The organism is Phenylobacterium sp. (assembly GCF_041913825.1).
In the GTDB taxonomy this organism is placed as follows: domain Bacteria; phylum Pseudomonadota; class Alphaproteobacteria; order Caulobacterales; family Caulobacteraceae; genus Phenylobacterium.
Genome location: NZ_JAYSEO010000026.1, coordinates 1 through 57034 on the forward strand (window position 1 = coordinate 1; position 57034 = coordinate 57034).

Annotated in this window: 49 protein-coding genes and 1 pseudogene (1 of these 50 cut by a window edge); 37 read left to right on the forward strand and 13 right to left on the reverse strand. The window is 71.6% G+C overall.

Going from position 1 to position 57034, the window contains the following annotated elements:
• The 8 genes and pseudogenes from ACE3Q8_RS18700 to ACE3Q8_RS18735 all read left to right on the forward strand — a co-directional run.
• Positions 1 to 249 (forward strand): annotated as a pseudogene (locus tag ACE3Q8_RS18700) (P-type conjugative transfer protein TrbL); the annotation flags it as partial.
• A complete protein-coding gene (gene trbF, locus ACE3Q8_RS18705; protein WP_374471816.1) occupies positions 246 to 929 on the forward strand; it encodes a conjugal transfer protein TrbF in 684 nt (227 codons plus the stop codon). The pseudogene ACE3Q8_RS18700 and the gene trbF, both read left to right, overlap by 4 nt.
• Positions 929 to 1681 carry a P-type conjugative transfer protein TrbG gene (gene trbG, locus ACE3Q8_RS18710; RefSeq protein ID WP_374471817.1) on the forward strand — a complete coding sequence of 251 codons (753 nt, stop codon included), beginning with the start codon at positions 929 to 931 and terminating at the stop codon, positions 1679 to 1681. Before trbF ends, trbG begins: the two co-directional genes overlap by 1 nt.
• Entirely contained in the window at positions 1678 to 2718 is a 1041-nt protein-coding gene (locus ACE3Q8_RS18715) for a TrbI/VirB10 family protein (RefSeq protein WP_374471818.1), read from the forward strand. Before trbG ends, ACE3Q8_RS18715 begins: the two co-directional genes overlap by 4 nt.
• Positions 2719 to 3085: 367 nt before the next feature.
• Positions 3086 to 4774, forward strand: a complete 1689-nt coding sequence (locus ACE3Q8_RS18720) for an amidohydrolase (protein ID WP_374471819.1) — start codon at positions 3086 to 3088, stop codon at positions 4772 to 4774.
• Positions 4775 to 4865: 91 nt separating this feature from the next.
• A complete protein-coding gene (locus tag ACE3Q8_RS18725; RefSeq protein WP_374471820.1) occupies positions 4866 to 6365 on the forward strand; it encodes a CoA-acylating methylmalonate-semialdehyde dehydrogenase in 1500 nt (499 codons plus the stop codon).
• Between the two features lie 170 nt (positions 6366 to 6535).
• On the forward strand, positions 6536 to 7447 hold the full coding sequence (locus ACE3Q8_RS18730; RefSeq protein ID WP_374471821.1) for a LysR substrate-binding domain-containing protein: 912 nt from the start codon (positions 6536 to 6538) through the stop codon (positions 7445 to 7447).
• Complete coding sequence (locus ACE3Q8_RS18735; protein WP_374471822.1) at positions 7444 to 8388, forward strand: 2-hydroxyacid dehydrogenase; 945 nt, start codon at positions 7444 to 7446, stop codon at positions 8386 to 8388. Before ACE3Q8_RS18730 ends, ACE3Q8_RS18735 begins: the two co-directional genes overlap by 4 nt.
• Here ACE3Q8_RS18735 and ACE3Q8_RS18740 read toward each other — a convergent pair.
• Positions 8382 to 8906 carry a hypothetical protein gene (locus tag ACE3Q8_RS18740; protein ID WP_374471823.1) on the reverse strand — a complete coding sequence of 175 codons (525 nt, stop codon included), beginning with the start codon at positions 8904 to 8906 and terminating at the stop codon, positions 8382 to 8384. The two genes, ACE3Q8_RS18735 and ACE3Q8_RS18740, sit on opposite strands and share 7 nt — an antisense overlap.
• A 228-nt stretch (positions 8907 to 9134) precedes the next feature.
• Between ACE3Q8_RS18740 and ACE3Q8_RS18745 the strand changes: the two genes are divergently transcribed.
• From ACE3Q8_RS18745 to ACE3Q8_RS18785, 9 genes are all read left to right on the forward strand, one after another.
• Positions 9135 to 11504 (forward strand): TonB-dependent receptor, encoded by a 2370-nt coding sequence (locus ACE3Q8_RS18745; RefSeq protein ID WP_374471824.1) that lies wholly within the window; start codon positions 9135 to 9137, stop codon positions 11502 to 11504.
• A 197-nt stretch (positions 11505 to 11701) separates the two neighbouring features.
• Complete coding sequence (gene gabT, locus ACE3Q8_RS18750; protein WP_374471825.1) at positions 11702 to 12991, forward strand: 4-aminobutyrate--2-oxoglutarate transaminase; 1290 nt, start codon at positions 11702 to 11704, stop codon at positions 12989 to 12991.
• A 1-nt stretch (position 12992) separates the two neighbouring features.
• The gene (locus ACE3Q8_RS18755) at positions 12993 to 14474 is read left to right on the forward strand and encodes an NAD-dependent succinate-semialdehyde dehydrogenase (RefSeq protein ID WP_374471826.1); all 1482 of its coding nucleotides are present in this window, start codon (positions 12993 to 12995) and stop codon (positions 14472 to 14474) included.
• Positions 14471 to 15244, forward strand: coding sequence for a transporter substrate-binding domain-containing protein (locus ACE3Q8_RS18760; RefSeq protein WP_374471827.1), 774 nt, complete (start codon positions 14471 to 14473; stop codon positions 15242 to 15244). Before ACE3Q8_RS18755 ends, ACE3Q8_RS18760 begins: the two co-directional genes overlap by 4 nt.
• A complete protein-coding gene (locus ACE3Q8_RS18765) occupies positions 15244 to 15900 on the forward strand; it encodes an amino acid ABC transporter permease (RefSeq protein WP_374471828.1) in 657 nt (218 codons plus the stop codon). The genes ACE3Q8_RS18760 and ACE3Q8_RS18765 overlap by 1 nt, the downstream gene beginning before the upstream one ends.
• A complete protein-coding gene (locus ACE3Q8_RS18770; RefSeq protein WP_374471829.1) occupies positions 15897 to 16622 on the forward strand; it encodes an amino acid ABC transporter ATP-binding protein in 726 nt (241 codons plus the stop codon). The genes ACE3Q8_RS18765 and ACE3Q8_RS18770 overlap by 4 nt, the downstream gene beginning before the upstream one ends.
• A gap of 20 nt (positions 16623 to 16642) precedes the next feature.
• Entirely contained in the window at positions 16643 to 16996 is a 354-nt protein-coding gene (locus ACE3Q8_RS18775) for a cupin domain-containing protein (protein ID WP_374471830.1), read from the forward strand.
• A 1-nt stretch (position 16997) separates the two neighbouring features.
• Positions 16998 to 18389: an NAD(P)/FAD-dependent oxidoreductase gene (locus tag ACE3Q8_RS18780; RefSeq protein WP_374471831.1), complete on the forward strand. Its 1392-nt coding sequence runs from the start codon at positions 16998 to 17000 to the stop codon at positions 18387 to 18389.
• A gap of 41 nt (positions 18390 to 18430) precedes the next feature.
• Positions 18431 to 19324 carry a DMT family transporter gene (locus ACE3Q8_RS18785; protein ID WP_374471832.1) on the forward strand — a complete coding sequence of 298 codons (894 nt, stop codon included), beginning with the start codon at positions 18431 to 18433 and terminating at the stop codon, positions 19322 to 19324.
• Between the two features lie 327 nt (positions 19325 to 19651).
• Here ACE3Q8_RS18785 and ACE3Q8_RS18790 read toward each other — a convergent pair whose 3' ends face one another.
• Complete coding sequence (locus tag ACE3Q8_RS18790; protein WP_374471833.1) at positions 19652 to 21886, reverse strand: hypothetical protein; 2235 nt, start codon at positions 21884 to 21886, stop codon at positions 19652 to 19654.
• A 340-nt stretch (positions 21887 to 22226) separates the two neighbouring features.
• Between ACE3Q8_RS18790 and ACE3Q8_RS18795 the strand changes: the two genes are divergently transcribed.
• From ACE3Q8_RS18795 to ACE3Q8_RS18830, 8 genes are all read left to right on the forward strand, one after another.
• On the forward strand, positions 22227 to 22916 hold the full coding sequence (locus ACE3Q8_RS18795) for a TetR family transcriptional regulator (RefSeq protein WP_374471834.1): 690 nt from the start codon (positions 22227 to 22229) through the stop codon (positions 22914 to 22916).
• A gap of 189 nt (positions 22917 to 23105) precedes the next feature.
• The gene (locus ACE3Q8_RS18800) at positions 23106 to 25319 is read left to right on the forward strand and encodes a TonB-dependent receptor (protein WP_374471835.1); all 2214 of its coding nucleotides are present in this window, start codon (positions 23106 to 23108) and stop codon (positions 25317 to 25319) included.
• 55 nt (positions 25320 to 25374) lie between these two features.
• Positions 25375 to 26646 carry a spinster family MFS transporter gene (locus ACE3Q8_RS18805; RefSeq protein ID WP_374471836.1) on the forward strand — a complete coding sequence of 424 codons (1272 nt, stop codon included), beginning with the start codon at positions 25375 to 25377 and terminating at the stop codon, positions 26644 to 26646.
• Between the two features lie 209 nt (positions 26647 to 26855).
• A complete protein-coding gene (locus ACE3Q8_RS18810; RefSeq protein WP_374471837.1) occupies positions 26856 to 27938 on the forward strand; it encodes a hypothetical protein in 1083 nt (360 codons plus the stop codon).
• A gap of 86 nt (positions 27939 to 28024) precedes the next feature.
• Positions 28025 to 28408, forward strand: a complete 384-nt coding sequence (locus ACE3Q8_RS18815; RefSeq protein WP_374471838.1) for a PleD family two-component system response regulator — start codon at positions 28025 to 28027, stop codon at positions 28406 to 28408.
• Positions 28405 to 29493, forward strand: a complete 1089-nt coding sequence (locus ACE3Q8_RS18820; protein WP_374471839.1) for a YaiO family outer membrane beta-barrel protein — start codon at positions 28405 to 28407, stop codon at positions 29491 to 29493. The genes ACE3Q8_RS18815 and ACE3Q8_RS18820 overlap by 4 nt, the downstream gene beginning before the upstream one ends.
• A gap of 2 nt (positions 29494 to 29495) precedes the next feature.
• Entirely contained in the window at positions 29496 to 30536 is a 1041-nt protein-coding gene (locus tag ACE3Q8_RS18825) for a HEAT repeat domain-containing protein (RefSeq protein ID WP_374471840.1), read from the forward strand.
• Positions 30536 to 31966, forward strand: coding sequence for a glycosyltransferase (locus ACE3Q8_RS18830; protein ID WP_374471841.1), 1431 nt, complete (start codon positions 30536 to 30538; stop codon positions 31964 to 31966). The genes ACE3Q8_RS18825 and ACE3Q8_RS18830 overlap by 1 nt, the downstream gene beginning before the upstream one ends.
• Here ACE3Q8_RS18830 and ACE3Q8_RS18835 read toward each other — a convergent pair.
• Positions 31947 to 32204, reverse strand: a complete 258-nt coding sequence (locus ACE3Q8_RS18835; protein ID WP_374471842.1) for an Hpt domain-containing protein — start codon at positions 32202 to 32204, stop codon at positions 31947 to 31949. The two genes, ACE3Q8_RS18830 and ACE3Q8_RS18835, sit on opposite strands and share 20 nt — an antisense overlap.
• 187 nt (positions 32205 to 32391) lie before the next feature.
• Between ACE3Q8_RS18835 and gltB the strand changes: the two genes are divergently transcribed.
• Positions 32392 to 37044 carry a glutamate synthase large subunit gene (gene gltB, locus ACE3Q8_RS18840; protein WP_374471843.1) on the forward strand — a complete coding sequence of 1551 codons (4653 nt, stop codon included), beginning with the start codon at positions 32392 to 32394 and terminating at the stop codon, positions 37042 to 37044.
• Positions 37045 to 37070: 26 nt separating this feature from the next.
• The gene (locus ACE3Q8_RS18845; RefSeq protein WP_374471844.1) at positions 37071 to 38522 is read left to right on the forward strand and encodes a glutamate synthase subunit beta; all 1452 of its coding nucleotides are present in this window, start codon (positions 37071 to 37073) and stop codon (positions 38520 to 38522) included.
• A gap of 4 nt (positions 38523 to 38526) precedes the next feature.
• Here ACE3Q8_RS18845 and ACE3Q8_RS18850 read toward each other — a convergent pair whose 3' ends face one another.
• The 8 genes from ACE3Q8_RS18850 to ACE3Q8_RS18885 all read right to left on the reverse strand — a co-directional run bounded on the left by ACE3Q8_RS18850 (position 38527) and on the right by ACE3Q8_RS18885 (position 44903).
• A complete protein-coding gene (locus tag ACE3Q8_RS18850) occupies positions 38527 to 39084 on the reverse strand; it encodes a DUF4142 domain-containing protein (protein ID WP_374471845.1) in 558 nt (185 codons plus the stop codon).
• Between the two features lie 159 nt (positions 39085 to 39243).
• Positions 39244 to 39411 carry a hypothetical protein gene (locus ACE3Q8_RS18855; protein WP_374471846.1) on the reverse strand — a complete coding sequence of 56 codons (168 nt, stop codon included), beginning with the start codon at positions 39409 to 39411 and terminating at the stop codon, positions 39244 to 39246.
• 46 nt (positions 39412 to 39457) lie between these two features.
• Complete coding sequence (locus ACE3Q8_RS18860; RefSeq protein ID WP_374471847.1) at positions 39458 to 40948, reverse strand: hypothetical protein; 1491 nt, start codon at positions 40946 to 40948, stop codon at positions 39458 to 39460.
• A 3-nt stretch (positions 40949 to 40951) separates the two neighbouring features.
• Positions 40952 to 41476, reverse strand: coding sequence for a dual specificity protein phosphatase family protein (locus ACE3Q8_RS18865; RefSeq protein WP_374471849.1), 525 nt, complete (start codon positions 41474 to 41476; stop codon positions 40952 to 40954).
• Positions 41477 to 41480: 4 nt separating this feature from the next.
• Entirely contained in the window at positions 41481 to 42401 is a 921-nt protein-coding gene (locus tag ACE3Q8_RS18870) for a glycosyl hydrolase (RefSeq protein ID WP_374471851.1), read from the reverse strand.
• A complete protein-coding gene (locus ACE3Q8_RS18875) occupies positions 42398 to 43186 on the reverse strand; it encodes a TIGR04290 family methyltransferase (RefSeq protein WP_374471852.1) in 789 nt (262 codons plus the stop codon). Before ACE3Q8_RS18875 ends, ACE3Q8_RS18870 begins: the two co-directional genes overlap by 4 nt.
• Positions 43183 to 43779, reverse strand: coding sequence for a histidine phosphatase family protein (locus ACE3Q8_RS18880; RefSeq protein ID WP_374471854.1), 597 nt, complete (start codon positions 43777 to 43779; stop codon positions 43183 to 43185). Before ACE3Q8_RS18880 ends, ACE3Q8_RS18875 begins: the two co-directional genes overlap by 4 nt.
• Complete coding sequence (locus tag ACE3Q8_RS18885; RefSeq protein ID WP_374471856.1) at positions 43776 to 44903, reverse strand: inositol-3-phosphate synthase; 1128 nt, start codon at positions 44901 to 44903, stop codon at positions 43776 to 43778. The genes ACE3Q8_RS18880 and ACE3Q8_RS18885 overlap by 4 nt, the downstream gene beginning before the upstream one ends.
• Before the next feature lie 292 nt (positions 44904 to 45195).
• Between ACE3Q8_RS18885 and ACE3Q8_RS18890 the strand changes: the two genes are divergently transcribed.
• Genes ACE3Q8_RS18890 through ACE3Q8_RS18935 form a run of 10 tightly spaced genes read left to right on the forward strand, consistent with a single transcriptional unit; the run spans position 45196 to position 55802 of the window.
• Positions 45196 to 45435, forward strand: coding sequence for a hypothetical protein (locus tag ACE3Q8_RS18890; protein WP_374471857.1), 240 nt, complete (start codon positions 45196 to 45198; stop codon positions 45433 to 45435).
• Between the two features lie 8 nt (positions 45436 to 45443).
• Positions 45444 to 46556: an NAD-dependent epimerase/dehydratase family protein gene (locus tag ACE3Q8_RS18895; RefSeq protein WP_374471858.1), complete on the forward strand. Its 1113-nt coding sequence runs from the start codon at positions 45444 to 45446 to the stop codon at positions 46554 to 46556.
• The gene (locus ACE3Q8_RS18900) at positions 46553 to 47623 is read left to right on the forward strand and encodes an SDR family NAD(P)-dependent oxidoreductase (RefSeq protein WP_374471859.1); all 1071 of its coding nucleotides are present in this window, start codon (positions 46553 to 46555) and stop codon (positions 47621 to 47623) included. The genes ACE3Q8_RS18895 and ACE3Q8_RS18900 overlap by 4 nt, the downstream gene beginning before the upstream one ends.
• Positions 47620 to 48750, forward strand: coding sequence for a glycosyltransferase family 4 protein (locus tag ACE3Q8_RS18905; protein WP_374471861.1), 1131 nt, complete (start codon positions 47620 to 47622; stop codon positions 48748 to 48750). The genes ACE3Q8_RS18900 and ACE3Q8_RS18905 overlap by 4 nt, the downstream gene beginning before the upstream one ends.
• On the forward strand, positions 48747 to 49856 hold the full coding sequence (locus ACE3Q8_RS18910) for a glycosyltransferase (RefSeq protein ID WP_374471863.1): 1110 nt from the start codon (positions 48747 to 48749) through the stop codon (positions 49854 to 49856). Before ACE3Q8_RS18905 ends, ACE3Q8_RS18910 begins: the two co-directional genes overlap by 4 nt.
• The gene (locus tag ACE3Q8_RS18915) at positions 49856 to 50950 is read left to right on the forward strand and encodes a glycosyltransferase (RefSeq protein WP_374471865.1); all 1095 of its coding nucleotides are present in this window, start codon (positions 49856 to 49858) and stop codon (positions 50948 to 50950) included. The genes ACE3Q8_RS18910 and ACE3Q8_RS18915 overlap by 1 nt, the downstream gene beginning before the upstream one ends.
• Entirely contained in the window at positions 50947 to 52032 is a 1086-nt protein-coding gene (locus tag ACE3Q8_RS18920) for a glycosyltransferase (protein ID WP_374471866.1), read from the forward strand. Before ACE3Q8_RS18915 ends, ACE3Q8_RS18920 begins: the two co-directional genes overlap by 4 nt.
• 53 nt (positions 52033 to 52085) lie before the next feature.
• The gene (locus ACE3Q8_RS18925) at positions 52086 to 53102 is read left to right on the forward strand and encodes a UDP-glucuronic acid decarboxylase family protein (RefSeq protein WP_374471868.1); all 1017 of its coding nucleotides are present in this window, start codon (positions 52086 to 52088) and stop codon (positions 53100 to 53102) included.
• Positions 53103 to 53116: 14 nt separating this feature from the next.
• Positions 53117 to 54553: a phosphomannomutase/phosphoglucomutase gene (locus ACE3Q8_RS18930; RefSeq protein WP_374471870.1), complete on the forward strand. Its 1437-nt coding sequence runs from the start codon at positions 53117 to 53119 to the stop codon at positions 54551 to 54553.
• A 31-nt stretch (positions 54554 to 54584) separates the two neighbouring features.
• Complete coding sequence (locus ACE3Q8_RS18935) at positions 54585 to 55802, forward strand: MFS transporter (protein WP_374471871.1); 1218 nt, start codon at positions 54585 to 54587, stop codon at positions 55800 to 55802.
• Here ACE3Q8_RS18935 and ACE3Q8_RS18940 read toward each other — a convergent pair.
• Together ACE3Q8_RS18940 and ACE3Q8_RS18945 are read right to left on the reverse strand one after the other, a co-directional pair.
• Positions 55786 to 56529 carry a sugar phosphate nucleotidyltransferase gene (locus ACE3Q8_RS18940; protein WP_374471872.1) on the reverse strand — a complete coding sequence of 248 codons (744 nt, stop codon included), beginning with the start codon at positions 56527 to 56529 and terminating at the stop codon, positions 55786 to 55788. The two genes, ACE3Q8_RS18935 and ACE3Q8_RS18940, sit on opposite strands and share 17 nt — an antisense overlap.
• 3 nt (positions 56530 to 56532) lie before the next feature.
• Positions 56533 to 57034, reverse strand: partial view of a glycosyltransferase gene (locus tag ACE3Q8_RS18945; RefSeq protein WP_374471874.1) — the 3' portion only. It continues 587 nt past the right edge of the window; 502 of the gene's 1089 nt are visible here — the last part of the coding sequence; the start codon falls outside the window, past its right edge; its stop codon occupies positions 56533 to 56535.

Consider the following 57034-nt stretch of genomic DNA (forward strand, 5'->3'; position numbering starts at 1 on the left):
GCCCTGGCCGCCGCCCGGGCGCGGCTGGCCGGCCGGTCCGCCGCGCCGCCGCCGTCGCCGGGGTCGTCCCCGACCCCCGCCGATCCGCCCCCGCCCGCCGACGACGGCGGCGTCGCGCCGGCCTGGGCCCGTCGCCTCCGCGACCGCCAGGCCCTGGCGTCCGGCGTCTCGGCCGCCGCCCACGCCCTGCGGGGCGGCGACAGCGGCCAGGCCGGCCTTTCCATGCCCCTCAGGGAGGAGGACAGATGACCCCGTTCCGCGGACCGTCCCGCTACGCCCGCACCCCCGAGCCGGAGACGCCCTACCAGCGGGCCGGCCAGGCCTGGGACCTGCGCCTGGGCGCCGCCCGCGTCCAGGCGCGCAACTGGCGGCTCGCCGCCCTGCTGGCGCTGGGCGTGGCCGCCACGGCCACCGCCGGCCTCGCCTGGCGGGCCGGCGCCGGGACCGTGACGCCCTGGGTGGTGGAGGTCGACCGCCTCGGCCGCGTCCAGGCGGTGGGGCCGGCCGCAGACGGCTGGCGCCCCACCGACGCCCAGGTGGCCTGGCGGCTCGCCGACTTCGTGCGCGAGGCGCGCAGCGTGCCCGCCGACCCGGTGGTGCTGCGCGACAACTGGCTGCGGGCCTGGGGCTCGGCCACCGGCGCCGGCGCCCGGGCGCTCGCCGAGCACGCCCGGGCCCACGACCCCTTCGGCCGCGTCGGCCGCGAGCAGGTGACCGTGGAGGTGGCCTCGGTGGTGCGCGCCTCGCCCTCCAGCTTCCGGGTGGAGTGGGTCGAGCGCCGCTACGTGGACGGGGCGCTCGTGGACGCCGAGCGCTGGAGCGGCATCCTCGGCGTGACGCTCCGCCGCCCTGTCGACCCCGCCACCCTGCGGGCCAACCCGCTCGGGGTCTTCGTCTCCGCCCTCGACTGGTCCCGGGAGCTCTCCTGATGCGCCTTCCATGCCTCGCCGCCCTGGCGGCGGCCGCCGCCACCCCCGGTCTCGCCGGGCCCCTGCCGCCGGCGGTCCACGCCTGGTCGCCGGGGACCCTCTACGCCGTCACCGCAGCCCCGGGCCGCGTCACCGACATCGCGCTGGAGCCGGGCGAGAGCCTGGCCGGGCAGGGGCCGGTGGCGGCGGGCGACACCGCCCGCTGGATCATCGGCCAGGCCGAGAGCGGGGCGGGCGCCCAGCGCCAGGCCCACGTCCTGGTGAAGCCCGTCCAGGCCGGCCTCGCCACCAACCTGATCATCCATACCGACCGCCGCTCCTACCTCCTCGAGCTGCGCTCCACGGAGGCCGCCTGGACGCCCCAGGTGGCGTGGCGCTACCCGGCCGGCGAGCTCACGGCGCTGGCGCGCCCGGCCACGGCGGGCCCGTCGTCGGCCGCGCCCGCCGCGCCGCCGGCGGTGGATCCCGCCGCGCTAAACTTCAACTGGCGCATCGAGGGGCGGGCGCCGTTCCGGCCGGTCCGGGTCTTCGACGACGGCCGGCGCACCTATGTGGACTTCCCCGACACCGTCCGCCGAGGCGAGCTGCCGCCCCTGTTCGCAGCAGGCCCCGACGGCGCCCTGGAGGGCGTCTCGGGCCGCCTGGCCGGGAGCCGCCTGATCGTCGACCGCGTGTTCGCCCGGGGCGAGCTGCGGCTGGGGGCGGGGCGCCGCGCGGCGCGGGTGGCTCTGGTGCGGGAGGTCGCGCCGTGACCCCCCCGAGGGACGAGGAGCGGGCGCTCGCCCGCCGGCTGAGGCTGCGCGCGGCCGGTCCCGTCCCGGTCCGGCTGAGGCCGGCGGCCGTGGCCGCCGCCGCGGGCGTGGGCGCGGCGGGGCTGGCGGCGGTCGTCGGGCTGGCGCTCTCGGACCGAAGTTCCCTGCCGCGCGCGCCGGCCCGCCAACCCCCGCCGGCGCCAGCGCTTCCGGAGGCGCTCCGCCGGCTGCCCCGCGACTACGTCACGTCGAAGGACGTGCCGGTCCTCGGCCCGCCCAGGCCGCCCTGGTCGGGGCCGCCGGCCCCGCCGGGCGACGGCGGACGGACGCTCCCGCCGGCCCCGCAACCGGATCCGCGCGCCGAGGCGCTCCAGCAGGCCCGTGAGAGCCGGCTGTTCAGCGCGACGGCGGCGGCTGCGCCGGCTCCAGCTGCGCCGGTTGCGGCCGCAGCGCCGGAGGCCGTCGCGGCGCGGACGCTCCCGGCGGGCGCGGTGCTCCGCGCAGCGCTCGTCACCGCCATAAGATCGGACGTGCCGGGGCCGGTGATCGCCCAGGTGATCGCCCAGGTCCCGGATCTGGCGGGCGGTCCGCCCCTCGTGCCCCAGGGCGCCCGCCTCATCGGCGCCTATGCGCCGGCGTCGGCTGGGGAGGGGCGGCTGCGGGTGACGTGGGCGCGGTTGGTCCTGCCGGACGGGCGCGCGATCGCCCTCGGAGCGGTGGCGGCGGTGGATCCCCAAGGCCGCGCCGGCCTTGGCGGACGGGTGGAGCGGCCCTGGGGGCGGATGCTGGCGGCCTCGCTGGCCAGCCTGGGCCTGGCGGCGGCGGGCGAGCTGGGCGCGTCCTCGGAGGACGATCTCGTGCGGGCCCTGCGGCGGGGCGTCTCCGACACCGCCGTCCTGACCGGCGGACAGGCCGTGGCTCGGGCCATGGACCTGCGGCCGGTGATTTCCGTGCCGGCCGGGACCCTGGTGCGGGCCGTGCTGCTGGAGGATGTGGTGTTCACCCCCGCGGCCCCGGAAGCCGCTGCGGCTGGATGACCAGCTGATCGGGTGCGGCTGCGGCGGTCATCCTGGCGGTGGCGGTTCTGCCAGCGGCGCCCAGCCGACGCGGCGCGCAGCCCACGGGAAGCCGTTCGCCAGCCCTGGTCCCCAGTCGCTGTTCCGGGCCGGCTGGCGGCGAGATCACCGGGCGACCAGTAGGCCCGTCGACAGCGCGGCCCTGCGAGGGTCCGAGGCCCGCGGCCTGAGCCCGCTTGCGGACGCGGCGGCGGCCAGCGGACAGCCCGGATGCGGCCGGGGGGCGCGGATCGGGACCGGTGGTGACTAGAGGTCACCTGCCTGGTCATGGTTCACACCTTTCCGCCTGCGCGCCCATGGGGTGGTATCGCGGCAAAGGAGAGTCGGCATGCGTACGGCCCAACTGTTGCTCGCGGCGGCGAGCAGCGCGCTCGCCCTGGCCCTGTCCTCGCCCGCGACGGCCGCGGATGTGGCTGCGGACCTTGTCTTCGTCAACGGCAAGGTCATCACCGTGGACGGCAAGGACACCATCGCGAGCGGCGTGGCCGTGAAAGGCGACCGCATCGTCGCGGTCGGCGATGTCGCGGCCTGGCGAGGGGCTCAGACGAAGGTGGTCGACCTGAAGGGGCGCGCCCTGCTGCCCGGCTTCATCGACGCCCATTCCCATGTGGAAGGCATGGCCGGCGTCGAGGCCCGCTACGTCAAGATTCAGGCCCCGCCGCTGAAGGATGGCAAGGCGATCATCGCCGAACTCAAGAAGGCGCAGGCCAAGCTGGCGCCGGGCGCCTGGCTGGTGGGGCAGGGCACCTACAATCAGGTGATGCCCACGCGAGCGGAGCTCGACGCCGCGTTCCCGGACAACCCGGTGCGACTGATCTGGAGCGCCCATGACTCCCTGATCAACCACAAGGCCGCTCAGGTCATGGGGATGACCAAGGACTGGCCCGACCCGGGCCCCGGCCATTCGGGCCGCTACGAGCGGACGGCGAACGGCGAGGTGGCCATCGTCCGTGACGCCCCCGCGCCCTGGCCGGCGCAGGACGCCTTCACCTACCCCGAGCTGAAGGAGGCGGTCCGGGACATCCTTGACGACTTCTATCTGAAGAAGGGCGTCACGACCGTCTCGGACCTGTCCACGCCAACCGCCTACCGGGCCATGCAGGACCTCCGCAAGGAAGGGCGGCTGCCGACCCGCGTGCGGATGAACTACTTCGTTCGCGACCCCAAGATGATGGACGTCGTCGAAGCCTCCGGCGTGACGACCGGCCTGGGCGACGACTGGCTGCGGTTCGGCGCGGTGAAGCTCATCGCCGATGGCGTCTGGGGGACAACGGCGGCGGTCTACAAGCCCTTCTGGAATGGCTCCGGCACCACCTGGATGCCGAACAACACCGGCGGCGTGAACTACGACCAGGACACCCTGAACAAGCTTGTGCTGCGGGCCTACGAGAAGGGGTGGCAGGTCGAGGTCCACGCCAATGGCGACCGGGCCCAGGACATGGTGCTGACGGCCTACGAGGCGGCCAAGGCGGCCCGGCCGCGGGAGGATGACCGTCTGCGCATCGAGCACTTCGGCCACTTCCTCGTCCAGGACCCGCAGCGGACCGAGGAACGGCTGCAGCGCATGAAGCGCAGCAATGTGATCATCTCGCCTCAGGTGGCCTTCCTCTGGCGTCTGACGGACGTCAACGTCCGCGAGCCGGACGTGAAGTTCTTCCCGATGAAGAGCCTCATCGACCGCGGCTTCCGGCCGGCAGGCGGGGTGGACACGATCGGGACCCAGAACTTCGCCACCTATCCGATGTTCTCGATCGCGCGTGCGGTGAACCGCGACACCAAGTTCGGCACGGTTGTCCAGCCCGAGGAGGCGATCAGCGTGATGGACGGCATCCGGATGTTCACCATCTGGAGCGCCGAGGCGAACTTCCTGGAGAAGGACTTCGGCAGCATCGAGGTGGGCAAGGTCGCCGACCTCGTGGTGCTCGCCCAGGACCCGCTGACTGCGCCCAAGGCCAAGCTCGCCGACATCCCGGTCGACATGACGATCCTCGACGGCAAGATCGCCTACGCCCGCTGAGCGCGCCGCTGTCGCGGCCTTTCCAAGTCCCAGAATCCTGTCGCCGGCCTGCCCTGAAGGCGCTGGACCGGCGCTGCGCGGAGATTTCGCAGTGCGCACCATCCTGCATCACATCGACGGCGGGGCCGTCGATGGCGGCGCCCGTCGCCAGCCCGTCTTCGATCCCAACGTCGGACGCCCCCAGGCGGAAGTGGTACTCGGCGACGCGAGCGTCGTCGAGGCCGCCGTGGCGTCGGCCCGTACGGCGCAGCCTGCCTGGGCCGCCCTGAACCCCCAGCGCCGGGCCCGCGTCATGTTCGAGTTCAAGCGGCTCATCGAAGCCGAGATGGACGCGCTCGCGGAGCTGCTGGCGTCCGAACACGGCAAGGTCGTCTCCGACGCCAGAGGCGACATCCAGCGCGGCCTAGACGTGGTCGAGTTCGTCTGCGGCGCGCCGCACCTTCTCAAGGGCGAATATTCCGTGGGCGCCGGGCCCGGGATCGACGTCTACTCCATGCGCCAGCCGCTCGGGGTCTGCGCGGGGATCACGCCCTTCAACTTCCCGGCCATGATCCCGCTCTGGATGCTGGCCCCGGCCATCGCCGTGGGGAACGCCTTCATCCTGAAGCCGTCCGAGCGCGATCCCTCCGTGCCGGTCCGGCTGGCCGAGCTGCTGCTGCAGGCCGGCGCGCCGAAGGGCGTGCTCAACGTGGTCCAGGGGGACAAGGCCGTCGTCGACGCCATCGTGGACCATCCGGACATCAAGGCGGTGAGCTTCGTCGGCTCCTCGGACATCGCCCAATACGTCTATGCCCGCGGCGCGGCGGCCGGAAAGCGCATGCAGTGCATGGGCGGGGCGAAGAACCACGGCGTTGTCATGCCCGACGCGGACCTGGACCAGACGGTCAACGACATCCTCGGCGCGGCCTACGGGTCGGCCGGCGAGCGCTGCATGGCGCTGCCTGTCGTGGTGCCCGTGGGCGAGAGCACGGCCACGGCGCTGCGCGCGCGCCTGATCGATGCGATCTCGGGCCTGAGGGTGGGAGTCTCCACCGACCCGGACGCCCACTACGGCCCGGTGGTGAGCGCCGCGCACAAGGCCCGCATCGAGGGCTACATCCAGCTGGGCGTCGACGAGGGCGCCGAGCTCGTCGTCGACGGCCGGGGCTTCAGCCTGCAGGGCCACGAGGAAGGCTATTTCCTCGGCCCCACCCTCTTTGATCGCGTCACGCCGGAGATGCGCAGCTACCAGGACGAGATCTTCGGGCCCGTGCTGCAGATCGTCCGCGCCCACAGCCTTGATGAGGCGGTGGCCCTCGCGTCGCGGCATCCCTACGGAAACGGGGTCGCCATCTTCACGAGGGACGGCGAGGCGGCGCGCGAATTCGCGTCCGAGGTGGAAGTGGGGATGGTCGGGATCAATGTGCCGATCCCGGTGCCGGTCTCCTATCACACCTTCGGCGGCTGGAAGCGTTCGGGCTTCGGCGACCTCAACCAGTACGGCATGGACGGCGTCCGCTTCTACACCCGGACCAAGACCGTCACCCAGCGGTGGCCGAAGGGCGGCAAGGCGACGGCGGACCAGAGTTTCGTCATCCCCACCATGGCCTGATGAACGCCCACCGGACGGGCGACCCGCGGCGGGATCCAGCGACAATGGGCGCTTTGACAACCCCGGTGGTTCTCCCGAGGTTGGACCCGGTCGATTCGGGTGAGAGCGTCATGGCGCAGCAGGGCCAAGGGTCGGGAGCGGGGGCGCGGCCGTCGCCGGCGCGGCGCCTGATGCCGCCCTTCGCGGCGCTCCGCGCGTTTGAGGCCGTCGGGCGCCTGGGCGGCATCCGGCGGGCGGCCCAGGAGCTCAGCGTCGACCACGCGGCCATCAGCCGGCACCTGCGGGGGCTCGAGGAATGGGCCGGCGTCAAGCTGATCGACCGGGACCAGGGCGGGCGCCTGACGCCGGAAGGCGCGAAGTACCTCGCCCGGATCTCCGCCGCGCTCGAGGAGATCAGCCGCGCCACCATCGACCTCACCCATCGCGGAGACGACAGCCGGCTGGTGATCTGGAGTGTCCCGGGATTCGCCTATCGCTGGCTGATCCGCCGGCTGCCGGACTTCAACGCCGCCCATCCGGGCTTCGACCTGGAGGTCCGCCCGACGGACCACGCTCCGGATTTCAGCCGCCACGAGGCGGATGCCGACATCCGCTACATCCGCGACCTGGCCCCGGCGGCGGAGGCCGACGTCCAGACCTTCCAGATCGCCCGGCCCCCGGTGTTCCCGGCGGCCACGCCCCAGGTCGCCGCGAGGATCGGTGTCGGCGCCCCGGTCGTCAGCCTTCTGGGCGAGACCCTGCTGCACGAGGACGACGACAGCGAGTGGCGGACCTGGCTCGCGGCCCGCGACGTGGAGACGCCCGACCGCCTTGGCGGCCCCCGGCTCTGGCACGCCCACCTCACCCTCGATGCGGCGCGCCGGGGGCAGGGGATCGTGCTGACCAACGCCCTCCTGGCCGGGGATGAGCTGGCGTCCGGGGAACTCGTCGAGCTCAGCCTCCGGCCGACCGCGCCCGAGATCCGCCTGGGATCCTATGTCTTCCGGACCCGCAAGGACCGCTGGCGGGACCCGTCGGTGACCAAGTTCCGCCGCTGGCTGGAGAAGGCGGCGGCGCGGGATGCGACGGCCGAAGCGCGATGACCGCCCCGCGCCGGCCGGTTCTGCTGGTCGCCTGCGAAGGCGTCGACACGGAGGCCTGGCTCCAGGCGCTGCGGGCCGCCGCGCCGGAGGTGGAGCTTCGGCTGTGGCCCGACGGCGGTGACCCTGCGGAGATCGATTTCGGCCTGGCGTGGGGCAACCCGCCAGGCTTCTGGCGCGCCTTCCCGAGCCTTCGGGCGATCTTCTCCCTGGGCGCCGGCGTCGACGGCCTGCTGGCGGACGCGAGCTTGCCGGACGTTCCGATCGTGCGCATGGCGGACCCCAGCCTCACGGGGGCGATGGTGGAGTTCGTGGTCATGCGGACCCTGCATCACCATCGGCTGATCCACCTCTACGAGCAGCAGCAGGCCGCGGCGGTCTGGCGGCCCGCAAGGCCGCCCCTGGCGCGTGACCGCCGCGTCGGCGTCATGGGCCTGGGGGCGCTCGGCGGCGCATGCGCCCGGAGCCTCGCGTCCTTCGGCTTCCAGGTCCGCGGCTGGTCGCGGGGGCCCCGCGAGATCGCCGGTGTCGAGACCTTCCACGGCCTGGCCGCCCTCGCCGACTTCGCGGCCGGCTGCGAGATCCTGGTCTGCCTCCTGCCGCTGACGGCCGAGACGCACGACGTGCTCGACGCCCGGCTGTTCGCCGCCCTGGCGCCGCAGGCCTGCCTCATCCAGGTCGGCCGCGGCGCGCAACTGGTGGAAGCCGACCTGCTGGCGGCGCTCGAGAGCGGCCAGATCGCCGCCGCGACCCTGGACGTGTTCCGGAGCGAGCCGCTGCCGGGGGACCATCCCTTCTGGGCCCATCCCCGGGTCCGGGTCATCCCGCATGCGGCGGCCTTCACCTACCCCGAGACCGCCGCCCCCGTGCTGGCGGCCAACCTCCGGCGTCTGCTGACCGGGGCGCCCGCGGAGGACGTCGTGGATCCTGGCGCCGGCTACTGAGCCGTCGGTCCATGGGCGTGATCGTGGCCCTCGTAGCGGTCGGCTTCCTCGTGCGCCCGCTCGACCGCCGCGCGCAGGCGGCTCCGAAGGTCCGGATGCGCCGGGCTGTGGGCGTAGACGAAGCTCGGCGACTGCCAGGCCTCGACGGCGCCGCTGAGGCGGCCCACGAGGTCGCCCTCCTGGTCGAGCGCATAGCTGACGGTGAGCCCCTTGTAGCTCCGTGACCAGCTCGCCGGCCCGAAGGCTGCTGATGAGACCACGTCGGGAGCGTTCGGGTTCATGTGCTCGCCGACGCCGCCGGGCCGAAGGCTATAGCGGTCGGTGACCTGGCCGGCGATGCGGATCTCCAGAACGTCGGGGGCGGGCGCGACCACCTCCAGGACCACGGGCTCGCCACGGGCGTCGGGGACGACGAACGCCTGTCCCACGAGGCGTCCAAGCAGGCCGGCGTCGGCGGCTTGCGCGGAGGAACCCAGGGCCAGGGCGGCGGCGGCCGCCGCAATCATGCGAGACAACATCGGCGCAGCGTGTCCAGCCGCGTGCGGCGAGGTCAACAGGCGCGCGCGGCGGATGCGCGCCGACGGCCGGCGCGCGCCGAGACGCGTGGTGACCGCAGGTCAACGCTTCGGCTGTGTTTTGCACCTCCCGGTCCCCGGTAAACACGGGGAAGGTCCGCGTCAGGAAGGTGCAGCCAGGCTGCGGGGCCGAGACGCCACAGGCGCGGGCCGTGTGAGAGGGGATAGTCCATGGCGTTGAAGGTTTCGCGACGCAGTCGCTTGCTCGTGGGCGCGGCCACGACGGCCGCCACCCTGGGTCTGGCGCAGACCGCCCTGGCCCAGGACGGGGTGACCCAGGTGGACGAGATCGTCATCACGGCCACCAAGCAGGCCGTGCAGCTGAGCAAGGCGCCGATCAGCGTCAGCGCCTACAGCCAGGAGGCGCTGGACGAACGCGGCATCCGTGACGTTCGCGACGTGGCGCTCCAGACGCCCGGCGTGGACATCCCGCAGGATCGGACGGCCCGCATCGCCATCCGCGGCATCGAATCCACCGCCGGCGCGGCCACCGCCGCGGTGTACATCGACGATACGCCGATCCAGGCCCGCAACGCATCGATCAACTATGCCGGCAGCACGGTGCCGTTCATCTTCGACCTGGAGCGGATCGAGGTGCTGCGCGGGCCGCAGGGCACCCTGTTCGGCTCCAGCTCGCAGGGCGGCGCCATCCGCTTCATCACGCCGACGCCGAGCCTCGCCAGCTACAGCGCCTATGCTCGCGCCCGGGCCAGCATCGTCGACGACGGCGATCCGAGCTACGAGGCCGGCGTGGCGGTCGGCGGGCCGATCGTCCAGGACCGCCTCGGCTTCCGCGTCAGCTTCATGCAGCGGGAAGAGGGCGGCTGGATCGACCGGCAGAGCTGGCAGGACCCCAACGACCGGGAGGCCAACAGCAACGCGACCCACGCCTCCATCTTCCGGGGCGCCCTGAACTTCGCCCCCACGGACTGGCTCTCCATCCAGCCCAGCCTCTACTACCAGAACGTCAAGCAGGACGACCGCTCGGCGCTGTACACCCGCTGCCCGGCGGCCATCCCGCTCGCCCCGACCGTCAATCCGTGCCGCGACGGCGTCGCCGATCCGGACTCCGGCGACTTCACCAGCTACGCGCCCTTCGCCCAGCCGCAGAGCGACCGCTTCATCCTGCCCGCCATGAAGGTGATCGCCGAGTTCGATCCGGTGACGGTCACGGCGGTGAGTTCCTACCTCTATCGCAAGGTGAACTCGTTCAACGACGCGACCCACGTGAACGACCGCACCTCGCTGGGGGCGGCCTGGCTGTTCCCGATCATCCCCGGCCAGCGCCCGCAGACCTTCCAGAACCCGGTGACCGAGCAGCGGCTCGCCACACATGAACTGCGGTTCAACAGCGCCGATCCGGGCGCCCGCCTGCGGTGGACGGCCGGGGTGTACGCCTCCCGCGCCTCGCTGAAGTCGGACGTGCCGATCACCTCGGCGCACTACCCCACCGCCTACCAGCTCCGCTTCGGGACGCCGCTGGCCGCCGCGCGCTTCATGGTGGACGGCGTCCATCGCTACTACGGCAACGAGAACACCATCGAGAAGACGGTGGCGGTGTTCGGCAACGTCGACTTCGAGATCGTCCCCGACCTGACCCTGAGCGTCGGCGGCCGCTATTCGAAGGACACGCTGAAGTTCGACATCATCGAGCGCGGCGTCTCCTACGCCGGGGGAATCTCGACGGCGGCCGGCAAGCTCAGCGAGAAGCCGTTCACGCCGCGGGTGGCGCTGTCCTGGCAGCAGAGCGACGACACCCTGGTCTACGCCTCCTTCGCCAAGGGCTACCGGACCGGCGGCGTCAACAAGGCCGTGCCCGACATCTGCGAGGCCGACCTGGCGGCCCTGGGCATCGAGGGCGGCAACACCTACGACTCGGACAAGACGAAGACCTACGAATTCGGCGTGAAGAGCGCCTTCCTCGACCGGCGCGTCGCATTCCAGGCCTCGCTGTTCCACACCAAGTGGACGGACATCCAGCAGCAGATCCGTCTGCCCTGCGCCTTCAGTCTGGTGGCCAACACGGCCTCCGCCGTGAGCAAGGGCGGGGACCTCAACGTCACCGTTCGGGCCACGGACGCCCTGACCCTGAACGCGGCGGTGGGCTACACCGACGCCTACTACACCGACACCATCATCGTCGGCACGTCGCCGCTGGTGTTCAAGGGCCAGACACTGGGCGCCACCCCCTGGACCCTGAATCTGTCGGCGGAATACGCCTTCGAGGTCGCCGGGCGCGACGCCTTCGTCCGGGGGCAATGGAGCTCCAAGAGCGCGAATGACGGGCCGTTCCCGTTCCAGAACCGGACGTCTTCCGTCTTCGACCCCACCCGCAGCGAAGGCCTCTACGCCACGAGCCAGCTGGACCTGCGCGCCGGCATGGACGTGACGCGCGAGGTGAGCCTGGAGCTCTACGTCGAGAACGCCCTCAACAACGTGTCCTGGACCACCAACGCCCCGGTCTACCAGGCCGGGCCGCTCTGGACGGGCCAGACCATCAAGCCGCGCGTGATCGGCATCCAGGCGACCGCCCGGTACTGATCGCGCCGGGAGCGGGGCTCCTCCCCACCGCTCTCAGCGAAAGGCGCTCGTCCGCGAGCGCCTTTCCACTTTCTGGGCGGGCGATCCTCAGGGCGCGAGGTGACTTCCGGTCACCATCGGTGGCCGCGTTATCGCCTGTCTCGGCCGGGGACTTTCCGCGAACCTGATCTCAGTCACCGCAACCAAGAGCGTCCACCTTGTCCTCCAACGCCCAACTCCACGCCCGCCGGGACGCCGCCGTTCCCCGGGGCGTCGCGAACGCCACCGCCGTCTATGCCGCCCGTGCCGAGAACGCGGAACTCTGGGACGAAGAGGGTCGGCGCTACGTGGACTTCGCGGGCGGCATCGCCGTGCTGAACGTCGGCCACCGCCACCCCAGGGTGATCGAGGCGGTCCGCAGCCAGCTCGACCTCTACACCCACACAGCCTTCCAGATCGTGCCGTACGCCCCGTACATCGAGCTGGCCGAGCGCCTGAACGCGCTGGCCCCCATCGAGGGGCCCGCCAAGACCATCTTCTTCACCACCGGCGCCGAGGCGGTCGAGAACACCGTGAAGATCGCCCGCGCGGCGACCGGACGCAGCGCCGTGATCGCCTTCGTCAACGGCTTCCATGGCCGCACGCAGCTGACCATGGGCCTGACCGGCAAGGTCGCGCCCTACAAGCGTGGCTTCGGCCCGGCGCCTGCCGAGCTCTACCACCTGCCGTTCCCGAACGCGCGCTACGGCGTCAGCGTCGAGGACAGCCTGCGGGCGCTGCAGTTCCTGTTCGCCGCCGACGTGGGCCCGGACCGGGTGGCCGCCATCATCGTCGAGCCTGTGCAGGGGGAGGGGGGCTTCAATTCCGTTCCGGCGGAGCTGATGACGGCGCTGCGCGAGACCTGCGACGCCCACGGCATCCTGCTCGTCGCCGACGAGGTGCAGACGGGCTTCGCCCGGACCGGCAAGCTCTTCGCCATGGAGCACTATGCGGTGAAGCCCGACCTGATCTCCGTCGCCAAGTCGATGGCCGGCGGCTTCCCCCTGTCCGGGGTGATCGGCCGCGCCGACATCATGGACAAGGTCGAGCCGGGCGGGCTCGGCGGCACCTACGGCGGCTCGCCGGTCGCCTGCGCGGCGGCGCTGGCGGTGCTCGACATCATCGCCGAGGAGAAGCTGGTGGAGCGCGCCAATGCGCTGGGCGAACGGCTGAGGGCGCGGCTTCACACCTTCACGTCCCGCAATGATCTCATCCCCGTCTCGGCGCCGCGCGGGCCGGGCGCGATGATCGCCTTCGACGTGCTGGCCTCCCGCGGCGGTCACGATCCGGACGGCGCCGGCGCCAAGGCGCTGACGGCCCGGGCGCTGGAGAAGGGGCTGGTGATCCTGTCCTGCGGCCAGTTCGGCGAAACCATCCGCATCCTCGTTCCGCTGACCGCCTCGGACGCGGTCATCGACGAAGGCATGGACATCCTCGAGGCGGCGCTCGCGGCGCCGCTGGGCGCCTGACATGGGCACGATGACTGGAGAACGGGTCCGCCTGGCGCTCGCCCGCCCGGACCTTCTGCGTGAGCAGGGCTTCGTGGGCGGCCGGTGGGTCGGGCAGGCTGGTGGGTTCGAGGTGACCAACCCGGCCACGGCCGGCGTCCTGGCGGCCCCCGCCCGGCTCGGCGGGCCGGAGGCTGAGGCGGCTGTCGCCGCGGCGCACGCGGCCTTCCCCGCGTGGAGCGGTCGCTCGGCCAAGGATCGGGCGGCCGTGCTCAAGGCCTGGCATCGGCTGATCCTCGACAACGCCGAGGATCTCGCGCGGCTGATGACGGCCGAGCAGGGCAAGCCGCTGGCGGAGGCCCGCGGCGAGGTCGCCTATGCGGCCGCATTCATCGAGTGGTTCGCCGAGGAGGCGCGCCGCGTCTACGGCGTCACCATCCCGGGGCACATGCCCGACAAGCGGCTGGTGGTGACCCATGAGCCGCTGGGCGTCGTGGGCGCCATAACGCCCTGGAACTTCCCGGCCGCCATGATCACCCGCAAGGTGGGGCCGGCGCTGGCGGTCGGCTGCACCGTGGTGCTCAAGCCGTCCGAGCTCACCCCGCTCTCGGCCCTGGCTCTCGCGGTGCTGGCGGAAGAGGCGGGCGTTCCGGCCGGGGTCTTCAACGTGGTCATGGGCGACGCCCTAGGCATCGGCGAGGTTCTGACCACGGATCCCCGCGTCCGGAAGTTCACCTTCACCGGCTCCACGCCGGTGGGAAAGATGCTGGCGGCGCGATGCGCCGGCACCGTCAAGCGTGTGAGCCTGGAACTGGGCGGCAATGCGCCGTTCCTGGTCTTCAATGACGCCGACGTCGACAAGGCGGTGGCGGGCGCCATCGCCTCCAAGTTCCGCAACACGGGCCAGACCTGTGTCTGCGCAAACCGCTTCTATGTGCAGTCGGGCGTCTATGACGCCTTCGCCGCCCGGCTGGCCGAGGCCGTCGCGACCCTGCGCGTCGGCGACGGCCTCGCCGGGCCGACCGACCAGGGCCCGCTGATCGACGAACGCGCCCGCAGCAAGGTGTCGGCGCACGTGGTCGACGCCCTCGAAGGCGGCGCTCGCACGCTCACCGGCGGCGCGGCGCTGGAGGGGGCCGGGGCCTTCTTCCAGCCGACCGTCCTCGCGGACGTTCCTCCCGGGGCGTTGCTGTGCCGGGAAGAAACCTTCGGCCCGGTGGCCGGGCTGGTCCGCTTCGAAAGCGAGGCCGAGGCTGTCGCCCTGGCCAACGACACCTCGGCGGGACTCGCCGCCTATGTCTTCACCCGCGACAACGCGCGCGTCTGGCGCGTCGGGGGAGCCCTGCAGTACGGGATGGTGGGGATCAACACAGGCTTGATCTCCACCGAGGTGGCGCCCTTCGGCGGCGTGAAGGAATCCGGCCTGGGACGGGAAGGCTCGCTGTTCGGCGTGCGCGACTACGTGGACACCAAGACGCTGTGCCTCGAGGTGGAGCCTGCATGACGCTGGCGCGGGGGCAGTCACGTCGGGCCCTGCTGGCGGGCCTGGGCGCCGCCGCGCTCGCGCCCGGCTGCGCCCGGACCCCTGACGCCCGGGTCGCCGGCGGGTTCGTGGTGGGCTCCACCGCGACCGGGGTGCCGTTCAGCTTCTATGACGTGCGGACCAACGAGCTCACCGGCGCCATGGTCGACATCGCCCGGGCGGTGGCGGCGCAGGCGGGCTTCCCCGTCGAGGTGCAGGCCACCGCCTTCTCTGCGCTCATCCCGTCGCTGCGCGTCGGCAAGATCGACCTGATCGCCGCGGCCATGTTGCGCACGCCGGCGCGTGAAGCCGTGGTCGCCTTCAGCGATCCTGTGTACGCCTATGGCGGCGCGATCGTGGCGCGTGCCGGGGACGCCAGGCGCTACCCCGACCTCCCGTCCCTGAGAGGCCGCCGGGTCGGCGCCCAGGTGGGCGCGCGGTTCGTGGACCAGCTGTCGGACGCCGGCGTGTCCGGCGTGCGGACCTACGACAACCTCGCCGACATCCTCCGGGATCTGCGACTCGGCCGTCTGGACGCCGCCTACGGCGATGAGCCCATCATCCGCTACTACCTGCGTGTGACCCGCACCCGCGCCCTGCGACTGGCGGAGGAATTCGCGCCAGGGGAGCGCGAACAGGTCTGCCTGATCCTGCGCAAGGAGGACACCGAGCTCGCCGCCCGCGTCAACGCGGCCATCGCCGAGATCAAGGCGACGCGGATCGCCGCCATCGTCCGCCAATGGGGATTGTGATGCCCGAGGACTTCCTCGCCCGCGCCGTCGAATTCCTGCCCGTGCTGCTCAAGGGCGTGCTGGTGACGGTCCAGGTCACCGTCGGGGCCCTGCTGCTCAGCATTGTTCTGGGCCTGATGTGGGCGCTCATGGGCCGCTCCCGGCTGCGTCCGCTGCGGGTGGTCAGCCGCGTGGTGATCAACGTCGTGCGCGGCGTGCCGATCATCGTGCAGCTGTTCTACGTCTATTTCGTGCTGCCGGAACTCGGGCTGAGCCTGGACGCCATGGCGGCCGGGATCGTCGGGCTGGGGCTCGCCTATTCCGTCTACCAGGCCGAGAACTTCCGGGCGGGCTTCGACTCGGTCGATCCGGCCCTGATCGAGGCGGCGCAGTCCCTTGGGCTCAGCGAGCGCAAGATCCTGCAGCGGCTGATGATGCCTCTGGCGTTGCGCACCGCCCTGCCGCCCTTCGGCAACACCTCGATCATGCTGCTCAAGGACTCCTCCATCGCCTCGACGATCACCGTGGCGGAGCTCACACGGGCAGGCCAGCTGCTCGCCATCTCCACATTCCAGAACATGACCGTCTACACCCTGATCGCGCTTCTCTATCTGGCCATCAGCCTCCCCCTGACCCTGGCCGTGCACCAGCTCGAGCGCCGGATGGCCCGGCGATGATCGAGGTTTCCCATGTCCGGAAGGCCTTCGGCGCCAACGAGGTCCTGCGCGACGTCAGCTTCGAGGTGGCCCGCGGCGAGGTGGTCTGCCTCATCGGCCCCTCGGGGTCGGGCAAGTCCACGGTGCTGCGCTGCATAAACGGGCTGGAGGCCCATGACGGCGGGGAAATCCGCGTGGACGGCCTCCCGGTGGCCCCGCGCTCGCTGCCGGCGGTCCGGGGCAAGCTCGCGATGGTGTTCCAGCGGTTCAACCTCTTCCCGCACCGCACGGTCCTGGAGAACGTCATTGAAGGGCCGGTCCACGCCCAGGGCAGGTCCCGGGCCGAGGCCGTCGCCGAGGCGCGCGACCTGCTCGCCAAGGTCGGCGTCGGCGACAAGGCCGACGCCTTGCCCGCGCAACTGTCCGGCGGCCAGCAGCAGCGCGTGGGCATCGCCCGCGCCCTGGCGATGAAGCCCGAGGCCATCCTGTTCGACGAGCCGACCTCCGCCCTCGACCCCGAGCGGGTGGGCGATGTGCTCCGGATCATGCGCGACCTGGCCGCCGAGGGCATGACGATGGTGATCGTCACCCACGAGATGGGGTTCGCCCGCGAGGTCGCGGACCGGGTCCTGTTCATGGACGGCGGCGAGATCGTCGAAGCGGGACCCGCGCGGGAGCTGCTGACGGCGCCGCGGGAGGCCCGCACCCGCACCTTCCTCGACCGCGTCCTGCGGCCGCTTTGAGTTTCGTCCCGGAGCCCCCGATGCCGATCATCACCTTCCAACCCGCCGTTGTGTTGCAGGACCTTCCCGCCCCCGTGCCGGTGAAGGTTCCCCTGGGCGAACCGGTCGCCGAGACACGAACCAGCAGCTTTCAGGGCGAGGCCGGGTCGCGGGCGGGCGTGTGGGAATGCTCGCCCGGAGCGTGGCGGCGCCAGATCCTGCAGGCCGAGTTCTGCACCTTCCTCGAAGGCGAGGCGGTCTTCGAGCCCGACGAGGGCGAGCCCGTGCGCATCAAGGCCGGCGATGCCGTCTACTTCCCGGCCAATACGGGCGGGGTCTGGCGCATCGAGCAGACGCTCCGGAAGGTCTTCGTCGTGTTCGACGAACAGGCCTGACGTGGAACGGCCCGACTATCGCGGCGCCAGCTACTGGCTGGAGACGGCCGGCGAAACGCTGACGCCCCGGCCGCCGCTCGCCGGCGACGTCACCGTGGACGTGGCGATCCTCGGAGGCGGCTACTCCGGCCTGTGGACCGCCTATTACCTGCTTCGCGACAACCCCGGCCTCGAGGTGGCGATCGTCGAAGCCGAGATCTGCGGCTATGGCGCGTCGGGCCGGAACGGCGGCTGGTGCTCCAGCCGCTATCCGCTGCATCCCTACGCCCTGGAGGCGCGATACGGGGCTGAGACGGCGCGCGAGACCATCCTGGCGATGTACCGCGCGGTCAAGGAGGTCGGACGGGTTTGCGCCGAGGAGGGTATCGAGGCCGAGTTCCGGATGAACGGCATCCTCAGCCTGGCGCGGGGGGAGGCCCAGATGGCGGCGGTGCGTTCGGCCCACGCCGCCTACGAACGGCTGGGCTTCGGCGACGGCAACCGCCTTCTCGCCGAAGACGAGGCGCGCGCGCGGGTCAACGTCACCGGGATCAAGGGCGCCCTGCACACGCCGATGAGCGCGGCGGTGCATCCCGCCAGGCTTGCGCGGGGGCTTGCCCGGGCGGTGGAGCGCCACGGCGGCGTGATCTACGAGCAGACCCGCGTGGAGCGGCTCGTTCCAGGGACCGACGCAGCCTTCGAGACGGACCGCGGTCGGGTGCGGGCGCGTCGCGCCCTGGTGGCCGCCGGCGAGGCCTACCTGCCAAAGCTGCGCGGCTTCGATCGGGCGCTGGTCCCCATGTCGTCCAGCATCGTCCTCACCGCGCCCCTGAGCGCCGCCCAGTGGGACGAGATCGGCTGGCGGGGCGGCGAGGGCCTGGGCTCCCAGGCCCACATCGTCGACTATCTGACCCGCACCAGCGACGGCCGGATCCTCTACGGCAGCCGCGGCGCGCCCTATCTGTTCGGCTCGGCGACGGAGGGGGCCGCGGATGCGTTCGCGCGCACCTCTGCGGAGATGCGGGAGCAGCTCCGCGGCTGGTTCCCGGTCCTGCGGGACGTGGATTTCACCCATGCGTGGCACGGCTTCCTCGGGGTCTCCCGCGACTGGAACGTGAACGTCAGCTTTGATCCCGGCGCCCGCGTCGGGGCGCTGTACGGCTATACCGGGCGGGGCGTGTCGACGACGAACATGGCTGGCAGGCTGCTGTCGAGCCTGATCCTCGGCAGGGAGACGCCGCTCAGCCGCCTCCCGCTGGCGGGCCGATCGTCGCCCCGTTGGGAGCCGGAGCCGTTGCGGTGGCTCGGCATCCGCTACGTGCAGGACGCGATGCGGCGGATGGACGTCGCGCGCGACGCCGGCCGGCGGGCGCCGCTGGACGCGCCGCTGGCCAAGCGTCTCGGCGACCAGTAGCTACGGACCGCGCCCTGGAGGCGTGTACGGGATGCAGGACCATGGCCGGCGAGCGCCCACTTTCCGGCATGACGCAGCCGACGTCGCTCGGCGCCACGGGAGCGGTGCTCGCGGGCCTAGTCTTCCAGAACCTCGGAGCGGCCTACGCCAAGACGCTGTTCGCCACGGTGGGCGTGCTCGGAACCACCGCGCTCAGGGTCACCCTGGCGGCGCTGGTGCTCAGCGCACTTGCGCGGCCCTGGCGGCGGTCGAGGGACGTCCGCAGCTGGCGCGCGCTCGGGGCCTACGGGATGGTGCTCGGCCTGATGAACATCAGCATCTACGAGGCGTTCGCGCGCATCCCCATCGGGGTCGCCGTGGCCATCGAGCTGATGGGGCCGCTCGCGGTCGCCGTTCTCGGGTCCCGGCGATGGATCGACCTGGTTCCGGTCGGCTTCGCCGTGGCTGGCCTGGCGCTCCTGACGCCGATCGCAGGCGCGGACCGCCTGGATCCGTATGGCGTCGCCTTCGCTGTGGCCGCCGCGGTCGCCTGGGCGCTCTACATCGTCTGCGGCGCCCGCCTGGCGGAGGAGGGCGGGGGGCCCGCCACGGTGGCGCTGGGTCTGGTGATCGCCGCCGTGGTGACTGCGCCCCTGGGCTTGTACGCCGCGGGCGGCGCGCTTCTGGACCCGCGCATGCTGGCAGCGGGCCTCGCCCTGGCGCTTCTCTCCAGCGTGGCGCCCTATACGTGGGAGATGGTGGCGTTGCGCCGGCTGACCCCGCGCGTCTTCGGCCTTTTCGTCTGCTCGGCCCCGGCGATCGCCGCCCTCCTCGGTTGGCTCGTCCTCGGGGAGGGCCTCGCGCCCGCGCACGGTGTGGCCATTCTCATCATCATGATCGGGTGCCTCCTCGGCGCCTGGAAGGCGCCGGCCAAGGAACCGGTGACCACCTATTGACATGGCGCCTTGCCCGCCCGTCTTGAGCGAGGCCGGTCGGCGGCGAAGGAGGACGTGATGCGCGGATGGATCGGCAGGTTCTGGGGGCTCTTCGACGCATTCAGCCGCGGCGTGGAGCGAGGGTTCGACGCGGCGGCCCGACACACGCACCTGCGCTGAGATCTTACCGCCCGCGGGGCATGGGCGCCGCGGCGCCGGTGCGGGCCGGCACGTGCGGCCACCGCGCCTTGAGCTCCCGCCCACCGTGCAATCGTTTCACGGCCTGCCCGCCAGGAACGAGGGCCGGCGCTCGGCGGCCACGGCGCAATGCGGCCGCTGGCGCGGGGGTCAGGCTTCCCGCGGGCCGTTGCTCCCTGCACCACGGGGCGGATCCCAGACGGCGTCCAGCACCCGGGCGGCGATGGCCGCCTTGTGGCTCGGCAGGAAGCGGGCGTAGTGGCGCTGGATCGAGCCAGGGGTGTCCTGGATGGCGTAGGCGGCCTGCTCGAAGGAGCCGGTCATCTTGAGCACATGGGTGGCGAGCACCGCGCGCACCGCGTGGGGGCCGTGGGGCAGGAGGCCGGGGATCGCGCCGCGGCCGGTGTAGGGGTTGTGGACCCCGTGGCGCGCGACGATCCCGCGCCAGGCCTCGTGGAAGCGGAAGCGGTCCAGGGCTGGCGGGTCTCCGGGGCTTCGGACGTGGCGCACGAAGACGGCGCCGGGGTCGGCGGCGCCGGCCAGCAGCACCCGGCGGTGGCGGGTGAGGTAGTCGGCGATCAGGTCGTAGAGGCCGCCGCGATCCGGGATGGGCAGGCGGAAGGGCGCGCCCCCGAAGAAGGATGAGCCCGCGTTCTTGAAGGCCGCGGGAGGCGCGAAGACCTCCCAGTGCTCCCGCAGCGGGTCCCAGCGCAGCTCGGCGCGCCGCAGGGCGGCGAGCTTGCGCTCGGGGCGGGGGGCCTGGCCGGGCGGGCAGATGAGGAGCTCGGAGAGGTTGCGCGACCGGAAGCCCAGCTGCAGCCCCAGCCTGAGCATGAGCACGCCGCGGATCGCCTCGGCGGCGCGCACGGGATCGCGGCGCGGGCAGGGCGCGTGGCGCAGGGCCTCAGCCGGGATCTTCAGGTACTCGGCCAGGGGGCTTGCGGCCTCCAGCACCGGCAGGATGGCTTCGAACGGGTCGCGGTGGGAGCGCGCCACGCGGCCGAGCTCGCGCGCCCGCATCCGGGCGAAGCCGTGGAGCCTGGCGCAGGCCCCCGGCCAGTCGGCCCGCACCTGGGCGATGTCCTCGGCGCTCACCAGCCCCTCCAGGGGCCGCAGCGTGCCGGCGAGGTCCGGGGACTGGGTGAGCCAGCCCGCCTCGGGGTGGGCGAGGGCGGCGGCGGTGTCGAGCATCTGCGCCTCCCAGCGGGTGAAGAAGCCGCGCCGCCGCTCGCGCCAGGCCAGGTGCCAGTCCCAGACGGCCGGCAGGACGAGCAGGGCCAGGGTGAGGTCCTCGACGGCGACGCCCAGCCCCCGCACCGGTCCTCGCGGCGAAGCGGCCAGGGCGCCCAGCAGCAGGCCGAAGCGGTGGGCGTGCTGGGCCGCGGTGGCGGGGTTCCAGAGGCCGCGCCGCAGCCGGCCGGGCGGCGCGAGGGCGGCGGTCTTGAAGGCGATGAGGTCGGCCATCTGGGCGGCGAGGGGATCGCCGGCCATCCGCCGGGCGACCGGCTGGCGGGCCTGGCCGGTGCGGGTGGTTCCCGGGACGGCGGCGGCCGAGACGCCGTCGAAGGCGATCCGGTAGGGGTGGCGACCGGCGCGGGCCTGGTAGCGGCGGTAGTCGGATCCGGCGCCGAAGGTGCGCCGGACCCAGGCCAGGATCTCGGCCTGCTCGGCCGCCGGGCGGGCGGCGTAGTCGTCGGGGAGGCGCCAGCGGGCGTCGCGCACGGTGGGGGGGCGCCGGGGCGGGCGGGCGAGGCGGGCGGCGAGCTCGCCCTCGGGAAGGCCGTAGCGTCGCTCGATGGCGGCGACGGCGGCGAGGCTGGCCGGGCCGGGGCGGGCCTCGCCGCGGCGCCACTTCACCAGCCGGCGGACCGCGATCGGCGCGCCGGCTTCGGCGAGCCCCCGGGCCAGGCTGGCGGCGCCTTCGCCCCAGCGGCGCATGGCGGCGTCCAGGGCCGCGGCGAAGTCGGCCGCCGCGGCGGCGGGCCGGGGCGGGGCCGGCGGGCGGCCCCGCGGGCGGGCATGGGGGCGGCGGGCATGGGGGCGTGGGGCCTCCGGGCCAGGGGCCGCCCGGGCGCCGGCGCCGAGCTCACGGAGCAGGCGGTGGAAGGCTGGCGCCAGGCGGCGGCTCGCCTGGCGCAGCGCGACGGGATCGATCCCGCACGCCTCGGCGATGGCTGTCCAGGCGAGCCCGCGGCCATGGCCGGGCAGCGGCGCGCCGGCCGCCGCCTGGACGCGGGCCCAGGCGATCAGCGCCTCGGCCTCACGCGGACCGAGACGGGCGGCGGCGGCGGACGCCAGGGTCTGGAGAGCGGCCTCCAGATTCGCCCCCGGAGAGGCGCCCGGAACGCCAGCCGGCTTCGGCCGCGCCGTGTCGGGGGCGCCCATGCGTTGGTTTTCCATCGATGGCAGAGACGCGCGCGCGGGCGCGCGGCCCTGGCGGGGGGGGGCGAAAAAAACCGCTTGCGCCCAAGGCCTCCAGATTGGACGACACGGGGCGAGGGCCTGTCGACGGCGGCGACGAGCGCCGGCGCCCGGGCGGTGTCGAGGCCGGTTTCGGGTCCCCCGGCGGCGTCGCCAAGGGGCCGAATTCGGTTACTCCCACGACGTCGTCAGGGGCCGTTCTGGGCGTAACAGGGCGTCTAATGTCGGTGTAAGTGTCTGAAACGACGAGGGAAAACGGAGTTTGTGGCTCTGGAGGTCCCCCGTTCGATCCGGGGGGGATGACGTGAACGACAGTCCGGGAGCGGCGCCGCGGGGCCGGCGGCCGAAGGGGCAGGGGCCCGACCTGCGCGAAGCGATCCTCGACGCGGCCGAGGCGCTGTTCTCGCGTCACGGCTTCTACGGGGTCACGGTGCGCCAGGTGGCCTCCGAGGCCGGGGTCGACACCGCCCTGATCCACTACTACTTCGGCGCCAAGCGCGAGCTGTTCGACAGCGTCTTCGCCCGCCGTGCGGAGATCCTCAACGAGGCGCGGCTGCGCGCCATGCAGGCCTACGAGGACGGCGCCGCCGGCCGGATGAGCGTGGAGGGCGTGATCGAGGCCTTCATCGGCCCGCTCATCGAGCTGTCCATGACCAACGACGAGGGCTGGAAGAACTACTTCCGGCTGGTCGCCCTGGTAAACAACACGCCGGCCTGGGGCGGGGAGACCATGCACCGGTTCTTCGACCCGGTGGTCCACCGGCTGGTCGACAGCCTGAAGGCGGCGCTGCCGGGCGCCGAGACCCGCGACCTCTACTGGTGCTATCAGTTCCTCACCGGCTCGATGATGTTGGCGCTGTCGGAGACCGGACGCATCGACCAGCTCTCCGACGGGCTCTGCCGCTCCACCGACATGGAGGCGGTGCGCGCCCGCCTCTATGCCTACTGCGCGGCCGGCATCGCCGAGGTGGTGCGCCGTAAGCCGTCCCCCTGAGCTCGACTGTGGCGAAGCGCCACTGTGACCAGAATTCATCACCCGATTAAAATCCGCCCTGCGGCGTCGTCCCACCGCTGGCGTCCCGGCCCCGAACTACGGCAGATTGCCGCGTAATTCGCTTAGCGATGAATTCTGCGCCGAACCGACGCTCCATGGGGGACGGGCGGGCGGCGCCGGGAGGATCTTATGAAGGCTCTCATGAAGGCGGCGCTCCTCGCGAGCGCGGCTTGGTCCGTCATTCCGACTCTGGCCGTGGCCCAGGAAGCCGCCGAGGCGGGTGTTGTCGAGGAACTGGTGGTCACCGCGCGGCGTCGCGAGGAGACCCTGAAGGACGTGCCCGTGGCGGTCACGGCGCTCTCCGCCGAGCGCCTGGAGGCCACCGGCGCCACCGACCTGACCACCCTGCAGCAGTCCACCCCGAACACCACGGTGCAGGTGGCCCGCGGCTCCAACTCCACGCTGATCTCGTTCATCCGCGGCGTCGGCCAGCAGGATCCGCTGTGGGGCTTCGAGCCCGGCGTCGGCCTCTATGTGGACGACGTCTATGTCGCCCGCCCGCAGGCCGCGGTGCTGGACATCTTCGACATCGAGCGCGTGGAAGTGCTGCGCGGGCCGCAGGGCACGCTCTACGGCCGCAACACCATCGGCGGCGCCATCAAGTACGTGACGGCGAAGATCGAGGGCGATCCGGAAGTCCGCCTGCGCGCGAACCTTGGCTCCTACGACCAGCGCGACGTCATCGCCTCGGCCAAGGCGCGGGTGAACGACATGGTCGCTGTGGGCCTCACCTGGGCGAAGTTCGACCGTGATGGGTTCGGCAAGAACCTGACCACCGGGGCCGAGCACTACGACAAGGACGTCAGCGCCGCGCGCGCCACGGTCGAGTTCACGCCGAGCGAGAACCTGTTTTTCCGCCTGGCCGGCGACATCGTCACCGACCGCTCCAATCCGCGCCACGGCCACCGGGAGTTGCCGGTCACCACCCTGGCCGGCGTCGTGCCGGGCGGCGGCGTGCTGGACGATGTCTACGACACCCGCGCCGGGTCCGGCGACCACAACATCGTGGAGGCGCGCGGCGTCTCGTTCATGGGCCAGTGGGACGTCTCCGACGTCCTGACGATCAAGTCGATCAGCGCCTACCGCGCCGGCGAGACCGAGGGCACCATCGACTTCGACACCGAGGCCGCGCCCTACCTCGACATTCCGGCCCGCTACAACGACCACCAGTTCACCCAGGAACTGCAGTTCCTCTACACGGGCGACCGCATTCAGGGCGTGTTCGGCGTCTACTACCTGAACGCCACGGCCGCCGGCGCCTTCGACACGGTGCTCGGCCAGGCCGCGACCACGACGGCCACCGCCGGCCACGTGGACACCGAGAGCTGGTCCGCGTTCGCCGACGTCAGCTTCGACGTGACTGACGCCCTGTCGGTTTCGGTGGGCGGGCGCTATACCCGCGACGAGAAGACCGGCCGCGTCTACCGCCAGAACTTCACGGGCATCCGCAGCCCGCTGTTCGGCAACAACCTGGCGGTCCCGGGCCTGCTCCGTTCGAACTTCACCAGCTCGGACACCTACGAGCGGTTCACCCCGCGGGTCAGCGTCAGCTACGACTTCAACCCGGACATCACCGGTTACGTGTCCTACAGCCAGGGCTTCAAGTCGGGCGGTTTCGACATGCGCGCCGACGCGATCCTGACCCCCACTTCGGTGGAGGGCTACGATCCGGAGAAGGTGGAATCCTACGAAGGCGGCCTGAAGGGCTACTTCTTCGACCGCCGGCTCTCCCTGAACTCGGCGGTCTTCTACGCCAAGTACAAGGACCAGCAGGTGACCCTGCAGACGCCGGTCGGCACGTCCATCGCCAGCCAGGTGCTCAACGTCGGCCGTTCGCACATGTACGGCGCCGAGCTGGAAGGCGTGGCGACCCTGACCGACTTCCTGTCGGCCAACTTCTCGCTGGGCTACATCAAGGCCGAGTTCGACGAGTACCGTGCGCTCGACCTGACGGCGACGCCGCCCGTCAGCCGCGACTTCGCCGACAGCCGCGTGTTCCAGAACACCCCGGAATGGACCGGCAATGTGGGCCTGACCTATCGCCGCGACCTGGGCGACCACGGCTCGATCAGCTTCATCCCGAGCGCATCCTACCGCTCGTCCTTCTCGATGTTCGAGGTGCCCTCTATCCTCGACCAGGACGGCTACTGGCTGGTGGACGCGAGCCTGGTCTGGACCTCGGCCAACGACAAGTACCGTGTCGGCCTGCACGGCCGGAACCTGACGGACGAGGAGTACCGCGTCGGCGGCTACAACTTCCCCGGCGGGCTCTTCGCCAACTCGGTGACGGCCTACTACGGCCCGCCGCGTACGGTGACGCTCTCGCTCGAAGCGAAGTTCTAAGCTAGACGCCCGGCTCTCCCTCAGAGCCGGGCGTTTCCTCTTTTCCAGGACACCGATGACGACGACCGACACGCCCGCCGCCGCCGCGTCGGGCCGCTACCGCATCCTGGTGCTGGCCATCCTGATCGTGGCCTACACCTTCAACTTCCTCGACCGGCAGATCCTCGGGATCCTCGCCGGCTCGATCAAAAAGGACCTGGGGCTCACCGACAGCCAGCTCGGCCTCATGGGCGGCCTGGCGTTCGCGCTGTTCTACACCGGCCTCGGCATCCCTATCGCCTGGCTGGCCGACCGGGGTAACCGCACCTGGATCATGACGGGCGCGCTGGCGCTTTGGAGCGGCTTCACCGCCCTCTGCGGCTTCGCCGGCGGGTTCTGGCAGCTCTTCCTCTGCCGCATGGGCGTGGGCGTGGGGGAGGCGGGAGGCGTCGCGCCGGCCTATTCCCTGATCGCCGACTACTTCCCGAAGGCGCAGCGCGCCCGGGCGCTGGCGGCCTACTCCTTCGGCATCCCCATCGGGTCGGCGCTCGGCATCCTGTTCGGGGGTCTGATCGCCGCCTCCATCGACTGGCGGGCGGCGTTCATCATCGTCGGCGTCGCGGGCGTGCTGCTCGCCCCGGTGTTCAAATTGATCGTCAAGGAGCCGGCCCGCGGCGGCATGGATGCGGCGCCGGCGGCGAGCGCGCCGCCTTCCGGGGGGCTCGGCGCGCTGCTGGCCAAGCCGAGCTTCTGGCTCATCTCGCTGGGCGCGGCGGCCTCCTCTGTCTGCGGCTACGGCGTCGCCTTCTGGCTGCCGTCCTTCTTCGAGCGCAGCCTGGGCATGGGCCTGGTGGACCGCTCGCTGTTCCTGGGCTCCATGACCCTGTTCGGCGGCGTGCTGGGCGTGTGGCTCGGCGGTTGGCTGGGCGACAAGCTCGGGCAGGCGCGGCCACAGGCCTATCTCCTCGTGCCGGCCGTCTGCTTCCTGGTGGCGCTGCCCTGCTTCTTCCTGGCCGTGCAGGCCGACAATCTGACCGTCGTCTTCCTGCTGCTGCTGATCCCGACGGGCCTCAACCTGGCCTGGCTCGGACCTGTCGTTACCGCGGTGCAGCATCTTGTGCCGCCGGCCCAGCGGACCACGGCCTCGGCCTGCTTCCTGTTCGTGAACAACCTGATCGGCCTGGGTCTCGGCACCTGGTTCTTCGGCGCCGTCTCCGACGCTCTGACGCCGAGGTTCGGGGCGGAGGCCCTGCGGTACGCGATCTACTCCGGGCTGGGATTCTACGTCGTCAGCGCGGCCCTGCTGGGGGCGGGCGCCCTGCGGCTGCGGCGCGACTGGGTGGCGTGACGGACAGGTTGTCGCAGAATTCCCTCACGCGTGAAATAACGCTTGCTTTTGTGCGCTGCAGCGTGGAATTTGTCCTCGCCCTTCGGGGCGTTTCCTCCCTATGAACTGGCCGCGCCGGCATTGGCGCGGCCTTTTTTTTTCCCCGCGCGCTGCGTGGCGGCGCAGCTTGAGCGTGTGCTAGACGGGCCGCAGTCCCGCAGGAGCGCGTCTTGAAGTCCGGCCTCGTCGTCCTCAGCCTCGCCGCGGCCCTGCTCGTGGCTTGCGAGCGCAGGCCGGCCCCGCCGCCGGCCGCGGTGGGAACGCCGGCCCAGACGGTCGAACGTCCGTCCGCGATCCGATGGGATCAGGCCGGCGGCGTGTTCGAGGCGGGCGGCGTCCCGCTCCGCACCGCCCGGCTCTGGACCTTCGACGGCTCCACGGACGGATTCACCGGCGCGGGCAGCCAGGTGACGCCCGCCGACCCGCAGGGGCTGGCCGTGTCGCTGTCCGACCCGACCCTCCGGTCCCCGCGCGGCCTGCAGGCGCCGGGCGGCCAGTTCCCGCTGGTGCTGGTGCGCCTGACCCGGCTCGGGCAGGGGCGGGCGTGGGACGGCGCGCTCTACTACGCCACGACCACGCACGGGGAAGGCGCGGGTTGGCTGACCCTGCCGCTGGACAACACCCCGCCCAAGGTCGGCGAGACCGTCACCCTGGTCTACGACATGAGCCGCCAGCGGCGCGGGGCGCCGGACTGGATGCAGGCGATGATCGAGCAGATCCGGCTGGACCTGGAGGCCGGGCCGGGCGCCCGGTTCGTCGTGCACCAGGTGGCCATCGCCGCGCCGCCGCCAGGGTTGGTGCTGCCGGGCGCCCCGGGCCCCATCGCCGTGCAGGCGGCGACGCCGCCCACGCCGATGCAGCCGCTCGCCGCCGACCTCGCCGGCCAGCTCGCCGTCGCCGCGCCGGCCGGCGGCTGCAACGTCGAGGAGGCGAGCCTCGCCGCGTCCGGGGAGGGAGACGGCCTCGGCCTGACCGGCTGGATTTCGGAACTCGGGGCCTTCAACACCTCGCCCACCGGCTTCGCACGCCTGCAGGGTCCGGGCGGCGACTTCGGCGCCGAGATCCGCGTCGACAAGGCGCGGCCGGACGTGGCGCGCCACTTCAACGGCGGGGACACCCTGGCGGCCAGTGGCTTCAGCCAGGCCTTCACTCTCCCGCCGCTTCCGCCGGGCGTCTACACGCCCTGGGTATATCGTCGCACGCCGGGCGGGTGGATCGCCTGCAAGGGGGCGCAGGCGCTCACATCGCGTTGACCGCGACCAAGCGTCCCGCGCCGCTGCCGCAGAGCTGTGTTATCGCCGCCCCTCGCCAACTTTCCTCCGACCCCGGATTGGCCGCCATGACCCAGCCGCAGGTGCTGATCGCCGACGACGACCCGCTGCTCCGCGCGATCCTGGAGCACAAGCTCGCCGCCGCGGGCTACGAGGTCCGCAGCGTCGAGGACGGTCAGGCGGCGCTCACGGCGGCGCAGGAGAGCCGGCCGCAGTTCCTGGTGCTCGACGCCATGATGCCGGTGATGGACGGCTTCGAAGCCCTGCGTCGCCTCAAGGAAACACCGGACCTCAGCGACATCTCCGTGGTGATGCTGACGGCGCTGAAACGCGAGCAGGACGTGGTGGGCGCGCTGAAGCTGGGGGCGGCGGATTATCTCGCCAAGCCCTTCAATCCCGATGAGCTCGTGGCTAGGCTCGACCGACTGGCGGCCCAGCGGAGCTCATCTTGAAACGCGTTCTCGCCGCGGTCCTGTTGGCCGCAGCGCCTCTTGTGGCCCATGCGCAGCCCGCGGACGATTTCGCGCGCGGGCGGGAGCTGCGGCTCGCCGGCCGGCCCGCCGAGGCGATTCCCCACCTCGAGGCGGCGACCCGCGCCGCGCCGGCGGACGCCGACGCCTGGCTGGACCTCGGTCTCGCCTACGCCGGCGCCCAGCGTTACGACGACGCGGAGCGCGCCTTGGCCGAAGCCCGCCGCCTGGCCCCTGACTACCTCGACGTTCAGCTCGCCCAGGCCCGTGTGGCCTACTGGCGGGGCGACGTCGCCGAGGCGGAGCGCCGGGTCCAGCCGCTGCTGTCCGCGGTCGAGGACAACGAGGCCCGCGCGCTCGCCGCGCAGCTCGCCGAAGCGCGGCGGGCTGAGCCCGCCCGTTGGCGGCTCGATCTTTCGTTGGCGGGCTCGGAGCTGACGGCGGGCTTGGCCGACTGGCGGCGCGGCGCCGTGGGCGTGACGCGTCGGCTCGACGAGAGCCGTTCGGTGGGCGTCTACGTGGAGCACGCCCGCCAGTTCGGCTTCGAGGACACCTATGCCGAGGCGACGATCGCCGGTCGGCGGGGCTATGTGTCGGTAGGCGCCTCGCCGGACGCCGACTTCCGTCCGGAGTGGCAGGTTCGGGGGGGAGTCTTCGGGACGCCGCGCCCGATCGGCGCGGGCTGGACCGCGGCGGTTTCGGTGGACGCGTCCTGGGCCAAGTACTGGAGCGGCGAAGTGCGCTATGTCCAGCCGGCGCTCACCCTCGTGCGCGGCCAGAGCTGGATCTACGCCCGCTGGATCAATTCCTTCGATGAACGAGAGGACTACCGCTCCGGCTACAGCGTCTACGGCTCGCTCGCGGCGGCCCCCAAGGTTCGGCTGTTCGCCGGCTGGGCCGATGCGCCGGAGTCGAACCAGGGGGTGACCCTGGACGTGGAGGCGGTGAGCGGCGGCGTCTCCTTCGACGTCAACGAGGGCACGACGGTGCGCCTCGACGTGGTCCATGAGATGCGCGCGGCGTACGACCGCACCGAACTGGCGGTCGGCGTCACGCGGCGGTTCTGACCGTGGGCGCGCTCACCCTGATCTGGACCCTGGCCGCGGGGCTCGCGCTCGTCGCCATCGGCTGGATGATCGGGCTGATCGCGCTGCGCGTGTCGCACGAGCGGCGTAAGGCGCGCCGCCTGGCCGACCGGCGGCAGGTGGAAGCCGTGCTCATCGGGATCATCCAGGGTCGGCAGGGCGGCGAGGGCGCCTTTGCGCCCTACCGCGATCGCGCCCGGCTGCTCGCGGAGACCCTGCTCGACTTCATGGGCATCGTGCGTGGCGAGGATCGCCAGCTCGTGGTCGCCGCGCTGGAACACGTGGGGGCCGACCGGGCCCTGCGGCGGCGGCTGGAGCGCGGATCGCTGGCCGGGCGGCTGGCGAGCGTGGAGGCGCTGGGAGCCTTTCCGGGCCCCGAGACGCAGTTCGCGCTCCTGCGCGCGTCGGCCCGCGGGCCGGCCGCCGTGCGCCTGGCGGCGCTGCGGTCGCTCTGGCAGGCCGGCGGCGAGGTGGGCGTCGACCGCCTCCTGGCCATGCTGGAGCACGGCGTCTTCCAGCCTTCCGGCGCCTTCGCCGACCTGCTGCGCCTGATGGTCGAGGCCGACCCCGCCGGCGGCGTCGCCGCCCTGGCGGCGCCGGGGCGCAGCGCGCCGGCCCGTGTCCTGCTCGCCCAGGCGCTCGGCGGCGCCAACGCCTACGAGGCGATCCCCGTCCTGACGTTCCACGCGGGCGCGCCCGAGCCGGAGGTGCGGAGGGCGGCGGTGGAAGCGCTCGGCCGCCTGCAGCATCCCGCAGCCGCCCCGACGCTCGCCGCCGCCCTGGCCGACCCCGCCTGGGAGGTCCGGGCGGCCGCCTGCGACGCCGCCGGCGACGCCCGGCTGTCCGCGCTGGTGGAGCCGCTGGCCGGGCTGCTGGCCGATCCCGTCTGGGGCGTGCGGCACCGCGCGGCGGCGGCGCTCGGCAAGCTCGGCGGGCCGGGCGCGGCGCTGCTGGAGGGCGTGGCACGTTCGGGGGACGACGCGGCGCGGCGGGCGGCTTCCCTGGTGCTGGCCGGAGTGGCGTGATGGACCTGCAGACGATCGCCCTCGGCTTCACCCGCTTCGCGGAATCCATTGCGGTCTTCGTTATCGCGGCCGGTCTTTTCCAGAACGCCTTCCACGTCTGGCAGCTCGTGCTCGCGGGCCGGGCGCTGCGCCGCGACCGCGGCATCGCTGAGGCGCCCCAGCTCTGGCGCCGTTATTCGGAGAGCGCCCCGCCCATCGCGCTGCTGGTGCCCGCCTACGGCGAGGAGCTGACCATCGTCGAAAGCGTGCGCTCCCTGCTCTCGCTGCAGTACCCCGCCTTCGAGGTGGTGGTGGTCAACGACGGCTCCAAGGATCGCACGCTGGAGGCGCTGGTCGAGGCCTTCGAGCTACAGCCGGCCGAGCGGGACTACGAGCTGATCGCCCCCTGTGCGCGCATCCGAGGCCTCTACGCCACGCACCGGCAGCCGAAGCTGCTGGTGGTGGACAAGGAAAACGGCGGCAAGGCCGACGCGCTGAATGCCGCCCTCAACCTGTCGCGCGCGTCGATCGTCTGCTCCATGGACGCCGACTCTTTGCTTGAGCCGGACGCCCTGCTGCGCGCGGTGCGTCCGTTCGTGGACGACCCGGAGCGGGTGGTGGCCGTCGGCGGCTCGGTGCGCATCGCCAACGGCTGCGAGACCCGCTTCGGCCGGGTGACACGGGTCGGCACGCCGCGCAACTTCCTCGCCCTGCTGCAGACCATCGAATACCTGCGGGCCTTCCTCATGGCGCGCCTCGCCTGGAGCGAGCTGAAGTGCCTGATGATCGTGTCGGGCGCCTTCGGCCTGTTCCGGCGAGACGCGGTGCTGGCCGTGGGCGGCTACAGCCTGGGCACCGTCGGCGAGGACATGGAGTTGGTGGTCAAGCTGCACCGCCGTCACCGCGAGGAGCGCAAGCCCTACCGTATCGTCTTCCTGCCGGAGCCCGTCTGCTGGACCGAATGCCCGGAGGACCTGCGCGTCCTCGGCCGCCAACGGGCGCGTTGGCACCGCGGCGCGCTGGAGACCTTCGAGCGGCATCGCGACATGGTCCTGAACCCGCGCTACGGCCGCGTCGGATCGCTCGGGTTCGGGTACGTCTTCCTCGTCGACGTGCTCGGCCCGTTCATCGAGCTCGCAGGCTATGTGCTGATCCCGGCCTTCTGGCTGCTGGGCGTCCTGCACATCGAATACCTGTTCGCCTTCCTGGCGGTGAGCGCTGGCTTCGGCGTGGTGCTGAGCGTGGGCGCCCTGGCGCTCGAGGAGGCCGAGCTGCGGCGCTTCCCGGACGTGAAGAGCCTGGCCGTGCTGATGCTGGCCGGCATCGCCGAGAACTTCGGCTATCGCCAGATCAACAACATCTGGCGGCTGCGCGGGACCTGGCAGTACCTGACGCGCCAGCAGGGCTGGGGCGCGATGACCCGCCGGGGCTTCAAGCCGGCTTCTGCGTGAGCTCGTCCATCGCGGTCAGCAGGGCGTCCCAGTCCGCCGGCTCCGCCGGGTCGCCCTCGGCGAGCTGAGCGTCGACGACGGCCGCCAGCCGGCCGAGCTCCACGAACCCCAGCATGCCCGCCGTGCCCGCCATCCGGTGGACCAGCGGGCGCGCCGGCGCGCCTGACCGAAGCTCGGCGAGATCGTCGCGCAGGCGGTCCACGAAGCGGGCGCGCAGGGAAGCCATGGGGTCGTTCATGCGGCCTGCCTAGCACGCCGGGGTGAGTTTCGCCCGACATGCTTGCCTTTGGAAAAATCTTCCACCGCAGTCAGTTTTGACCCATCGACAGGGGCGGATCCTGCCGGCTAAACCCCCGCTGCGGCACGTCTCGGCCCCTTGGCAGAAGGGAGCGGGGCGGTGTGGCGGGGTGCGTAAGGGGATGAAGATGACGCTGCCCGAGCGGCAAGGACTGTACGACCCGGCGAACGAGCACGACGCGTGCGGCGTGGGCTTCGTGGCCAACATCAAGGGCCGCAAGTCGCACGAGGTGATCGAGGCCGGGCTGCAGATCCTGGTGAACCTGGACCACCGCGGCGCCGTGGGCGCCGACCCGCTGGTCGGCGACGGGGCGGGGATCCTGATCCAGATCCCCGACGCGCTCTATCGCGCCTGGGCGGCCGACGCCGGCGTGGCCCTGCCGCCGGCGGGCGAGTACGCCGTCGGCATGTGCTTCCTTCCCCGGGACGAGGCGGCCCGGCAGGCCGCGGTCGAGCAGTTCGAGCACTTCCTGCGCGTCGAGAAGCAGCCGCTGCTCGGCTGGCGCGACGTGCCGGTGGACACCGCGGGCTTGGGCGAGGCCGTCCTCGCCTCCATGCCGGTGATCCGTCAGGCCTTCATCGGCCGCGGCCCGAACGTGAAGGACCAGGACGCCCACGAGCGCAAGCTGCTCGCGGTGCGCAAGCAGACCCAGAACCCGCTGGCGGACCTTGCCGGCAAGCGCGGCCTGCCGGGCGTCGTCGAGTTCTACATGCCGTCCCTGTCCACGCGGACGGTGGTCTACAAGGGCCTGCTGCTCGCCCACCAGGTGGGGACCTTCTACAGGGACCTGCAGGACGAGCGGGCGGAGTCGGCGCTGGCGCTCGTCCACCAGCGCTTCTCGACCAACACCTTCCCGTCCTGGCGCCTGGCGCACCCGTACCGGTTCATCGCCCACAACGGCGAGATCAACACCGTCCGCGGCAACGTGAACTGGATGAACGCCCGCCGGCGCACGCTCGAGAGCGAGCTGCTGGGGCCGGACCTGAACAAGATGTGGCCGCTGATCCCGCACGGGCAGTCGGACACCGCCTGCCTGGACAATGCGCTCGAGCTGCTGGTGGCTGGCGGCTATCCGCTCGCCCACGCCATGATGATGCTGATCCCGGAGGCCTGGGCCGGCAATCCGCTGATGAGCAAGGAGCGGCGGGCGTTCTACGAGTACCACGCCGCGCTCATGGAGCCCTGGGACGGCCCCGCCGCGGTTGCCTTCACCGACGGCCGCCAGATCGGCGGCACCCTGGACCGCAACGGGCTGCGCCCGGCGCGGATCATCATCACCGACCAGGACCATGTGATCATGGCCTCGGAGTCCGGCGTGCTGGACGTCCCCGAGGAGCGGATCGTCCGCAAGTGGCGCCTGCAGCCCGGCAAGATGCTGCTCATCGACATGGAGCAGGGCCGGATCATCGAGGACGAGGAGCTGAAGCGGACCCTCGCCGAGGCCGCACCGTACGAGGAGTGGCTGGCCGAGACGCAGTTCAAGCTGGAGGAGCTGTCGCTCTCGCCCGAGAACGAGCCGCCGCGGAGCAACGACCCGGACACCCTGCTCGACCGCCAGCAGGCCTTCGGCTACACCGAGGAGGACCTGAAGTTCTTCCTGGAACCGATGGCGAGGATGGGCGACGACCCCGTGGGTTCCATGGGATCGGACACGCCGATCGCCGTGCTCTCGCGCCGGCCCAAGCTGCTCTACGAGTACTTCAAGCAGAACTTCGCGCAGGTCACCAACCCGCCGATCGACCCGATCCGGGAAGAGTTGGTGATGAGCCTGGTCTCGATGATCGGGCCTCGGCCCAACCTGCTCGGCCGCCAGGCGGGCAACCACAAGCGCCTCGAGGTGGCCCAGCCCATCCTGACCGACGAGGACCTGGCCAAGATCCGCTCGGTCCACGACCTGCTGGACGGCGCGTTCCGCACCGCCACGCTCGACGCAACCTGGCCGGCGGAGGAAGGCGCCGAGGGTCTGGAGCGCGCGCTGGAGCGGCTGTGCCGAGAGGCGACCGACACCGTTCTCGCCGACGTGAACATCCTGATCCTGTCCGACCGGGCGACCTCGGCCGAGCGGATCCCGATCCCGGCGGCGCTCGCCACCGCGGCCGTCCACCACCACCTGATCCGCCAGGGCCTGCGCATGCAGACCGGTCTGGTCATCGAGACCGGTGAGGCGCGCGAGGTGCACCACTTCTGCGTCCTGGCGGGCTATGGCGCGGAGGCCGTGAACCCGTACCTGGCGTTCCAGACCATCGAGGAGTTGCGGGCCCGCAACGACCTGCCGGTCTCGGCCTATGAGGCGCGGAAGAACTATATCAAGGCCGTCGGCAAGGGCGTGCTGAAGGTGATGTCCAAGATGGGCATCTCCACCTACCAGTCCTACTGCGGCGCGCAGATCTTCGACGCCGTCGGGCTCTCGTCCGAGCTGATCGGGAAGTACTTCACCGGCACCGCCACCACGATCGAGGGTGTCGGCCTGGCCGAGATCGCCGAGGAGTGTGTGCGCCGCCACCGCGACGCATTCGGCGACAACCCGATCTACAAGACCATGCTCGACGTGGGCGGGCAGTACGCCTGGCGCCTGCGGGGCGAAGCCCACGCCTGGAGCCCGGAATCGGTATCGCGGCTGCAGCACGCCGTGCGCGCCAACCTGCCGGACGAGTACCGGACCTTCGCCGCCTCGATCAACGAGCAGTCGGAGCGCCTGCTCACCCTGCGCGGCCTGATGCGCTTCAAGCCAGCCGAGCGGCCGATCCCGCTGGACGAGGTGGAGCCCGCCGCCGAGATCGTGAAGCGGTTCTCCACCGGCGCCATGTCGTTCGGCTCCATCAGCCGCGAGGCCCACACCACGCTGGCCATCGCCATGAACCGGATCGGCGGTCGCTCGAACACCGGGGAAGGCGGGGAGGAGGCCGACCGCTTCAAGCCGCTGCCGAACGGCGACTCCATGCGCTCGGCGATCAAGCAGGTGGCCTCGGGGCGGTTCGGCGTCACAACCGAGTACCTGGTCAACGCGGACGACATCCAGATCAAGATGGCCCAGGGCGCCAAGCCCGGGGAGGGCGGCCAGTTGCCGGGCCACAAGGTGGACAAGAACATCGCCCGGGTTCGGCATTCGACGCCGGGCGTGGGGCTGATCAGCCCGCCGCCGCACCACGACATCTATTCGATCGAGGATCTGGCGCAGCTCATCCACGACCTGAAGAACGTCAATCCGAAGGCCCGCATCTCGGTGAAGCTGGTCTCGGAGGTGGGCGTCGGCACCGTGGCCGCGGGCGTCGCCAAGGCGCGCGCCGACCACGTGACCATCTCGGGCTTCGAGGGCGGCACGGGCGCCTCGCCGCTGACGTCCCTGACCCACGCGGGCTCGCCCTGGGAGATCGGCCTTGCCGAGACCCAGCAGACCCTGCTGCTCAACGGTCTGCGCACCCGCATCGCCGTGCAGGTTGACGGCGGGCTGCGGACCGGCCGCGACGTCGCCATCGGCGCCCTGCTGGGCGCCGATGAGTTCGGCTTCGCCACCGCGCCGTTGATCGCCGCCGGCTGCATCATGATGCGCAAGTGCCACCTGAACACCTGCCCGGTGGGGGTGGCGACGCAGGATCCGGTGCTCCGGGCGCGCTTCACGGGCCAGCCCGAGCACGTGATCAACTACTTCTTCTTCGTGGCCGAAGAGCTGCGGGAGATCATGGCCGAGATGGGCTTCCGGACACTCAACGAGATGGTCGGCCGCGTCGATCGCCTCGACATGAGCCCGGCCCTCGACCACTGGAAGGCCAATGGGGTCGACCTGTCCCGCATCCTGTACGCCGCGCCGGCCGAGGGCCGGAAGGGGCTCTGGAACATGGACCGGCAGGACCACGGCCTTGGCGCCGCGCTCGACCACACCCTGATCGCCGACGCCCAAGCGGCGCTCGAGAAGGGCGGGCCGGTGCGCCGCGACTACGAGATCCGCAACATCAACCGCACCACGGGCGCGATGCTCTCGGGCGAAGTGGCGAGGCGCTACGGCCACGCGGGCCTGCCGGAGGACACGATCTCGCTCACCTTCCGGGGCGTGGCGGGCCAGAGCTTCGGCGCCTTCCTCGCGCGCGGCGTCACCGCCGAGCTCGTCGGCGACGCCAACGATTATGTCGGCAAGGGCCTCTCCGGCGGGCGGGTGATCGTGCGCCAGCCGCCGGAGGCGCGGCGGGAGCCCACGCGCAACATCATTGTCGGCAACACGGTGCTCTACGGGGCCGTCGCGGGCGAAGCCTACTTCGAAGGCGTGGCGGGCGAGCGGTTCGCCGTGCGCAACTCGGGCGCCGTGGCGGTGGTCGAGGGCGTGGGCGACCACGGCTGCGAATACATGACCGGCGGCGTGGTGGTGGTGCTCGGCGACACCGGCCGCAACTTCGCCGCCGGCATGAGCGGCGGCGTCGCCTACGTCTACGACCCGCGCGGCCGCTTCGATGCGCTGTGCAATAAGGCGATGGTCCAGCTCGAGCGGGTGGAGCCGGCTTCGCCCGGCCCGGCGAACGCCGCCGACGAGCCGTTCCGCCCGAGCCAGCGCGCCCTCTCGGTGGACAACAATGGGATGGGCGACGTTCTGCGGTTCGACGCCGAGCGCCTGCGCATCCTGATCGAATGCCATCGTCTGCACACCGGAAGCCGCCGCGCCGCCGAAATCCTGGAGAACTGGGACGAGGCGCTGGGCTCCTTCGTGAAGGTGATGCCCACCGATTACCGCCGTGCGCTGCTCGACCTGGCGGCCGAGCGCGAGACGCTGCCCGTCGTGGCCGCCGAGTAAACCGTCAGAGTCCGGAGACACACCCGATGGGCAAGCCCACCGGCTTCCTCGAAATCGAGCGCCACGACCGCGGCTACGAAGCCCCTGACGCGCGGCTGAAGCACTGGCACGAGTTCGTGCGCCCGCTGCCCGACACCGAGCTGCGTCGCCAGGCGTCGCGCTGCATGGATTGCGGCATCCCGTTCTGTCACCAGGGCTGCCCGGTCAACAACCAGATCCCCGACTTCAACGAGCTGATCCACCGGGACCACTGGAAGGCGGCGCTGGAGAACCTCCAGTCCACCAACAACTTCCCGGAGTTCACCGGCCGCGTCTGCCCGGCGCCCTGCGAGGCGTCCTGCACGCTGAACATCCCGGACACGCCGGTGACCATCAAGACGATCGAGTGCCAGATCGTCGACCGCGGCTGGGAGGAGGGCTGGATCCGCCCCGAGCCTAGTCCGCGCGGCACCGGCAAGCGGGTAGCGGTGGTGGGGTCGGGACCGGCAGGGCTGGCGTGCGCCCAGCAGCTCGCCCGCGCCGGCCATGCGCCGACCGTGTTCGAGAAGAACGACCGTATCGGCGGCTTGCTGCGCTACGGCATTCCCGACTTCAAGATGGAGAAGCCGCTTATCGACCGCCGCATCCGGCAGATGGAGGCGGAAGGGGTGATCTTCCGGACCAACTTCGAGGTGGGCGTCACGGTCTCGGTCCAGCGGCTGCTGGACGACTACGACGTGATGGTCTTCGCCGGCGGCGCAGAAGCCCCGCGCGACCTGCCGGTCCCCGGGCGCGAGCTGGACGGCGTCCATTTCGCCATGGAGTTCCTGACCCAGCAGAACAAGCGCAACGCCGGCGACCCAGAGTCCATCGCCGCGCCGTCCGGGACGCTGAACGCGGCGGGCAAGCACGTGGTGGTGATCGGCGGCGGCGACACCGGCTCCGACTGCATCGGCACCTCGAACCGGCACGGAGCCGCCTCGGTCGTCCAGCTCGAGATCATGCCCAGGCCGCCCGAGAAGGAAAACAAGGCGGTCACCTGGCCCGACTGGCCGCTCAAGCTCCGGACCTCCTCCAGCCACGAGGAGGGCTGCGATCGCGAGTTCGCGGTCACCACCAAGCGGGTGCTGGGAAAGGACGGGCGTGTCACCGCCATCGAGTGCGCGCGGCTGGAATGGGTCCAAGGACCGGACGGGCGGCTGCAGATGCGGGAAGTGGAAGGGTCGACCTTCGAGTTGAAGGCCGACCTCGTCCTGCTGGCCATGGGCTTCGTGGGCCCGCGCCGCGAAGGGCTGGTGGAGAACGGCGGCGTGGAGCTCGATCCGCGCGGCAACGTGAAGGCCAACGTGGTCGACTACCGCACCTCCGTTCCCAACATCTTCTCGTGCGGCGACATGCGCCGAGGCCAGTCGCTGGTGGTCTGGGCCATCCGCGAGGGCCGCCAGTGCGCGCGGTCCGTCGACGAGTACCTGATGGGCGCGACCAAGCTGCCGCGCTGAGGCGTCAGCCAGGCTGCATCTGCTGCACGTGCGTCAGGTGCTGCTGCACGATGGGCGCGATCTTGCCTGCCGCGGCCCGCAGGGAGGCGTTGTCGCCGTTCTGGGCATAGCCGCTGTGCAGGGCGAGCGCCTCCTGGTGGGCCATGAGCTGCTGGCGCAGGTACATGCGGTCGAAGTCCGCCCCGGAGGCGCTGCGGAGCTGGTCGAGCATGCCGGCGCGCCGGGCGTCCAGCGGCGGCGGGGGCGGCGGGGTCATCCCGCCCGACCGCGCCGCGTCCATCACCATCTGGGTCGAGTTGGTGTGATCGCGGACCATCTGCTGGGCGAAGTCCTTGACCGCTTGGGACGAGGCCTTGGTCAGGGCGAGCTGGCTCGACTGGATCTCGTACATGTCGCTGCGGGCGGCCTCGGTGACGAAGCCGGCGGCGGAGGTGGGCGCCGTCGCGGCCGCGGGCGCGCCGCTGGCCATGGCCGAGCTCGCAGCGCCGCCGTCCATGCCGCTCGCGCAGGCGGTGAGCCCCAGCGCGCCCGCAGCGGCGGCGGCCATCCAGATCGTCTTCATGGAACATCCCTCTTTGGCGTCCGCGGGGCGCGGCGCCTGCGGCGGGACAACGGAGGGTGGAAGAACGCCGTTCCGACCACCCTCATTTGCCAAACCGGTTCTCTATTGCGGGTGTAAGAGCGATCCGGCGCGACGGGCGCGGGCCGTCGATGGCGGGCGTCAGGCGTCGCCCACCAGCGCGATGATCTTCCCAGACCCGCCGCAGTCGGGGCAGTCGGCGCCGTCTTGCCGCCCGGTACCCTGGCAGAGCGGACAGATCTGCTCGCCGCTCTGGGGTGTGCCGGGCTTCACCTCGTCTCCGGGGTTCATGTCGGGCTGTTCGGGCATGGCAGGCGCCTCCTTGCGGGGAGAACCGCCGGGCCGGGCCAACAGTTCAGGCTGCGAGCGCGCCGAGCGTCCGCTCTATCCGGCCGCGATAGGCCGCCACCCGCGCCTCGTCGCCGGCGAAGCGCCAGAGCCCGGCCTGGAAGGCCGGATAGGCGAGCGCGTAAAGCCGCAACATGACCGGATCGGCCCCGGCCGCCTCCACTAGGCGGCGAATGGCGGCGGGCTCGAGGTCGAACTCCACGGCCGCCCCGGCGACATCCCAGGCGATGTCCTGCGGGCCCACCAGGTCGTGGGCTTCCGAATGGTCGAGGGCGTCGAGCTTCAGGCCGCCTACCCATTCCGACCGATGCAGGCGGGCGTCCACGTGGACGTGCCGGGGCCGCGCCGATGACAGGGGGAGCTCGGTGAGCTGTCGGACCGCCTCGCGGGCGGCCGCGCCGCCGAGCAACTCCCCGATGTTCGCCCGCACCATCTCGATCAGGGAGGCCGGATCGGCGCCCGACCGGGCCGGAAAGGCATCGCGGCGGAATCGGAGATAGCGGCCGAGATGCTCGGGCGAAGGCGTCCAGGTGCTGCCCTCGGCCCAGCGCTGAAGGAGCAGCCCGTGGCGCAGCGCCAGGGGCTCGGGCCCAAATCCCGCGGCGTGCAGCGCTCGGGCGCGCGCGAGCTTGCCCTCGCCGATGCCGCCCAGGCCGGCGAACCTGGCCACGAAACCTTCCCCCAGCCGGACCTTCCAGACGCTGCCAGGAAGGCCTTGGGTCAAGCCCACGGGGCCCGTGAGATCGGCGAACCATTCGGCCACGGGGCAGGGCGCCTGGGCCACCAGGCAGGTGGCCGTCCGCCAGCGGGCCCGGTGCTCCGGCGAGGCCTGGGGGCCCAGGTCGCCAGCGTGGCTGGGCAGGAAGACGATCCGCTCCGGCGCGACACCGAGGGCTTCCAGGGCGTCGGCCGCGGCGCCGAACGAGCTTCCTGAGAGGCCGGGACCCTCGTCCACGATGGCGAACGGCCCCGGATGCGCGCGGAGGCGGGCCAGGAGCCTGGGCCCGAGCCGGAGTTCCCTGCGGAACGGATGGCCCGTGGGCCGTACCGTCACCACCGTGCTCGCGGCGGTGGCGGCGGCCACGGCGGCGGCCAGGCTGGTCCCGATGCTTCGGAGTCCGATCACCAGCGGCGGCGAGCTCCAGGCCTGAGACCGCGCCGCCAGAACGTAGTTGTCCGGATAGAGGGCGTAGAAGGCATAGCCCTCCGGCGTCTTCACCGAGATCTCGCCGGGCAGAACGAGCGCCGCCAGCGCCCGACTAGCCGGCTCCGCCGGGGCGCCGGAGGCCACGGCGATGCAGAGGGCGAGCGCCGCCTGCTGCACCGGCGTGTCCTCGTCGTGGCCCAGCGCCGCGAACTCCGCGTCCGCCAGTCCCTGGGTCAGTTCGCCAGCCTCGATCAGCGCCCGCGTCCTGTCGCCGGCGGCGAGCGCGCTCCGCACGGCGGCCAGCTTGGCCGCAGGGGTCTCGCGCCTCGGCTGGTCGCCGTAGACCAGCATATCTCAGGCCTGCTGCCGCAGGTGGCGGTAGGCGATCGCCTTGAACGCGTCGAAGGTCGGCGGCCGCGCCTCCGGGGCCCGGCGGCCGAGCCAGTCGACCCAGGCCTCGTACTGGGCCGGGGAGGGGGAGACCAGGGCGCGGGCGTCTTTCGAGCGGGCCAGGGCCTCCAGCGGGCCGAAACCGCGATCGACCATGATGCAGAGCGCCACCAGGGCGGAGCGCCCGATGCCGTGCTCGCAGTGCACGAGGAGCCTGCGGCGCCGCGCCCGGGCGTGCGCCGCGAAGGTCACACCGGCGTCGAGCATCGGCTGGGCCACAGCATGATGGTCGAGCGTCGGGAGGTGGAGGAAGTCCAGCCCGCAGGCCTCCAGCTCGACGGCGTCGTCGCAGGTCTCGGCGCGCACATCGATGACCGCGCCCACGCCGTGCGCCCCTGCGAGCTCGGCCGCGCGGCCAGGGGGGAAGGCGCCGCCCACCGCCAGGTCCGCCGTGACCCAGCTCAGGTTCGGCGTCCACCCCTCGGCCATGCCGCTACTCCGCGGCGACGGCGGGCGCGGACCGGGCGGCGGGCGCATAGCGCCGGATCATGCGGGCGCAGAACTCGGCATACTCCTCCGCCACCTGCGGCGGGCTCGTATGGTGCGGCTCGATCCCGCGGTGCTCCGGCGTAAAGCAGAAGGTCACCGTGACGTCGAAGTCGGCCAGCGCCTCCATCTGACGGTCGAACCAGCGGTCGGCGTCCGGACGGAAGCTGTCCGCCCACGAGAGGCCCGTGCGCAGGTGCCTGACGCCGAGGCGCTTCATCCAAGCCACCGCCTCGTCCAGTCGGTGATCCTCGAAGTGGAACCACTGGCAGAGCCCCATCTGCGCCGCGTAGGGCGCATAGGCCTCCAGCGCCGGCTTCGGCGTTCCGTCCTCACGCAGCAGCCCCATGTGGAAGTGCCGGTAATAGGACGAGCCCTCGGCCTCCTTGTGCCGGGTAGTGGCCTCCCAGGTCTTCGGCAGGTCGTAGAGCGAGTACCAGTGGATCCGGTCCACCTTGCCGACGAGCAGGTCGGCGGTCTTCTTCACGCCCCAGGCCTGCACCTCTTCCGAGCCGAAGGAGGAGACGCCCACCTCGGTGATCCAGACCGGCTTGTCGGTGACGGCGCGGATCTCGTCGACCTTGGACGGCCACTCGTCGATCTGCCAGAGGTTCCAGTCGAGCGGGAAGCCGTGCACGGCGACCACATCGATGTGATCCATCACGCCGCGCTCGGCCAGACGGCGGACGAAGGCGGGATCGATCGGGCTCATGCCGCCCAGCACGCGGGGCAGGGCGGCGTTCTCGGCGGCGATCGCCTGGCCCGCCAGCTTGGTCATGTTGGCGAACAGGTCCCACTCGGGGTCCAGGTTCGGGTCCCAGTGGCTCTTGTTGTTCGGCTCATTCCAGATCTTGGCGGCTTCGATCACGCGTGGTCCCTCCCGTTGGACTTGCCGTTGGTGCGCGGGCGGGCCGGGTAGACGGCGCCCATGGGCTTCGGCCGCTCCGCCTTGCGGCAGACGAACACCTCCTCCTCGGGGTGCTCGACGATTTCGAACCCGGCGCTGCGGAGCATGGCGGCCGAGCAGGCGGCGTTGGGCGCCCACCAGTTCGTCCAGTCGTTCGCGTACTCGTGCTCGATGAAGTGCATCTTCGGGTAGCCGGGCTCGTTGAAGTGGTCCTGCTCGAAGAAGTCGTAATTGGCCCGGACCGGCAGCTCCTCGGCGCTCCCGCGCTGCATGGACTGGAAGATCAGCAGGTCCTTGCAGACGTTGTCACGGATCAGGTCGAGCGCCAGCAGCGGGTGGCGCAGGTGGTAGAGCACGCCCATGAACAGAACGATGTCGAAGGCCTCGCCCAGCTCGGCCACGTCATAGACGCTGAGCTGGCGGAACTCGATGTCCATGCCCTTCACCTCGGCGGCGAAGCGGGCCTGCTCGAGGTAGCGCTCGTCGAAGTCGACGCCCAGCACGCGGTCCGCCCCCCGGCGCTTCATCTCGATGGAGTAGAAGCCGCCGTTGCAGCCGATATCGAGCACAGTCTTGCCGGTGAGATCCTCGGGCACGACGTGCTGGAACGTCTTCCACTTCACGTTCGGATAGTCGTTGAGGAAGTGGTTGGGCGCGGTTTGCACCCCGCCCAGGTCGATGTTGTGGAACCAGTCGCCCAGGGCGGCTGCGCGCTCGCGGATCTGGTCCGCCGTCAGGTTGATCATCGGCACGCCTCGTTCACGCTCAGCACCTTCATCCCCCAGTCTCCCGCCGTCAGCACGCTCACCGACCCGGGGCTCACCTCGAGCGCCCAGTGCCGGTCGAGCGAGAAGCCCAGGGCCTTGGCCAGCAGAGCCTTGATCACGTCCGCATGGCTGACGGCGCAGACCCGGCCGCCCGGGTGCCGCGCCTGGACGTCGGACACGAACCGGATCAGCCGGTCCTGCACCTCGGCCATGTCCTCGCCGTTCGGCGCCCTGGCCGATCCGCGCGCCTCGTTCCAGTGACGCCAGGACGTGTCGCCCTCCAGGTCGGCGAACGCCGCGCCGGTCCAGTCGCCGAAGTCGATTTCCACCAGACGCCCGTCCTCGACCGCTTCCAGCCCCAGGGCGGCGCCGATCACCTCAGCCGTCTCCCGCGTTCGCTGGATCGGGCTGGTGTAGAGCGCCTCCACGGCCTCGCCCCGCAGGCGCGCCGCCGTCCGCGCCACCTCGCCCCGGCCGAGATCGTTCAGCGCCACCCCGGCCATCCGGCCGGAGATCCGGTGTCCCAGGTGGTCGGTGGAGCCGTGGCGCACGAGGAAGACCGTGGTCGTCACGAGGCGAGCTGCACCGCCGCGCGCTTCCTGGGGGTCGCCGTGGGCGCCTCGTCGCCGGCGATGAACCGCTCCGTGCGCTCGCGCGCCTCGTTGTCGGTGTACTGTTCGGGCGGGCTCTTCATGAAGTAGCTGGAAGGGCCGAGGAGGGGGCCGGACAGCTTGCGGTCGAGGCCGAGCTTGGCGCAGCGCACGGCGTCGATAACGATGCCGGCGGAGTTCGGGCTGTCCCAGACCTCGAGCTTAAGCTCCACGTTCAGCGGAACCCCGCCGAAGGTGGTGCCCTCGACCCGGATGTGCGCCCATTTGCGGTCGGTGAGCCACGGCACGTAGTCCGAGGGACCCACGTGGACATCGTCCTCGGCGAGCGGCACGTCGAGCTGGCTGGTCACCGCCTGGGTCTTGGAGATCTTCTTGGAGTGCAGGCGCTCGCGCTCAAGCATGTTCTTGAAGTCGGCGTTGCCGCCGAAGTTCAGTTGGTAGGTGCGGTCGACCCGGACGCCCCGCTCGCGAAACAGGTTCACGATCTCGCGGTGGAGGATCGTCGCGCCGACCTGGCTCTTGATATCGTCGCCGATGATCGGCAACCCGCGGGTCTCGAAGCGCTTGGCCCAGACCGGGTTGGAGGCGATGAACACGGGGATGCAGTTCACGAACGCGCAGCCGGCCTCCAGCGCCTGCTGAGCGTAGTACTCGGTGGCCCGTTGGGAGCCGACGGGGAGGTAGGAGACCAGCACGTCGGTGTTCGACGCTCGCAGCGCCTCGGCCACGTCCACCTCGGGGACCTCGGCCTCGGCGATGTCGGCTTCCATGTAGCGGCCGATGCCATCCAGGGTCGGGCCGCGCAGGACGGTGACGCCGGTCTTGCGGGGGCGCTCGAAGACATAGGTGTTGTTCGGCGGGGCCAGGATCGCCTCGCCCACGTCGTGGCCGACCTTGCCCGCGTGGATGTCGAACGCCGCGGCGACTTGGATGTCGCCCACGTGGTAGCCGCCCAGCTCCACGTGCATCAGGCCCGGGGGCGGCTCGTTGGAACTCGCCTCCGCGTAGTGGCTCAGCCCCTGCACGAAGGAAGAGGCGCAGTTGCCCACGCCCACGATCCCGACTCTCAATTTCTTGCGGCTCATGCGCCCCCCTTCGCCCGGGCGCGCGCCACGGGAAGGTAAGTACCTTGAGGGGAAACAGCTTGGCCGGAGCTTTGTTCCTTCGGCTCAGCCTGGAAACTGCTCGGCCTGTGGATAAAATCAGTGTTCGATTAGTCAATGGTGCGGAACGACACCAGCAAATGATGTGCGGGTTCCGATCACGAGAAATTGGCGGGCGCGAAAACTTCACCGATGGAACCGATACTTGGGTTCCTGAGGGAACTTACATGAAGATGAAGGGTTAGCTTGGCGGGTGTGACGGCGAGGGACCGGCATGAGCCAAGTGAAGAGTTTGGGGGCCGGCGTCAGGGAGCCGGACGACCGCCCCTGCGGGTCCGCGAAAGCCAGTCGGGTAAAGGATAGCCAAAACCCGGACGGCTTTCACGCCCTCCTCTCGCAGATTTTGAGCCGCGCGGGCGACCGCGCCGACTATTCCTCTGTCCAGCGCTTCGAGTTCCTCGGAGTTCCGGCGTTCGCCCTTCTGGCGAAGTCCGCGCGGCTGGCGAACGGCTGAGGCGAAGCATGTCCGAACATATCCTCATCACCGGCGGCGCCGGGTTCATCGGCCGGCACCTGGCCCAGGCGCTCATCGAGCGTGGCGACCGGGTGCGCGTCCTCGACAGCCTGATCGAGCAGGTCCACCCGACCCGGCAGCGGCCGGCCGAGCTGCACAGGGACGTGGAGCTGGTGGTCGGCGACGTGCGCGACGAGTCCCTGGTCCTGAAGTCGCTGAAGGGCGTGGACAAGGTGGTCCACCTCGCCGCGGAAGTCGGCGTGGGCCAGAGCATGTACGCGGTCGACCGCTACACCTCGGTCAACGACTACGGCACCGCCGTGCTCTTCCAGCAGCTCATCGACAATCCCGTGCAGCGGGTGGTCGTGGCCTCGTCCATGTCGATCTACGGCGAGGGGCTCTACCGAACCCGCGATGGCCGCCTGATGGAGGACGTGATCCGCGGCGGCCGGAACCTGGACGGTTCCTGGGACCCGCTCGACGAAGAGGGCCGGCCGCTGATCCCGGTGCCGACGCCGGAGACCAAGAACAACGGGCTGAAGTCGGTCTACGCCATCGGCAAGTTCGTGCAGGAACGCCTGACGCTCACGCTGACCAAGCAGTACGGCATGGGCGGGTCCGCGCTGCGCCTCTGGAACGCCTACGGGCCAGGCCAGGCGCTTTCCAACCCGTACACTGGCGTGCTGGCGATCTTCGCCAGCCGGATCGCCAATGGGCAGGCGCCGATGGTGTTCGAGGACGGCCAGCAGCGGCGCGACTTCGTCCACGTCCGCGACGTGGCGCGCGCCTTCCTGCTCGCCCTCGACAAGGCCGAGGCGGACGGCGAGGTGTTCAACGTCGGCTCGGGCGTCGACCGGACGGTCGAGGAGGTCGCTCTCCTCCAGGCCCAGGCCATGGGCCGTCCGGACCTGAAACCGGAGCTCGCAGGCAAGGCGCGCGCCGGCGACATCCGCCACTGTATCCCCGACCTGGCCAAGGCGCGGGACGTTCTGGGCTACGAGGCCCAGGAGGACTTCGCGGAAGGCCTGGCCGAGCTGGCCGAATGGGTCGCCAGACAGGAAGCCGAGGACCGTGTCGTCGAGGCCCGCAAGGAGCTCGAGATGCGCGGGTTGGTGGCATGAGCGGCCCCGGCGCTCCGGTCCTGGTGACCGGCGGGGCAGGGTTCATCGGCTCCAACCTCGCCGACCGGCTGGCATCCGAAGGCCATACGGTGCTCGTGCTCGACGCGCTCTCCCGCCCCGGCGTGGAGCGCAACCTGGCCTGGCTGAAGTCCCGGCACGGGGCCAAGATCGTCCACGTGGCGGCCGACATTCGCGACCGCCGCGCAGTCGACGAGGCGGCGCGCGAGGCCCAGGCGGTGTTCCACCTGGCCGCCCAGGTGGCGGTGACCACCAGCCTGACCGATCCGGTCGAAGACTTCGAAATCAACATCCAGGGCGCGCTTAACGTCCTGGAGTCCGTGCGACGCCGCGGCGGGCGCACGCCGGTGATCTTCGCCAGCACCAACAAGGTCTACGGCGACCTCAGCGACGTGCCGCTGGAGCTGGTGGGCGACGCCTACCGCCCCGTGGACGCGGCGCTGCGCGTGCGCGGGGTCAGCGAAAGCCGGCCGCTCGACTTCCACACGCCCTATGGCTGCTCCAAGGGCGCGGCGGACCAGTACGTGCTCGACTATTCGCGCAGCTTCGGCGTGCCGACCTGCGTGCTGCGGATGAGCTGCATCTACGGTCCGCGCCAGATGGGCACCGAGGACCAGGGCTGGGTCGCCCACTTCCTGATCCGAGCGCTCGAAGGCCAGCCGATCAGCATCTACGGCGACGGCCGCCAGGTGCGCGACATCATGAACGTCGGCGACACCGTGGACGCCTACATGGCCGCGTGGCGGCGCATCGAGCGGGTCTCCGGCCGGGCGTTCAACCTGGGCGGCGGACCGAACAACGCCGTCAGCCTCGTCCAGCTGATCGGCTACATCGAGGAGCTGATCCAGCGGAAGGTGGACCTCTCGTTCTCCGACTGGCGGGCGGGCGACCAGCGCTACTACGTCTCCGATCCGTCCGCCGCTCGGCGCGAACTGGCCCTGGGCGACGCCATCGACTGGAGGACCGGCGTGGCAGCGCTGGCCGACTGGCTGCAGGCGGAGCGAAGCGGCCGCCCGGCGAAGCGCGAGAAGGTCGAGGCCGTCGGATGAAGGTCGGCCTCGCCCGACCGACCCGGCCGCGCGTGCTGATGACCACGGACGCGGTCGGCGGCGTCTGGACCTATTCCCTCGATCTCGCCGCCGGCCTGGCGCGCGCGGGCGTCGAGACCACGCTCGTGGTGCTCGGCCCGTCGCCCACGCCGGACCAGGTGGCCCAGGCGCACGCCGTGCCGCACCTCACGCTGATCGACACCTGCCTGCCGCTCGACTGGATGGCCACGGAGCCGGCTGAGATCCTGGAGGTCGGCGCCGCCGTCAGGGGCCTTGCGCGCGGCCTGGGCGCCGACCTCGTCCACCTGAACAGCCCGGCGCTCGCCGCCGAAGGCGGGTTCACCGCGCCGGTCGTCGGCGGCTGCCATTCCTGTCTCGCGACCTGGTGGGGCGCGGTGAAGGATGGGCCGATGCCGTCCGACTTCCGGTGGCGTTCCCAGGCCCTCTGGCAGGGGATGCTCGCCTGCGACGCGCTTGTGGCCCCAACCGCCGCCTTTGCCGAGGACACCGCCCGCGCCTACGAGATCCCGCGCCCCTTCGTGGTGCACAATGGCCGCAGCGCGCCCGCTCCGGTGCTGGGCGCCCGCGAGGCCATGGTCTTCACCTCGGGCCGGCTGTGGGACGAGGGCAAGAACATCGGCGTGCTCGACCAGGCCGCGGCGCTCATCCAGCCGCCGCTGCACGCCGCCGGTCCGCTGCAGGGGCCGAGCGGCGGCCCGGTGGTCCTACGCCACGCCCAGGCGCTGGGCCGGCTGCCCAACGAGACGGTGACCCGCTGGCTCGCGCGTGCGCCCATCTATGCCTCGGCCGCGCTGTACGAGCCGTTCGGGCTGGGCGTCCTCGAGGCGGCCCAAGCCGGCTGCGCGCTGGTGCTCTCCGACATCCCGACCTTCCGTGAGCTGTGGGACGGCGCGGCGGTTTTCTGCGACCCCTATGCGCCCGAGGTGTTCGCCGGCGTCTTCCAGGAGCTGCTCGCCGATCCGGTGCAGACCGAGCGGCTCGGGCAGCAGGCGGCTGCACGGGCCGCCCGCTACTCGGTGGAAGCCATGACCGCCGGCGTGCTGGAGCTCTACCGCCACGTCCGGCCCGATCTCTTCCCGATGCCCCACCAGGAGGCCGCCGCGTGAAGGTCGTCTACTTCACCCACTCGCTGGCGTCCTGCTGGAACCACGGCAACGCCCACTTCCTGCGCGGCGTCCTGCGCGACCTGATCCGCCGCGGCCATGAGGTCGAGGTGTTCGAGCCGATCGACTCCTGGAGCCTGCAGAACCTGCTCGCCGACCACGGCCAGGCGGGACTCGCGGCCTACCACCAGGCCTATCCGGAGCTCGACTCGACAACCTTCGACACCGCCTTCGAGGTGGAACGCGCGCTGGACGGCGCCGACCTCGTCGTCGTGCACGAGTGGAACGACCCGGCGCTCGTCGCCCGTATCGGCAAGGCCCGCGCGGCCGGCGGGCGCTTCACCCTGCTGTTCCACGACACCCACCACCGGGCCGTCAGCGATCCCGACGCGATCCGCGCCTTCGACCTCTCCGGCTACGACGGGGTTCTGGCCTTCGGCGAGACCCTGGCCGAGGTCTACCGGCGCTGGGGCTGGGACGGGCGGGTGTTCGTCTGGCACGAAGCCGCCGACACCGCGCTCTTCCATCCGCCGGCAGAGGAGGGGACCCGCAAGGGCCTCGTCTGGATCGGCAACTGGGGCGACGGCGAACGGACCGCCGAGCTGGAGCAGTTCCTGATGGCCCCGGCGCACGGGGCGGGGCTGCCGCTCACCATCTATGGCGTTCGCTACCCGGACGAGGCGAGGGCCATGCTGGCCCGGTACGGGGTGGACTACCGCGGCTGGCTTCCCAACGCCCGGGCGCCGGAGGTCTTCGCTCGCCACCTGGCCACCGTCCACGTTCCGCGGCGCTTCTACGTCGAGGTGCTGCCCGGCATTCCGACGATCCGCATCTTCGAGGCGCTGGCGTGCGGCATCCCGCTCGTTTCGGCGCCATGGAGCGACAGCGAGAGCCTCTTCCGACCCGGCGAGGACTTCCTGTTCGCGAGGGACGGCGAGCAGATGGAGCGCCACCTGCGCGACCTCACCAACGATCCCGACCTCCGCGCGAACCTGGTCCGCTCGGGCCTGGAGACCATTCGCGCCCGCCACACCTGCGCGCACCGGGTGGACGAGCTGCTGGCGGTCCACGCCCGGCTCGCGCCCGCCAAAGCCCTGGAGACCGTCTGATGAAGATCGCCTTCTATGGGTCGAGCCTGCTCTCCGCCTACTGGAACGGCGCGGCCACCTACTACCGCGGCATGCTCTCCGAGCTCTTCAAGCGCGGCTACGAGATCACCTTCTACGAGCCGGACGCGTTCGACCGGCAGCAGCACAAGGACATCGAGCCGCCGGACTACGCCCGCGTGGTGGTCTACCCGCCGACCGAGACGGCGCTGCAGACGGTGATGGCCGAGGCCGCCGACGCCGACGTGGTGGTGAAGGCGAGCGGCGTCGGCGTGTTCGACGACGAGCTGCTGGAGGGCGTCATGGCGCTGGCCCGGCCGCACGCGGTGAAGATCTTCTGGGACGTGGACGCTCCGGCCACGCTCGCCCATCTGCGGGCCAACCCCGGCGACGTCATGCACCGCATCCTGCCGCACCTCGACCTGGTGCTGACCTATGGCGGCGGGCCGCCGGTGGTGAACGCCTACCAGGCGTTCGGCGCGCGGCTCTGCCGGCCGATCTACAACGCCCTCGATCCCACCACCCACCATCCGGTCGCGCCGCAGGCTCGGTTCGAAGGCGACCTGAACTTCCTCGCCAACCGCCTGCCGGACCGCGAGGCCCGGGTGGAGGAGTTCTTCCTGAAGTCCGCCGCCCGCCTGCCGGAGCGCCGCTTCCTGATCGGCGGCAACGGCTGGGACGACAAGGCCATGCCGCAGAACGTGCGGCGCATCGGCCACGTGGGCACCGCCGACCACAACGCCTTCAACTGCTCGCCGCTGGCGGTGCTGAACGTGGCGCGCGATTCCATGGCCGACGTCGGCTTCTCGCCGGCCACCCGGGTGTTCGAGGCGGCAGGCGCGGGCGCCTGCCTGATCACCGACGCTTGGGAGGGCATCGAGCTCTTCCTCACCCCTGACGAGGAGGTGCTGGTGGCTCGCGACGGGCAGGACGTGGCCGACCACGTCGCGGCGCTGACGCCCGAGCGCGCCCGCGCCATCGGCGAGGCCGCGCGCCTGCGGATCCTGGCCGAGCACACCTATGCCCGGCGCGCCGCCGAGGCCGACGCGCTCATCCGCCACGAAGCCGCCGCCAAGCGCGAAAGGAGCCTCGCGTGAAGCTCGTCGTCCTGGGCCTGTCCCTCTCGTCCTCCTGGGGCAACGGCCACGCCACGACCTACCGGGCGCTGCTGCGCGCGTTCGCCGCGCGCGGCCACGAGGTGCTGTTCCTGGAGCGCGACGTCCCCTGGTACGCAAGCCATCGCGACCTGGCGGCGCCCGAGTTCTGCGAGCTTCGGCTTTACGGCGCCCTGGACGAGCTGAAGACCCGGTGGGCCTCGGAGGTGGAGCGCGCCGACGCGGTGATCGTCGGCTCCTATGTGCCCGACGGCGTCGAGGTGGGCCGCTGGGTCCAGAAGACCGCCCGCGGGGTGGTGGCCTTCTACGACATCGACACGCCGGTGACCCTGGCCAAGCTCGCGGCCGGAGACCACGAGTACCTGCATCCCGACCTGATCCCGGGCTACCACGCCTATATGTCGTTCACCGGCGGGCCGACGCTCGAACGTCTGGAGCGCCGCTACGGCTCGCCCGCCGCCCGCGCCCTGTACTGCTCTGTCGACGCCGAGGCCTACCGGCCGCTGGCCGAGCCGACGCGCTGGGACCTGTCGTACCTCGGCACCTACAGCCCGGACCGGCAGCCGACGCTGGAGCGGCTGCTGCTCGAACCCGCGCGCCGCGCGCCCGAGCTGAAGTTCTGCGTGGCCGGCCCGCAGTATCCCGCCGACATCGACTGGCCGGCGAACGTCGAGCGCCTGGACCACGTCGGTCCCACCGACCATCCGGCCTTCTACGCCGCCAGCCGCTACACCCTGAACGTCACCCGGGCCGACATGATCGAGGCCGGCTATTCGCCCAGCGTGCGCCTGTTCGAGGCCGCCGCCTGCGGGACGCCCATCATCTCCGACATCTGGGACGGCCTGGAGACCCTGTTCGAGCCAGGCCGCGAGATCGTGCTGGCGCTGGGGTCAGAAGAGGTGCTGCGGGCGCTCCGCGACACGGACGAAGGCGCCCGCCGCACCATGGCCGATCGCGCCCGCGCCCGGATCCTGGCCGAGCACACCGCCGCCCACCGCGCGGCGGAGTTGGAGGCCCACCTGAACGAAGCCGTCGCCGCCGCCCGGCGCCTGGAGACGGTCTGAACGCAAGACGGCCCAACGAGGCCGCAGGGGAAGAGAGCTTGGAAGGGACGCACATGAAGAACAACGGACGGCAGCCGCAGGTCCTCGTCGCCGGCGGCGCCGGCTTTCTGGGCTCCCACCTCTGCGAGCGCCTCATCGACGAAGGCGCGCACGTGGTCTGCCTGGACAACCTGCAGACCGGCAAGCGCGAGAACCTTCGCCGCCTCCAGCGCAGCGAGCACTTCGAATTCGTGAAGGCCGACATCGTCGAGGCGCTGCCGCCCCGGATCACGAAGCGGAAGTTCGACCGGATCTACAATCTGGCCTGCGCCGCCTCGCCGCCGCTCTACCAGGCCGATCCGGAGCACACCATGCTGACCAGCGTGCTCGGCACGCACCGGCTGCTGCGCCTGGCTGAGGCCAGCGGCGCACGCTTCCTGATCTCCTCCACCAGCGAGGTCTACGGCGATCCGGCCATGCACCCGCAGGCCGAGACCTACTGGGGCAACGTCAACTGCACGGGCCCGCGCGCCTGCTACGACGAGGGCAAGCGCGCCGCCGAGGCCCTGACCTTCGACTACGACCGCCTGGGCCGAGCCGAGGTGCGGGTGGCGCGGATCTTCAACACCTACGGACCCAGGCTCGCGGCGGACGACGGCCGGGTGGTGTCCAACGTGGTGCACCAGGCGCTGACTGGCGAGGATATCACCATCTTCGGCGACGGCTCGCAGACCCGTTCGTTCTGCTACGTCGACGACCAGGTGGACGGCCTCTACCGCCTCATGGAGTACGAGGGCCCGCAGCCCGGCCCGATTAACATCGGCAACCCCAACGAGCGAACGATCTGCGAGCTGGTGGACCTCGTCCTGACCCTTACCGGCTCGGCTTCGGAAGTGGTCTACCAGCCGCTGCCGGTCGACGATCCGAAGCGTCGGCGGCCGGACATCTCCAAGGCGGAGAAGGTGCTCGACTGGCGCCCGGCGACCAGCTTGGAACAGGGGCTGCGCTCGACGATTGCATGGTTCGAGGCGAACCTCGGGCGCACGGCCCGGGTGCGCGAGGCCGAGGCCGAGGTCCGCCTGTCGGCTTGACCTGGAGAGGGCGCATGAGCCTGGAGGCGCTGGAACAACCGGTCGGGGGCGGGGCCGAGCCCGTTGCCGGCCGCGCTGCGCCCCTGTCGCTCGGGCGCATCCGCCCCGAGGCGATCCGCGCCTACGATATCCGCGGGCAGGCCGGGCGGCATATCGATCGGGCCGGGGCCTACGCGCTAGGCCTGTCCTATGCCACGGCCGCCCGCGAAGCAGGCCTGACCCGGGTCGGCGTCGGCCGCGACGGCCGGCTGACGTCCCCGGCCTACGAGCAGGCGCTGGTCTGGGGGCTGATGGATGGAGGCCTTGCCGTTGAGCGCATCGGGCTTGGACCCACGCCCATGCTCGGCTGGGCGGTGCGCAAGCTCGACCTCGACGGCGCGATCATGGTCACCGCCTCGCACAATCCGCCGGGCGAGAACGGCTTCAAGATCCTGCTGGGCGACCAGCGCGTGCACGGGGCGCGGCTGCGGGCGCTGGTGGACGGTCCCTGCGTCGAGCGCGGCGGCGGGAGCGCCCGGCGCGTTTCGGTGCTCGAGACCTATGTGGACGACCTTGCCGCTGCGGCGGAGGGCATGGCGCCTCTGCGGGTCGCCTGGGACTGCGGCAACGGCGCGACGGGCCCGGCGGTGGAGCGGCTGGTGCGCCGGTTGCCGGGCGAGCACCACCTGCTGAACGCCCACGTGGACGGCCGTTTCCCGGCCCACCATCCCGATCCCGCGGTGGCCGAGAACCTGTCAGAGCTCGCCGAGACTGTGGTCGCCCAAGGCTTCGATCTGGGCGTGGCCTTCGACGGCGACGGCGACCGCATCGGCGTGGTCGACGCCCAGGGGCGGATCCTTTGGGCTGACCAGTTGATCCTGCTGCTGGCCCGCGACCTGCTGGCCCGCCGGCCCGGCGCGGCCGTGGTGGCGGACGTGAAGTGCTCCAAGGTGCTGTTCGACGGCGTGCGCCAGGCCGGCGGCCGGGCCCTGCTTTCGCCGTCCGGCTACGTCCACGTGCGCGAAGCGATCCAGGACGAGGGCGCGCTGCTCGGCGGCGAGCTCTCCGGTCACATCTTCTTCGCCGACGGCTGGGGCGGGGTGGACGACGCGCTCTATGCCGCCGTTCAGACCTTCCTCGCGGTGTCGCGCCTGCCGGGCGGACTCGCCGCGTTTCGCGACAGCCTGCCGCCCAGCTTCGCCACGCCGGAGCTGCGTATCGCCTGCCCGGAGGATCGCAAGGCCGAGGTGGTGGCAGAGGTCGCCCGCGCCCTGGCCGAGGAGGGCGGGGTGTTCGATCCGAAGCTCGGCCTACGCGTCGACGGGCCGGACGGCTGGTGGCTGCTGCGCGCCTCCGGGACCGAGCCCAAGCTCACCTGCCGCTGTGAATCCCTGCACCCGGACGGCCTCGAGCGGCTGCGCGCCGAGCTGAAGCGCCGGCTGGCGGCGTGCGGTGTGGACGCGGACGTCTAGCCAGCACGCGCCGCGGGCGTTACTCGCTCCTATGCCCCCGCGAAGACCCGCAGCCCCGCCCGACGCACGGATGGCCGTGCCCGTCCTGCTGCTGATCGTCTTCGTCAGCCTGATCGGCTTCGGCGTGGTGATCCCGCTCTTGCCGTTCTACGCCAGCGTGTTCGACGCAGCCCCTTGGCAGGTGACGTTGATGTTCGCCACCTTCTCGGCCGGGCAGTTCCTGGGCGAGCTGACCTGGGGGCGGCTTTCGGACCGGATCGGCCGGCGGCCGGTGCTACTGATCACCATCGCCGCCTCGGCCGTGGGCTACGTGGCCCTGGCCTTCGCCCCGGGCATCTGGATCGCGATCCTGGTGCGGTTCGCGGCCGGGTTCTTCAGCGGCAACATCTCGGCCATCCAGGGCTATATCGTTGACGTCACCCCGCCGGAGCGGCTGGCCGGCCGCCTCGGCCTGATTGGCGGGGCCTTCGGTATCGGCTTCGTGGTCGGGCCCTGGCTGGGCGGGGTTCTGGCGCGACCGGAGCTGGGGGCCGCCGGCTTCCACCCGCCGCTGCTGGTGTCCGCCGGCCTGTGCGTCGTCGCCACCATCGGCGTCCTGGCCTTTGTGCGCGAGAGCGTGCGGGAGGCCGCGCCTCACCTCGGCCGCCCCGGCCCTTTGGCGGCGTTGGCCGAGGCATGGGCCGACCCGGTGCTGCGCCGGCTGGTGGCCATGACCTTCATGGGCTTCGCTTCGTTCTCGGCGATGTGGTCGGTGCTCGGCCTGTGGGGCGCGGCGCGCTTCGCCTGGGGGCCGAAGGAGATCGGCCTGGTGATGGGCGCCACCGGCGTGGCGGCGGCGCTCAGCCAGAGCTTCGCCTCGGGCATGCTGGTCCGCCGGATCGGCGAGGTGACCACCATCGTCGCGGGCCTGGTGGTGACCAGCGTGGCCCTGCTGGCGCAGGCCGCCTCGCCGTGGGTGAGCCTCTGCATCGCGGCGCTTACCGTCGCCGTGACGGGCCACACGCTGACCCAGCCGGCCACCAGCTCGCTGATCTCCCAGGCCGCGCCTCATGGGCGCCAGGGGGCGATTCTCGGGGCGAACAACGCTGCGGGATCGGCGGCGCGCGTGATCGGCCCCGTGCTGGCGGGCATCATGTTCTCGAGCCTCGCCCACTGGGCGCCGATTGTCTTCGCCGGGCTTGGCGTCCTTCCGGCGGCCTGGCTGGCCTGGCGGGCGGGGCGACAGCTCCGCCTCAGGCGCGGTCTGTAGCCGGCTCCAGGGCGCCCAGCAGGCGCAGCGCCTCGCGGTAACCGTGCAGGGTGCCCACGTCCACGTAGCCGGTCCCGAGCGGCGCATCCCAGGCCTCGCCGCCGCAGGCGATCCAGGCGTTCACGAGGGTGCCGAGGTATTCGTCCTCCCGCTCCCGCTCGAGCCAGAGCGCGTGCAACTCGTGGAAGATCCGGCCCGGCATCTTGAATGCGCCCCAGATCCATCTCGAGGTGGCATTCGGGTTCTTCACCTGGATCTCGCGGATCCGTCCGTCGGCCTCGGCGACCACAGCGTCGAAGTGCCGGGGCTCCTCCACCGGGAAGGTCAAGAACGAGAACCGGTCGTCCGGCAGGCTGGCGAGGGCGTCTTCCGGGAACCAGATGGTGTCCGGCAGGCCCACCGCGACGGGCTCCTCCGGATGGATCAGCGGCGCGGCGCGGAAGATCGCATCGCAGAGGCCCGCCGCCCGGGGCTGGATCACGAACGCGAAGTCCACGCCGCCCACCCGATCGCTGAAGTAGCGCAGGATGTCGTCCTTGTGCGGGCTGATCACGAAGCAGATCTTGCGCGCGCCGCCGTGCGCCAGCCGCTCCACGAGGTATTCGCTGACGGCCCGCGGCCGCTCCGTGCCGCCTTCGAACCGCGTGCCCACCGGCAGCAATTCCTTGGAGAAGGCCAGCGGCTGGATCCGCGTGCCCTGGCCGGCGGCTGGGATGATCCCCCACATGGCTCAGGCCTCTTCCAGGTCGCGCGGACTGGCCGGGGCGGTCGACAGCAGCCGCAGCAGCTCGGTGGCGCGGTGCGCGCTCGTGTGCTCGTCGAGCGTCCGCTCGCGGGCCCGGCGCGCGACGCCTGCGAGCTCACCGGCGTCGAGGTCGAGGGCGGCCAGGGCGTCCTCGGTGGTCGCCGCTGTCAGGATCTCGCGCCCGGGCTCGAAGAAGAGGTCGAGACCCTCCCATATGTCGGTGAGAATCGGAGAGCCGCAGGCGGCCGCCTCGAACAGCCGCCCGGACGGGCAGTAGCCCATCTGCGCCATGTCGCGCCGGGTCACGTTCAGGGTCAGGCGTGAGGAGGCGAAGAAGGCCGGGTGCTCCGGCGGCGCCACATGGTCGAGAAAGTAGATGTTGTCCGTCCACGGGAAGGCGGTGTCGTAGCCCGAGCCCCCAAGGAGGAACCGCTGCCCGGGACGCAGCCTGGCCGGCTCGGCGAACAGGGCGTTCACCGTCGGCTGG

Bases quoted from the DNA above. Each gene is read 5' to 3' on its own strand.
- trbF (WP_374471816.1), top strand. From the start codon at position 246: ATGACCCCGTTCCGCGGACCGTCCCGCTACGCCCGCACCCCCGAGCCG.
- trbG (WP_374471817.1), top strand. From the start codon at position 929: ATGCGCCTTCCATGCCTCGCCGCCCTGGCGGCGGCCGCCGCCACCCCC.
- ACE3Q8_RS18720 (WP_374471819.1), top strand. From the start codon at position 3,086: ATGCGTACGGCCCAACTGTTGCTCGCGGCGGCGAGCAGCGCGCTCGCC.
- ACE3Q8_RS18730 (WP_374471821.1), top strand. From the start codon at position 6,536: ATGCCGCCCTTCGCGGCGCTCCGCGCGTTTGAGGCCGTCGGGCGCCTG.
- ACE3Q8_RS18735 (WP_374471822.1), top strand. From the start codon at position 7,444: ATGACCGCCCCGCGCCGGCCGGTTCTGCTGGTCGCCTGCGAAGGCGTC.
- ACE3Q8_RS18740 (WP_374471823.1), bottom strand. From the start codon at position 8,906: ATGTTGTCTCGCATGATTGCGGCGGCCGCCGCCGCCCTGGCCCTGGGT.
- ACE3Q8_RS18745 (WP_374471824.1), top strand. From the start codon at position 9,135: ATGGCGTTGAAGGTTTCGCGACGCAGTCGCTTGCTCGTGGGCGCGGCC.
- ACE3Q8_RS18755 (WP_374471826.1), top strand. From the start codon at position 12,993: ATGGGCACGATGACTGGAGAACGGGTCCGCCTGGCGCTCGCCCGCCCG.
- ACE3Q8_RS18760 (WP_374471827.1), top strand. From the start codon at position 14,471: ATGACGCTGGCGCGGGGGCAGTCACGTCGGGCCCTGCTGGCGGGCCTG.
- ACE3Q8_RS18765 (WP_374471828.1), top strand. From the start codon at position 15,244: ATGCCCGAGGACTTCCTCGCCCGCGCCGTCGAATTCCTGCCCGTGCTG.
- ACE3Q8_RS18770 (WP_374471829.1), top strand. From the start codon at position 15,897: ATGATCGAGGTTTCCCATGTCCGGAAGGCCTTCGGCGCCAACGAGGTC.
- ACE3Q8_RS18775 (WP_374471830.1), top strand. From the start codon at position 16,643: ATGCCGATCATCACCTTCCAACCCGCCGTTGTGTTGCAGGACCTTCCC.
- ACE3Q8_RS18785 (WP_374471832.1), top strand. From the start codon at position 18,431: ATGGCCGGCGAGCGCCCACTTTCCGGCATGACGCAGCCGACGTCGCTC.
- ACE3Q8_RS18790 (WP_374471833.1), bottom strand. From the start codon at position 21,886: ATGGGCGCCCCCGACACGGCGCGGCCGAAGCCGGCTGGCGTTCCGGGC.
- ACE3Q8_RS18800 (WP_374471835.1), top strand. From the start codon at position 23,106: ATGAAGGCTCTCATGAAGGCGGCGCTCCTCGCGAGCGCGGCTTGGTCC.
- ACE3Q8_RS18805 (WP_374471836.1), top strand. From the start codon at position 25,375: ATGACGACGACCGACACGCCCGCCGCCGCCGCGTCGGGCCGCTACCGC.
- ACE3Q8_RS18815 (WP_374471838.1), top strand. From the start codon at position 28,025: ATGACCCAGCCGCAGGTGCTGATCGCCGACGACGACCCGCTGCTCCGC.
- ACE3Q8_RS18830 (WP_374471841.1), top strand. From the start codon at position 30,536: ATGGACCTGCAGACGATCGCCCTCGGCTTCACCCGCTTCGCGGAATCC.
- ACE3Q8_RS18835 (WP_374471842.1), bottom strand. From the start codon at position 32,204: ATGAACGACCCCATGGCTTCCCTGCGCGCCCGCTTCGTGGACCGCCTG.
- gltB (WP_374471843.1), top strand. From the start codon at position 32,392: ATGACGCTGCCCGAGCGGCAAGGACTGTACGACCCGGCGAACGAGCAC.
- ACE3Q8_RS18845 (WP_374471844.1), top strand. From the start codon at position 37,071: ATGGGCAAGCCCACCGGCTTCCTCGAAATCGAGCGCCACGACCGCGGC.
- ACE3Q8_RS18850 (WP_374471845.1), bottom strand. From the start codon at position 39,084: ATGAAGACGATCTGGATGGCCGCCGCCGCTGCGGGCGCGCTGGGGCTC.
- ACE3Q8_RS18855 (WP_374471846.1), bottom strand. From the start codon at position 39,411: ATGCCCGAACAGCCCGACATGAACCCCGGAGACGAGGTGAAGCCCGGC.
- ACE3Q8_RS18860 (WP_374471847.1), bottom strand. From the start codon at position 40,948: ATGCTGGTCTACGGCGACCAGCCGAGGCGCGAGACCCCTGCGGCCAAG.
- ACE3Q8_RS18865 (WP_374471849.1), bottom strand. From the start codon at position 41,476: ATGGCCGAGGGGTGGACGCCGAACCTGAGCTGGGTCACGGCGGACCTG.
- ACE3Q8_RS18875 (WP_374471852.1), bottom strand. From the start codon at position 43,186: ATGATCAACCTGACGGCGGACCAGATCCGCGAGCGCGCAGCCGCCCTG.
- ACE3Q8_RS18885 (WP_374471856.1), bottom strand. From the start codon at position 44,903: ATGAGCCGCAAGAAATTGAGAGTCGGGATCGTGGGCGTGGGCAACTGC.
- ACE3Q8_RS18890 (WP_374471857.1), top strand. From the start codon at position 45,196: ATGAGCCAAGTGAAGAGTTTGGGGGCCGGCGTCAGGGAGCCGGACGAC.
- ACE3Q8_RS18895 (WP_374471858.1), top strand. From the start codon at position 45,444: ATGTCCGAACATATCCTCATCACCGGCGGCGCCGGGTTCATCGGCCGG.
- ACE3Q8_RS18900 (WP_374471859.1), top strand. From the start codon at position 46,553: ATGAGCGGCCCCGGCGCTCCGGTCCTGGTGACCGGCGGGGCAGGGTTC.
- ACE3Q8_RS18905 (WP_374471861.1), top strand. From the start codon at position 47,620: ATGAAGGTCGGCCTCGCCCGACCGACCCGGCCGCGCGTGCTGATGACC.
- ACE3Q8_RS18915 (WP_374471865.1), top strand. From the start codon at position 49,856: ATGAAGATCGCCTTCTATGGGTCGAGCCTGCTCTCCGCCTACTGGAAC.
- ACE3Q8_RS18925 (WP_374471868.1), top strand. From the start codon at position 52,086: ATGAAGAACAACGGACGGCAGCCGCAGGTCCTCGTCGCCGGCGGCGCC.
- ACE3Q8_RS18930 (WP_374471870.1), top strand. From the start codon at position 53,117: ATGAGCCTGGAGGCGCTGGAACAACCGGTCGGGGGCGGGGCCGAGCCC.
- ACE3Q8_RS18935 (WP_374471871.1), top strand. From the start codon at position 54,585: ATGCCCCCGCGAAGACCCGCAGCCCCGCCCGACGCACGGATGGCCGTG.
- ACE3Q8_RS18940 (WP_374471872.1), bottom strand. From the start codon at position 56,529: ATGTGGGGGATCATCCCAGCCGCCGGCCAGGGCACGCGGATCCAGCCG.